The following is a 57671-nucleotide window of genomic DNA, read 5'->3' on the forward strand; positions in this document are numbered from 1 at the left end:
TGCGCCAATCCGCTGGGAGCACGCGATAGCGGATACGGAGCGAGATGCAGGCGATACGGCAGGCCAGATGAAAGTAGATCTCTCGGAAAGTCGCGCTATGGGACATCCAACGGTTTTACTTCCAAAGAAATTACAGCTTTATTTCCGAGAGCTAGCAGCTGAAAAGAAGCTTCAGGACCCGGTATCGCGAGCAACCCATATGTTCGCATAATCTATATTATGTCAAATGCGAACTGTAGCCCGGTCTGCCAGCTCCTTTCAAGAGCCGACAAATGCCGCAGACCGGAAGCCCTCCCTCGCCTCGAACCCTGTTCGGCATCGCCTGACGCCGCCATTACATCGGCCCATCTACATCGGCCCATCGGGATCCAGCAGCAACGAGCTGCCTTACGGCGTCGACTCGTCCGGCGCCGGCTCGATCGTGACCAGTGTCTCGTCGCTCCAGTTCCGTTGCTGAGCCGGCAATGGCAACGCATAGCGCGGCTCGTCATACGTAAAGCGTTCCTCGCGCGCGCCGTCGCGCATCGTCAGCGCGATGAAGCCTTGCGCGGCACGCGGGGAAAACGACGACGAGTCCGCGCCTTCGCACCAGTTCGATTTGCGAATAAAACCGGTGACGAGCGAATTGAACCACCAAGGCGACTGGTCCTTGAACACGGCGACCGTGACCTGGCATGCCAGCCTGAGATCACCGAGCCGGAAGACGTTGTCCGGCAAGCCGGGGCTGCGCACATCGGCCACCGGCAGCTTGCCGATTTCCACGATCCTGGCCAACATCGTAGGCTTTTCGCCGGAGCGATCCTGGGCGAACTGGGTATCCCGCACGGTGACTGTCAATTCGGCGTCGCGCCGGTCGAGCCGGTCGATCCGCGGCACGGCGAAGTACATGCCGCTTCGGGGCAGGATTTCGCGGCCCGCCTCGCTGTCGATCGCCACGGTGGCGTGCTCCGGCAGTGGCGCCGCGGGCTGCAGCACGAAGGTCAGCACCCCGTTCGGTGCCAGGCTGCGCTTGTCGTCGAAGGTGTCGAGGCCTTCCAGGAAGGCGCGGTACGGCCAGCGTGCGGGGCTGCGGATCCCCTTTACTTCGACGCGCGATGCGGGCAGCGCGTTGGCGTCGGCGGCTGCCGGAGCGTCCGGATTTGGCGCGGCGCTCCATGCCAGGCCGCCGGCAACCAGCGCGCTTGCCAGAAGCAGGTATTTGATCGGATATCGCAAGATGGCGTCCCGTAGAGTTGAGGTAGCCCAGTATGCCGGGTGCTCGAATGCAGTACCGGGCCATCCGACAAGAGGTCCATTGACAGGTATAAATGGCAAAAAAACACGACAGAATGCGGGTACCCGCAACTGGCAATGCCAGAAATCGGCCATCTCATGAAAGGCGCCCGGCCTGTTCGGATCGCCCAACGCAATAGACAATACGTGCCGTAGGGCCCTATTCCCCTCCGGGCATGACAGGAGAGGGGCGAGGACACCGGAGCGGGGAGTCCACCTGCCACCCCCGCCGTTCGCCTCATAAACTAAACTCGACAATACATCCTGTAATGTCGAGTTAAAAAGACGAGCGTTCGTGCTATTCGTTGTGCCCGTTCATTGATGCGCCCAGATCGCATCGAGGCATGGAAAAAGAACGCTGGGCGACTCCTTTAATACACCCGGCTGGATCGCATGCGAGCAAGGCGCCGTTTTGCACCTGACGCCATGTCAAGCCGGCATCCCCAGCACCCGCATGATCCCCAGCGGTTCCGTCTCCCCCTTGATATCGGCAAGCGCCCCCGGCTCACCTTCGAATGCGGGGACCCGGTAAAGTCCCGTCTGCTCGATCCCCCGCAGCACGAGCACCTCGAACATCTCCACGCCCCGCTGCACGAAATACACCGTGGCGGCGGGGATCGCTTCCGCGACATCCCAGGCTTGCGTACCCAGCGGCCCGTCGGTCGCGGTAATGACCACGCCGCCAGTCCCCTGCTCCACCCGCAGCCATGATTCGTCGGCGAATTCGCCGAGCGCACTGCGCACCGCGTCGATCGTGGCACCTTCCACGAATGCCGCCGACATCTCCGGCGCGGCCGGGGCTGTGACTGGCGCAAGCGAGAAACCCGCCCGGGCCGCGATCTCGTCGGGTCCCGCCACCGGCGTGCCGGCCTCGCTCCCCTCCTTCCAGATGAACGCATGCCGGCGCTCCGGATCGAGCCACAGCGCGTAGACACTGTAGCCCGCAGCAAGGCTGGACAGGATCTGTGCAAAGTGCCGGTCGCCACCCTCGGTGCCGGGCGAGCGCGACACCAGCGCGTTATAGTCGGCCTCCCCCGCCACGGCCTGCCACGGCGGTGGATCCACCGCATGCGGCGCCTCGCGCGTCCATTCGCGCGCGGCGATGCGCTCGAGGTCCTGCACGGGAAGCGGTGCCAGTACGGCCCAGCAGATCGAAGCGTCGAGCAGCGTCATGTTCGTCCTTTCTTCCATGTCTTCTATGGCCGGGGTATCCCCAGGGTTTCGCCGATTGTACCCGCGGCGGCCTCGCGGATGCGCGTCTCGGAGATCGGTACGAGGCGCGTGCCGGCCAGTCCGTTGGCGCCCAGCACGCGGCGCAGGCGGGCCAGCTGTTCCGCCGTCAAGCCATCGGTGATGCCGAGGTACGGCACGTTGCCGGTGGCGGCTTGCGCATCGGCCAGCTGCCGCAGCATCGTGTCGATCTTCCTGACCGACTCCTTCTGCGCATCCGTCAGGCCACGGCGGTTGAGCCGCTGGACCGCCGCGTCCAGCGCGTCGTCCCAGGTGTTCGGCGTCCAGCCCTTGATCTCGAAGCCGTGGCGCCGGCTGGCCACGGTGATCTCGTAGTCGATCTCGCTCGAACCCATCCGCACCTGCCGCCGTACGTTGCTGCCCAGCTGCGCGGCATTTTCGGCGGCGACCAGTTCCGCGCCGGCACCGCGCGCGGCGGTGCGGAAGGTGACGATCAGGCTGCCGGATGCGGGGTCGGCCGCGGTACGCCGGTACAGGTCCCACGGCGTGCGCCGGTCGCGGCCGAGGAAATCAAGCGTTTCGTCGGCGATCCGCGTGCGGTTCAGCCATGCCAGGTCGAGCACTTCGCGGCCTTCGCGGGCTTTCGCGCCCAGTACGGCCAATGCTTCGTCGGAAACGCCGGGCCGGTTGACCAGCTGGCGCACCTCGGCGATGAACAGGTTCGGCGCGCGCGACTGCGCGGCCGCCGTCAACAGGTCGGTCAGCGAAGCGATCGCGTTCGGTCGCCGCGCGATGACGCCATCGACGGCATTCAGGAATGCTTCGCGGGCATCGGGTCGCAGTTGCGCCGCGCGCTGGGCAACCGCGAAGCGGGCACTGGCCGCCTGCTCGGCACGGCGCGCCGCTGCAGCCCGCGCCTGCTCCGCTTCCGGCGTCGTGCCTGTGATGGCCGCCGCTTCTCCTTCCGCCCTGCCGATCGCACCTTCCAGCCGTCCCAGCACGCGCCGGCCTGCGGCTTCGCCACCGGTGCCGGCGAGCTTGCCCGTCAGGCGCTCGGCGGCAACCTCGCCGCGGGACACGCGCAGCATCGCGAAGAAGCCGGGGCGCGTCTCGGCCGCGCTGCCTGCCGCCATCGTCGCGCCATCGGCGGTCGCTGCGGCAGTCGCTTCGGCCGGCGTGGCGTAGCGGGCGATCGTGCGGCGCATCGCCTCGGCCTCGGCGCGCAGCGGCATGATGGCGTCGCGGATCGCACCGGGCAGCGCCGCCACCCGGTCGGCGGCGCTCACCAGCCGCGGTACCAGGCCGGAACCGATCAGGCGCGCAATGTCGCGCGAGATCCAGACGGCGATGGCCACGTCGTAGATTTCCAGGAAGTCGCGCCCTTCCGGCGTGGCGGCGATGGCCGTCCGGTTGCCCTCCACCGCTTCCATGCCGGTGATCAGGCCGGCGTTGACGAGCGCGGCGCGGCCCGCCGCACCCGCCGCCGTTTCGGCCACTGCCGCGCCGGCGGCGCGCAGGCCGCCCCCTTCGATCAGGGCGCCGGCCAGCGCCGGGCCGAATGCCCGCAGCAGCCCGGTGCCGGCCATGATCCACATATAGCCATGCACCGTCGAGGAAATCGCCTGCTGCAGGATTTGGCCGGAAGGCGGCGTGAGAAGGCCGACCGCTTCCAGCGCGGTGACCACGCGCGTCTCGCTGGCGGGGCCGAGGATGCGCACGCGCACCAGCTGGGTGGGCAGCAAGGGGCCGACCGGCGGGCCGCCGCTTTGCAGCAGCGTGCCCCGCATGCTGCGCCACAGGTTGCCGGCCAGGCTGCCGGCGCGGATGATCTGCGGCTGGATCGTGATGGTCGAGCGGTCGAACGCGCCGGGCGCGGCGCCGCCCACCGTGCGCTCGTGGCCGAGCGCCACCTGGCCGCCCGCCTGGGCGGGAAAGTCCGCGTCCGACACGGTGCGCGAAGCCGCCGTCGCGCTGGAGAAGTCGGCGCCGTGGAAAAAGCCGTCGTCGTCGAAGCCGGCCGTCAGCTCCGGCAAGGCTTGCAGGTTTTCGCCGGCCACCTGCATCGTGGCCACCGCCTTGACCGTGAAGATGCGGCCGATCGTCGCCAGCCGGCCGCCCGGGTCGGGCATCCTGATCAGCCGGTCCATCGCGCCGTTGGTGGACAGGCCCCGCTCGAGCAGCGGGAAGTCGGCGCCCGGCGTGGCGTACAGGATGCGGGCGATCAGCGTCGCGTCCGCATCCTCGTGGCGCACGATCGCCGCGTCGATCAGCGTGACGCGCTGGGCAACGGTGGCCAGGGCCAAGGCATCGAAATCCAGCCCACGCTGTTCCGCTGGGCCGGCCGCCAGGGCACGCGTCAGGATGTCCATCCGCCGCGTGCGCTCGTCGGCGCCGCCGCCGCCCGATTCGGGCTGGAACTCGCCGCCGGCGATCGCCACCGTTCCCGTGTAGTGCCACCACCAGTTGTCGATGTGTTCCGGCGGGCGGTTGGTATTCCAGCTGTCGGTTCCCTCGACATAGCCCTGTTCCAGGCGCGGGAAGTCGACCGTGTAGCCATAAAAGTGCCCGTCACCGCCCGGGATGACCACGCGCGGGCCGGGATGCGGTGCATTGCGCAGCGCGATCTCGGCCAGCGGCGCCGTGGTTTCGTCGACCACGCGCTCGTTGATGCGTATCGGCCCGGTGCCGTGGTCCCACTCGCCGATGGCCAGCGCGGCGCGCCTGGTACGGTAGGCATAACCGCCCACGACGGTGCCGCGCGCCATCGGCCCGGTCACGCGCTGTTCGTCCGGCCCGCTGCCGGCCATTGGCGCGCGCGTCGAGCCCCGCGCGATCAGCCGCCGGATCTCCGGTGCTTTCCGCTCTGCCTCGTCGAGCAGCCATTCCAGCGCCGTGTGCGTGATGTTGCTGAACGGCCAGGGGCGCTCCATCGTCAGCGTGCGGCCTTCCAGGGCGTTCAGGTAGCGGTCGAAGAACGAAACGCCGTGCGCATCGGCGAGTCCGGAGCGGCTGCTCCAGCGCACCGTCGCCTGCAGCAGCTGCCGCTCGTCCGCGTCGCCGATCAGCCGCTCGGAAAGCAGTGCGATCACGCGCTCCACGTCGGCGGCCAGTTGCGTCTCCAGCGCGGCGCGCAGCAGTTCGGCCACGTCGTTGGCGACGCCGTCGAAACTGCGCAGGCGCACCATCTGGTCGCCGACGATATCGAAGCCGCCGAAACGGGCCGGATCGCCGTAAAGCCGGGTGGCGACCTGCTCGCGGGTGGTGCCCACCGGGATGCGGAACTGTGCCGGGTCCAGCGGGTCGACCACCGGCATCCAGTCGGCCAGCGGCTCCAGCGCCACGTCCGGCTCGCGTGCGGGGCCGGGTGGCAGCGGCGGATGGTCGGGATCGTCCTCCTGGCGCATCACGCGGGCCGTTGGCCGCGCGGCGATGGCGGGCGCGGGACGCCCCGTCGCGATCCGGTCCGCCACCTGGTGCGCCTCCCGTTCGGCAGCGTCGCCCGGCGCGCTCACTGCCTTCTCGGGGCCGGCACCCGCCCTGCCCTGGATCACGTGGCTGAGTTCATGCGCCAGCAGGCGCGCCCCTTCCGCCGTGTCGGGCCGGAACTGGCCGGCCCCGAAGTGGATCGTCGCGCCCGTCGTGAAGGCGCGGGCGCGCAGCGCCGCGGCGCTGGCGGCGGCCCGGTTGCCATCGTGGATGCGCACCGCGCCGAAGTCCGTGCCGAAGCGGCTTTCCATCGCCGCGCGCACGCGGTTGGGCAGCGGCTCGCCGCATTCGTCGTCCGGTCCTTGTGTCTGGCGGGCGACGTGGCCGCTGGCAGCGCCGGTGCGGCGGCTGAGCGCCTGGTTGCCGGCCGGCTGTTCCTCACCCTCCGGGAGCGCGGCTTCCGGCCCGGCCGCCGCCGGCCCTTCCGGACGGCCGCCGCGCGAAGGGGGAAACAGCCAGAAGCCGGGCATGGCGCATGCCGGTCAGGCGTGTCCGCCGCGCAGTCCGCGCAGCAGGGTCGCCAGCACATCTTCGGTCGATGCGTCGCTGCGCAAGCCCAGCTCCCTGCGCAGCGCCAGGATGGTTGCCTGCACTTCGGGTGGCGGCACCGTGCCTGGCGGCTGCTTCAGCGCCTTCGCCAGTTCCGGCAGCAGGTCGCCGCCCAGCAGCGGCAGGATGCGCGAAACGGCCGCGATCGTATCGAGTTCGATCGGCCCTGCCGGCGTCCCACCGCGCAGCCGCTGTGCCTCGCCGGCCAGCCTGTGGGCCGTTTCCGAATCCATCACCGCGTGCTCTCCCGCGCTGCGCAGCACTTGCGCCACGACCGGTGCCATCGTGTCCACCAGCGGCCGCAGTTCATCGGGAAAAGTGGCGCTGTTACCGCTTCCCGGCGTTGCCTCGCCACGCGCGGGATGGCAAATCGGATCGCAGGTCGGATCAAACACGGCACCACGCAGATCCGCGCCGGCGAGATCGGCATCGGTGAACTCCGCACCGGTCAGGTCGGCGCCGCGCAGGTCGGCATCGTGCAGCACCGCGCCACGCAGCCTGGTCTTGCGCAAGTCCGCGCCGCGAAAATCACTGCCCGTGGCCGACACGTTTTCCAGCACCGCGCCGCGAAAACTGGCCCGCGAAAAATCGGTATCGGTGAGCACGGCATCGGTGAGATCGGCATCGTCGAAGCGCGCCGCCCGCGCCTGGCTGTTCTCGATGCGGGCGCCCGGCAGGCGGGTGCCCGCGGCGCGCACGTCGTCGAGAATGCACAGCCGCAGGATCGCGCCGGCCAGGTTCGCGCCTTCCAGCCGGGCGTCCTGCAGCGAACAGGCTTTCCACCGGGCGTCGGCCAGCAGGCTGTCGCGCAGGTCCGCATCGCGCAGGTCGAGGCCGTCGGCGCGCAAGCCCTGAAGGCGGGCGCCGCGCAGGTCGGCCGCGGCGAGCGCCAGGCCGCGCGCTGTGCGGTGCGTGCGGATGCACTCCTCCAGAATGCGCAGTAATTCAGGGTTCATCGCCGCTCTCCTCCTGTTCCAGGCGCGCCATGGCCCGGAACACCGATTCGTTGAAGCGCTGCCGATACACCTTGCTGATCGCCCCGCGCGCGTCGAATCCCGCTGGCGGTGGCAGCTGCGCGATGACCGCCGGGATCCGTTCAGGGTGCTCCTCGACGTCGTCGTAGACTGCCTTGCCGGCCGCCACGATGGCATAGGCGATGTCGTCGGCGCCGTCTTCCGACGGGTTGCCCATGTACGCGACGTACGGTTCGTCCTTCAGGTTGCCGACCGTCCGTTCGTACTCCAGGCAAAGCCGCGCCAGGTCGTCGCCATCCATATGCTGCAGGCCGGCCGTGAAGCGCTCGCGGTCATCTCGCGCCAGGTCCACCATGTCCCAGAACTTGCCATGCCCCGAATCGGTATTCATATAGCTACCTCCCTTATTTCAGCCGTTCGGCCAGGATCCGGCGCCAGTTGCTCTTTGCACGGCGCACGCTGGGTTCCGGCACCCCGAAATGGTCGGCGATCTGCTTCGTGGTCCGGCCTTCGCGCAGCATCCCGACGAGTTCGTCCAGCTGGATCTTGCCCCGTACCGGCGCCGTTCCGCTGCCTTCGCCCGGCGGCAGCAGGTAGCCCTTGCGCGGTGTGTCGCCGCGCTCCCAGTCCCATTTGTCGCGGCGCAGCTTGCTTGTGGCACTGCCGGGCAGCGATTCGAACGGCGTGCCGGGCCCGGCGCGGCCGAGGCGGCCCATGCCGCCGCTGCCTTCCACGCGTGTGTAATCCCAGGGCATGATATGCCCGGCGGCCTCCATGCGGGCGCGCAGGTCGGACTCGTAGTCGGTGATCTTCCTGCCGCGCAGGTCGGTGACCGGCGTGATTTCGATAACCGCTCTCACGTCCAGCTCCTCGGCGGCGAAGCGGTACCGCTCGAAGCGTGCCTCCGCGGCGGTGCCCACGGCGGTTTCGCCCACTTTCAGCACGGCGCCGGTCTCCTTGTCCCGCAATACATACAGCAGCGGCGTGCCTTCGGGCAGCGGCGTGCCGTTGGGGAGTTTGAGTTCCGGCACCTTGCCGATCGGGGCGCTCGTGCGCGGGGCCGTTTCGCCGCCCAGGTCGTCGGTCCGGACCCGCGGCCGCCCGGCGGTATCGACATCGGCCGGGTCGTACACCCGCTGGAATACGTTCGGGTTGTCGATCGCCGCGCCGAGCCGCGGCTCCGCCATGCCGAGCGCATGCAGGCTGTCGGCGATGCCGGCACTGGCAGCGATCACGTCGCGGTGGGGGATCGTCGCCCCTTCGATGCCCGCTTCCACCTCCACGACCCGGGTGTGGATCTCCTGCAGCTGGTCGCGCAGCCGCACGCCGTCCGGCGTGTCGGGCAAGGCCGCCTGCATATGCCGCAGGTTGGACTTGATGCTGCCGCAACCGAAGCTGCAGATGTCGCATTCGACATGGCCGTTGCGGCGCGTGAAATACACATCGTGGTCCTCGTTGCCGACCCGGACCGGCGCATGCGTGGTTTCGGCAAGCTCGGCCGCCGACCGATCGCGGGTGGGCGGCCCCTCCGGCACCGCTTCGCCGGTGCCGCGTGGCGGCCGGGCCGGCCCCTCGCCAGCATCGGCGGCGCGCGGCGCAGCCGGGTCGTCGGCAGTATCGGGCCGGCGTGGCGGCGCGGCCGGACCTTCCCCGGTATCGGCCGGGCGTGGCGCCGGAGCCGGTTCGTCCACCTTGGCGCCTGACGGCAAAGCTTCGTCCGTTCGAGGCCGTGCGGGCGCCATGCCGCCGGAAGGCGCGTCCACTTCCGGCCGGCCGAACAGCCGGCCGCCGGCATCCTCCAGCCGCTTGCCGAGCCGGGCGCCGGCATCGCCCGGGTCGAACTGGCGCAGCCGGTCGCCGGCGCGGCCGAGGCGCGTGTCGGGCGCCTCGCGCGGTGCGCTGCCGTGGCCCATGCGTGCGGCACGGGCGCTGACCGCGCCGCCGGCCGCCGCCGAAGCGGCCCGCGTCATGTCGAATTTCTGCCCGCTCAGCCAGGCCCCGATTCCTTCCACGGCGAAGCCGAGTACCGCACCACCGGCTACCTGGGCGACGGCGGCCCGGCGTCCCGCTGCGGCGCCGGCCGTGCCGGGCCCCGGTGCCGCTGCGTCCGCGGGGCGTGCCGGCGCCGCTTCCCCCGGCCGTGCCGGCGGCGCATCCCCCGGCCGGGTGGCAGGAGCCTCGCCCGGCCGCGGCGGCGCGGGCTCCGGCGCATGGGGCCGCGGCGCATCGGGCGCGGCCGGATGGGGACCGCCTGCATGCGGCGCCGCCGGGCCGTGCGGCGCACCACCTGCGCGCGGGGCGGGCGGATGCGGGACCGGCACATGGGGCTTCGCCGGGGTGGCGCGGAAACCCACGCTCGACATCGTGCCGGCCATCAGGAACCCCTGCCAGTTGAATTCCTGGCCGAACGCGAAGTAACCCACGGTTTGCGTGATGCCCTCGGCGGCCAGGTCGGCGCCGACCTGGATCGCCAGCTGGGTGGCCACGCGGGCGCCCGCCGCACCGGCACCCGCGGCCAGCGCGCCGCCGGCGAAACCGAGGCCGCCGCCGATTGCGCCGCCGATCGCACCCATCACCATGGCCGTCACCAGGCCCTCGTCCCACGCTTCGCCGGACGACCAGTTGTTGAGGATCTGGATCAGCCCCGCGCTGGCGGCGCCGACCAGCGCGCCGACCAGGATCACGGCGAACAGGCTGGCGCCGGCGCCCAGCGTGACGATGCTGATCACCGCAGCGGCAATGATGACGAGGATGATCAGCACGATCGCCACCACTTTCTTCCAGGCCGGCTGCTCCTTCGATGCGGCCTTCCACGCCTCGCTGGCGATCTGCTCGTCCAGCTCGGCGATCTTGCCGTCCAGGTCCTTCACCAGTTCGGCGAGCGACGCGGCGACCGCGGCGGTGACCTTGCCGCCGATCGTGCCGAGCGCCGTCGCGAAGCCGGTGACCGCCGCCTGCATGGCCTCGGTGCCCTGGGCGGCGCCGTCCTGCGCCTGCTCGACGAGGCTGCCGGTCAGCTGGCCGAACGCCGAGGTGGCGCCGGCCATCAGGCCCTGCATCTGCGCCGTAAAGCCCGCCTCGGCCTGGGCGGCCAGCGCGTCGTTACCCTCGGTGACTTTCTGCAGGGCCGCCAGCGAAGCCATGCCCAGTTCAACCAGCGTCCGTTCGGCGCCCTGCGCGCCTTCCTCCATCTTGCCCAGCAGCGTTTCCATGCCGCCGCCCAGCGCGGACTGCAGCGTGCCGAGGGTCAGCGTCAGCCAGTCCGGGTCCGGCACGCCGCCGGCCGCCAGCCGGTCGCGCACCGTACCGAGCACCTGCTGCAGCGAAGCCGATGCCGCCGACACGCCGCGCACCAGGTTCGCCGCGCCGCTGTGCGCCAGTTGCTCGACGGCCAGCTGCTTCAGGTAGCCGGTGTCGGCCGCCGCCTGCCGCTGCGCCGCTTCCTGCGCGGCCAGCCCGCCGAGCGAGCCCGCCAGCGCGGCATCGATGGCCGCCATGTTCTGGTCGCGGGCCATGCCGAGGCCCTTGATCGCCTGCGTGCGGGCGCTTTCCAGGCCCGACGTCAGCCTGTCGTACAGGTCGTCCAGCGTCTGGTTCACCTGCCGGGCGCCGGCGATCACCGCGCAGCGGTAGACCTTGCGCAGCTCGATCAGGTCGTAGCCCTTCTTGTTGGCGGTGCGCAGGAACGCGTTGCGGTAGCTGCCGGCCGTCTTGCAGGCCACGTCCTGCTGGGCGCGGGCGCGGCGCACGGTCAGGCAGCCGTCCCAGAAACCGTCGTCGTCGTAGGCCACGCCCGTCTTCGGGTGGGTCTTGCAGCGTTCGTACTGGCGCACATGTTCCTGGCCGCGCCGCACCGCCCGGCCGGCGTATTGCGGGCCCTTCTGTTCGTGGCTCCTGCGCCCTGCGGCAAAGCGGCCGTTGACGTCTGCCAGGCCGCCGGTTTCCTTCTCGTCGGTCTGTTCGAGCGCGGTGCCGTACTCATCGTCCAGCGTGGCCAGCGCGGCATCGGTCTCGGCCTCGACGGTGGCCACGCTGGCGGCGTGTTCGGCCAGCACATGCGCGCGGGCGGCCTGCGCGGCGCCCATCGAACGCGCCCGCGCGCCCATGATGCGCTCGGAAATCGCCGCCTTTTCCAGGTCGATGGCGGCGGCGGTGTTGGCATTGATGCTGTCGGCCAGGCTGCCCAGCCGGCCGGGCAGGCGCTGCAGGCCGAACGCGGCCGCGCTGGCGATCTGGCCGGCCGCGGCGTCGAGGAAGGCGCCGGTCCGGCCGATCGCCTTGTCGCGTGCCCCTTCGGTCTGTGGACCGCCGCCAGCAAACACCAGCCCACTGCGCAACTGCCCCGTCCCGGCCTGCACCGTTTCCAGCGCGGCGGCGGCCTGTTCGTAATCGCCGATCGCCGTGTCGCGCTGGCCCTCGGCCTGGCCGATCTCGCTGTCGAGACCGCCGGCGGGCGCGCCTTCCGCTGCCGGAGCCCCTTCGCCCGCACCTGCACCGCCTCCGCCGCCGCCGCCCTTCGCCTTGCCGCTTGCCCCGGCGGTCCCTTTCGCACCTTCCGGTCCTGCCGCACCCGCCGCTTCGGCCGGGGGTGGCGCGCCAGCCGCCGGCGCACCCGCCGCGGGACCGCCGGCCTGCGCCATCGCCGCTTCCGCCGGGCACACGTCCGGCAAGTCCTGCCAAGCGTCGAAAGTGACGCGTTCTTCGCCCTTCGCCTCGTTCTTGTCGTTATCGCTCTTCGGCTTCTTGGTTTTGCTGGGCCGCGGCGGCGGGTCGACGTTGTAGCACGGCGCGTTCAGTGCGCCGCCGCTGGCCGGGGCGGCCGGACGTGCCGCGGCGCCGGGCGGTGCGCCGGCTGCGCCGCCGCCGGCGCCGGGCGATCCGGTCGCGCCCGTGGTCACGCCTTCGGGCGGCGCTTCCGTATCGCCGCCGGCCGCTTCGAGCGCCGAGCCGGTCTCGCCGCCCGCCGGTGCGGCGCCGCCCTTGGCGCCCGCCCCCTTGCCTTCCTTCGAACCGGCGCGCTCGCCGGGCACCTGCGGCGGCGCGGCCGGCGGCTCCATGCTGCGGGTCGGCGGGGTTGTCAGGCGGTGCTGGACCGGGCCCGTCCTGGCGTTCGCGCCAAGGCCGCCGTGCCCCTCGGCCGCCTTGCCCGGCCGCGCCACCTTGTCGAGCAGCGGCTGCGCCGACCGCCCGCGCACCACCGCGTCGGCGACGTCATCCGCATGGCGTTCCCACGGATCGCCCGGCCGGCCGACATTGCCGGGCAGGCGCAGTCCGCTGCGCTGCTGCACCACGTGAGCCGCCTCGTGCGCGGCCAGATGAAGACCGGGGCTCTCGCGGAAACCGATCCGGTTGCCCGATGCGAAGGCCAGCGCGCCCATGCGCCGGCTTGCCGTCGCGGCCGGCCCGCCGACGGCGGCACGCACGTCGGACAGGTCGTGGTGCCCGAACGCGGCCTGGATACGCTCGGCGTGCGGCAGCGGAGCGGTCGCGCTGGAGAGCCCCTTGCCGGCCTCGCGCTGGATCGCTTCCGGCGGCACGCCCGCGTCGCCATCGCGCTGCACCGGCGCCTGCTTCCCCGCTTGCCCGTGCTGCTCCTGCGGCTGCTCCTGCGGCTGCTCGCAGGCAGCGCAGCGGGCCTGCACGGGTGGCGGCTCGGCCGGCTTGGTCTGCACGCACGTCGGTTCACCGAACTCCGAGCAATCCCACAACTGCACGGTCGCCCCATCGCCGGCACGCATCTGCTGGACCGGCTGGCGCGCCTCTTCCTCGCATTTTGGGCACGGCGCGCCGCCGGCGGCGCAGGCCGCGCATTTCAACTGGACCGCGCCGCTGCCGGGTGATGCCTGTGTTGCCGGCCGCACCCGGGGCTGGGCGGCCAGATTGCCGGCCGGCTGGAAGTTCGCCTGCCCCGCATCCGGCTGGCCGGCATGACGGGCGGCCGGCGCGCGCACCACGCTGGCCTGGCGCGCCGGCGCTGCCTCCCGTGTTGCCGTCGCCGCGATGGCAGGCCGCGCACTCACCGCGCCTCCCGAACCGCCACCAGCGGATAATAGGGCCCGAACTCGCCGGGCGACGGGATCTTGCCCTGCTTCGCATACTGCCGCGCCAGCGCCTGCACGATCTGCCGCATGTCGATGGCATCGTCCGCCTGGGCGGCCAGGAAGGCGGCATCCAGCGCGACATTGCGGATATGCCCGCCCGCCAGCGGAAACTGGCGCGCCAGGAAAGCGAAATCGACATCGTCCCGCACTGGCGCGGCAGCGGGAAACATGCCACGCCACAGCCGCTCGCGTTCGCGCACCTCCGGCAGCGGGAATTCGATCACATACTGCAGGCGGCGCGAAAAGGCTTCGTCGATATTGCGCTTCACGTTGGTGGCAAGGATCACGACGCCGGGATGTTCCTCCAGTTTCTGCAACAGGTAGGCCGTTTCGATATTGGCGTAGCGGTCGTGCGCGTCCTTCACTTCCGAGCGCTTGCCGAACAGCGCATCGGCCTCGTCGAAGAACAGCATCGCATTGGCCTTGCGCGCCACGTCGAACACGCGGTCGAGGTTTTTTTCCGTCTCGCCGATGTACTTGCTGACCAGGCCGGAGAGATCGACCTTGTACAGGTCGATGTCCAGTTCGGCGGCGATCACGCCGGCCGTCATCGTCTTGCCGGTGCCGGACGCACCGGCAAACAGGGCCACCAGGCTGCCGGAATGGCCCAGCCGCGCGCCGAAACCCCATTCGGCGAACACCACGTGCCGCTGGCGGATGGCGACCGTGAATTCGGTGACGCGGCCGCGCGTGCCGGGCGTCAGCACCAGGTCGTCCCATCCCTGGCCGCGCACGACCTTGGTGGCGAGCGCGCCCAGATGCTGGTCCGCGCCGGCCCGCGCACCGCGCAGGATATGCGCGAACGTGACCGGCACGCCGTCGCCTTCCAGTTGCGCCAGCGTGGCGGCGTCGGCCAGCGCGGCGCCGATCTGGCCGGCGCTGAAGTCGAAGCGGCCGGCCAGCAGCGCCGCATCGGCGCCGTCCAGCGCGATGCCATGTTCGGCCGGCAGCGTGCGCCACAGCGCGCTGCGGTGCGCATAACCGCCGCCGTCGAAGTCGAATTCGATGCCGCGCAGCTCGGGCAGCAGCCGGCGCCACGCGAAACCGCGGGGGATATCCAGTACCGCCGGGCGCTGCCAGGCGCGCAGCCAGCGCAGGAACGGCCCGGCCGCGGTGTTTGCATGGCCTTCGGCGTCGTGCAGGCAATCGGCGCCGACAATGCGCGGCAGCGCGGGCCACAGCTTCAGTTCCAGCGCCAGCGCATCGAACGTGGCCACCGCTTCGTCGGCTCCGATCGCCGCCAGGTCGAGGGTTACGACCGGCAAGCCGATGTCCGACGCCAGCGCATGCACCGCCTCGCCCTTGCCGCTGCCCGGTTCGCCCGCGAACACCAGCAGCGGCGGCGCCGGCTGCGCCAGCACAGCGGGCAGGCGCCGCAGCCGGGCCGCCAGTGCCTCCACGACGGGCACCGTCTCGCTAGGCTGCGCCGCAGTGCCGCGGACGGCGCAGTTGGCCAGGATCGCGCTGCCGGGCGGCAGGTCGAGCAGGAACTGCACGGCCGGCGGCGCCAGCGCGAACCCCTGGTGGCCGCCGCCGCGCAGGCGGTTGCCGGCATCGCCGAGGATCACCAGGCGCTCGCGCAACAGCGTGCCGGCCGGCGACAGGGCCTGGCGCACCCGGTTCGCCGTGGCCGCACGCTCGTCCAGCAGGCGCTGCGCAAGATGCAGCGTCGGCCACTTCCTGGCCACGTCGTCGTTCAGGTAGGCGTACAGGATCTCGTATTTCGGCTCGAGTTCCGGCGCCAGCGCCAGGAACACCAGGTCGCATTCGACCGGCGACAGGCTGCAGCGCACGGCCAGCATGGCCAGGCGGTCCTCGATGCCGGCCGCCGTGGCGTGCAGCAGCCGGGCCTGGCGCGTCAGGCGGGCGATATGCAGCACGTCCATGCGGTCGCCTGCCACCCTTTCTCCGTCCGATCCGTCGCTCACCGGTCCGTCAACCAGCCGGTCCACCTGTTCGTCGCTGACGTACAGGCCGCGGAATTCGTCGAGCGACAGCTGGTAGCGGGCCCGCAGGCGCAGGATTTCCCGTTCGATCACGCAATCGAGGTGGCGCAGCCGCGCCGCGAACGGCATCAGCTCGGGCGGCAGGTCGGCCAGTTCCATCACCCACGCTCCGCGTGGAGCACGCAGGTCCGTCCCGGATGCCATGGCAGCGCGTACGTGGTGCGCGTCATGCCGGCCAGGTCCAGCATCAGGGCCAGCGGCGGCCGCCCCAGCCCGACGATGGTTGCGTCGCCACGCCGTTCGACGCTGGCCGGGAGGTCCAGGAAATTCGCCTGCAGGTAATCCAGATGCGACAGCGCGAAGCCGGGCAGGCGCCGGGCAAAGCGGCGCATCGTGCCCTGGGCGGCCAGGCACAGCAGGCGCTGCCAGGCGGGCGGCAGCGGCTGCGGAAGGCGCGGCAGCCGTATTTCCAGGTAATGGACATCGGCATCGGCCACGAAGCGGTGCCGGCCCGGCTTCGCGGCGGCGATCCGGTGCCAGTAGCCGTCCGCATCGGCATCGATGTGCCAGGCCCGGCCCGCCACGCGCACGGCCCTGGCATGGAACGGCACGCCGCCATGGTCGCGGGCGTGGCCGGCAAGTCCCCTGCGCAGCGCCAGTTGCGGCTTTGCACCGAGCTTGCCGAGCTCCTCGTACAGCGCCGGCCAGTCGGTATCGGCCGGCAAACCCATCAGCTCCCGCCACAGCGGGTCGGCAAGCAAGCCGGGACCAAGGCACGTGGCCAGCACGAGACTGCGCAGCACGCGGTCGGCCGGAAGACCGGCGATGGCCGGCCAGTCGCGCACCCATTCCTCGAACGGCATCGACAGCAGCACGGGCAGCAGCAGGAAGCCGCCGCCGTATCCGGTGTGACCCGGTGCCGTCACCGCCGCGGCAAACTCCGGCAGCTGGCGGCGCAGCGCGGCCGGCATCCCGTCCAGCAGCTTTTTCGCGCCAGGCATCTCCGGCCACGTGGCCAGCGTCCCGGCGGGAGCCTCCATGGCGTCCGCCCGAGCCTGATTTTGTTGCATTGCGTGCAACGCGATGGCGGCCACGGCCTTGACCAGCCCGCCCGCGCAGCCGGGGTACTCGCCAGCTGCCACGACAAAAGCGGCCAGTCCCCAGCGCGGATCGTCCACCCGGAACGCCGGCCGATGGCGCAGCACCGCATCGGCGAGGACCAGGATATCGGGCGGCGGCACCATGTCGCCGAGTGCCGCGAAGGCTCGCAGCACGGCCAGCGCATCGCCGGGCGACAACGCGTGGAGCACCGGGTGCACGCCGTCGCCGGTGAGCAGCCGCAGCGCTTCGACACCGTCCGCACCTGCGTCGGCCAGTGCCGTACGCAGTGCGATCGAGACCGGCAACGCCTTCAGGCCGGCATAGCCGCCGTTGTACCACTTGCCGAACGCGTCGCCGTCCGCGAGATCGGCGATGAACCGCGCCAGTTGCGCGGCCGGGCTGTCGAAGCGGATGACGCCGTCGGTGCCCCCGGCGGCCAGCTCCAGCGCCAGCGCATACACCAGCCGCCTGGCCCATGCACCGGCGATCCGGTCGTCATCCCATGCGCTGTTGACGACGCAGCTGACCGACAGGCGGCGTATCACCCACACCGAGCGGTCGTCGCCCCGCGCCAGCGCGGCGGCCATTGCACCGATCCGTTCGCCGATGCCGCGCCGCACCACCGCATCGAGCCGGTCGCGCACGCGCTGGCCGGCATCGCCCCGCGGTGCGCACCGGTACACGCTGGAAAAGCGGCGAATGACGATATCGGCGGGGGCCATGATGCCGCCCCTCAAGGCTTGCCGGTGGACTTGCGCGCGGCCTTGGCTGCCGGCGCCGGTGCCGGTGCAGCGGCCGCCGGGGGCGCCGGCGAAGCCTCTTCCGGCCGTGCCGCCGGTGCCGCGCGCAGCAGCGCTACCTCCGCCTCCAGCTGGGCGACCTGGTCGGCCAGGGGCCGCAGCGTATCGACTTCTCCCTTCAGCTCCTTGAGAGCCTCGATCAGCACGGGAATCAGCGAAGAGTACGAAATGCCGGCGCCGCGTTCGCCGATCGACACCGCTTCCGGTACCACCTGCTGCACTTCCTGTGCGATCAGCCCCACGTGGCGTGCCGGTTCCACGTCGCCCTGCCATTCGTACGACACGCCGCGCAGCCGCACCACCTTGGCCAGCGCACCGGACAGCGGTTCGACATTCGTCTTGGCGCGCGCGTCCGAGACCTCGGTGACCGAACGGCACCACAGGGTCAGCCAGGCGGCGGCATTGCCGGCGTCGAACGGCACGGTGAGATTGCGGAAATCGGCCAGCGAGATGCCTGCGTTGCGCGTGCCGAACACGATGCTGTTGTGGCCCTCGCTGCCCACTTCGGCCTGGGCGGCGCTGACGCCGTCCACGCGCAGGAACTGCCCGGCCACATGCAGCTTCTGCGCCGGGTTCGACGTGCCGATGCCGACATTGCCGCCGGTATCCTGCAGGATCACCCTGCCGCTTCCCGACGCGGAGCGGATATACCAGTCACCGGTCGGGTCCCAGTGCACGTGCGAGATATTGGCGCCCTTGGCCGGATCGGGCACGAAGAATGCCGTGCCCGGCTGCTCGGGCCGGCCCAGCACTTCGAGCCGGGCGTGCGGCGTAGTCGTACCGATGCCGACGTTGCCGTCCGCCTGGATCAGCATCTTCGTGCTGTTGCCGCCGGCGCGCAATTGCAGGTTGTGGTTGGTCATCGTCGAGACGATGCCGCCGCTGCCGTCGGCGCCGATCAGCAGTTCCTCGCTGCCGCCGTCGCCCTTGACGTTCAGGTAGGTGCCGGCCGCGCCCTGCACGGTGACGGCGCGGTTCGGCGCATTGGTGCCGACGCCGACATTGCCGCCGGTATCCTGCAGGATCACCTTGCCGGCCGGGGCGGCGGAGCGCAGGTACCAGTCGCCGGTGGTATCCCAGTGGATGTGGGACGTCAGCGTACCCTTGGCCGGATCCGGCACGAACACGGCCGTGCCCCACGTGTCGGCGCGGCCTTTCACCTCCAGGCGGGCGCGCGGCGTGACGGTGCCGATACCGACATTGCCGTCATCCTGCACGACCATCCTTGCCTCGAGCGCCCCCCAGGCATCGCCAGCCTTGGGCACGATGCCGAACGCCAGCCGGTGCTGGCCCGACGGCGCCGGCAGCGTCGGCGCGAACGCCACTTCCAGGCTCTTGCCGCCCTGCGGATTGCTTTCCACGCGCCGCGCGAACATCGGCACGTCGGCAAAGCTGCCGCCGGACTGGCGCCATTCGAGCTGGCCACCCAGCAGGCGCGCATCGCCCTCGACGCGGGCATGGCCCTCGATCCACAGCAGGTCCGTGCCGCCGGCCAGGCCCGGCGCCTGGTAGTTCGACGATGGCGCCTTGTTGCGGTCGCGCAGGCGCAGCCGGCCGTCGGCGCCCAGCATTTCCTCGGCCACCACGCCGATGTAGCGCCGCATCGCGCGGATCCGGTCGGTATCGGGGACCGGCCCGGTGGCGACGCGCGGCTTCAGGAACCCGGGCGCCGCGCCCTGTTTGAACCAGCGCACGTAGCCGAGCAGGATCGGCCAGCGGGGCAGCGCACCGCCGTCCGGCAATTCCTGGTGCGGCACCGATTCGTCGTACAGGTCCGGCGCGGCGGCGTTGAACGCCTTGCGGGCCGCCTTGGCATCCAGCGTGCGCGCCGCGATCACCACGTTGTGCACCGTCGGCAGTTCGCCCGCTTCGACGGTGAAGACTTCCGCCACGCGCGCCTGCTGGTCGCCCTGGCATACTTCGAAACCCGGCAGCGGATCGCGGCTGCCGTCTTCCGCATACGCCAGCCAGATCTTGACGATATCGCCTTCCGGCGCGGTATCGGTGACGTAGTTGCGGAACAGGTCGGCCGGCAGCGGTTCGGGCGCCATCACGACCAGCGGCCGGCCGTAGCCATCCCATGCCTGGCCCGGTGCGATCGACACCTGCACGGCGCCCGAAGCGAGCGGCTGTTCGACCAGTTCCAGGCCGGACGCGATGCCCCACAGGTGGGCGCCCAGGTCGTGCCGCGCGGTGCGCACGCGGGTATAGTCGACGCAGGCGGCAAGGTCCGCGGCGCCCAGGTATTGGCCCTCGAAGAATCGCGGGCGGTCGTTCTGGTTCATGCCTGTTCTCCCTGCGCCGCTATTCCAGCCGCTTGCTGAGCTGGTCGATCGTCGCCTGCTGTTGCTTGACCTGCCGGCCCAGCGCCGCCAGCTCCTCGCGCAATGATTGCAGTCCGCCCGCATCGCTTCCCGAATTGCGGCCTCCGGGCATGGCATCGTGCGTGCCGCCCATGCCGGGCACCGTCATGCGCATCAGCGGCACCAGCAGTTCGTTCATCAGTTCGAACTCGCCCGGATGGTCCATTTCCAGCTCCGACATCAGCGGTTCGCCCTTGGCATCGGGCGCGCCGATCGCCGCCAGCAGCAGCGTGCCGAGGTCGGCACCGTCCGGATGGTCGGCCAGCGCGCTGGCCAGCAGGCTGGCGAACACGGTCCGGCCTTCCTGCTGCTGTTGCCGTTGTGCCGTACCGCCGGCGGCGCGCATCGGCACCGGCTGCGGCCCGGCACTGAAATAGGCGGCCAGGCTGCCCTGCGCGCGCCCGGTGAAGCGCTCGCCCAGCGACGAGCAGCACAGCCGTATCAGCAGGTCGCGCAGCGACACCGGCTGGGCGGCACCGGTGGCCGGGCCGAAGAACGGGATCCAGGACAGCCAGTAATGCACGTTCGGCCAGGTGAGCAGGAACCGCCGGCCCGCCTGGTTGCACACCTTGATCACCCGGCAGGGACTGCGCCCGACGGTAATGGTGGCGATCGGCACGCAATCGTCCGGTGCCGGCGCCGGGCATGGCGGCAGCAGCGCCGCGCACAGGCATTTCTGCAGCACCAGCAGCACGATGGCGAGGATGGCGATGGTGCTGGCCGTCCATGCCGCAGTGTAATTGGGGTCGTTCGGTGCCGGCAGCCCGATCGCGCCGAGCCGGCGTGCCACCTCGCAGTCGTACAGCGATTCCCGCATCAGGAACTGCCGCAGCGCCTCCTTCAGGTTGGCGAGCCACTGCTGCAGCTGGGCCGGCGTCGAATCGGCGGCCGGCAGGCCGCCCAGGTCTTCGATGAACGGCATCACGCAGCAGACGAAGCGTTTCACCAGTGCCGCCATCTCGGGCTGGGCGCGTGCCGTGCGGGGCGGCACCTTGTAGGCGCGGAAGCAGTAGCCCTCGCACACCACGGTCGGTTCGCACTGCGCCGCGCGCGACGTATTGGTACCCGTCGTGGCCCCGGTCTGCGGCTGGTATTTGCTCGCCTTGCCGGATTTCCCCGCCGTAGCCTGCGCGCCGCCGCACCCGCAGTCGCCGCCACACTGGCCATTGCAGCCGCACTGGCCAGCCGGCTGCTTGCCTTCATTGCAACGGCTGGCGCGCAGCGCCGCGACCTCGCGCGCCGTCTGTTCGTGGTAGCAGATTGCCAGGATCCACGTTTCCTCGGCATCCCTGCAGCCATCGTCGGCGCCCGGCGTGAAGCACGGGTCGCGCTGCGGACGGCAGCGGTCGATCAGCTCGCACACGTCGACCGTCTTCGCCGCGGGGACGACGATGTCGTTCCCGCAAGGCGACAGCGCATAGCCGGGCCGGACCAGCACCTTGCCGCCGTCGCCTTCGCCCTGGCATGGCGCGCATACCACTTCCAGCCCGCAGGCCACACCCCAGCCGTGCAGATGGCGGTTGTGCAGCCGGTTCTTGTCCGTCATGTAGCGGTCCAGCCGGTTCAGGTCATCCTCGGTGAGCAGCTGGCCGGCAAAGAAACGTGGCCGGCACAAGGTCTGCAGGCCGCCACAGGCCGGGCACTCGGGTGCCGGCTCGCACGGCCGCTGGTCGCCGCAGCCGGGATAGTCGGCGGCCCGCATCGACGACGGGGAATAGGGGTAGGTTGCCATGGCGTTCTCTCGAATGTCGCTCTCTCAATCCAGCATGAACCAGCTTTCGAAGGTGCCGCCTTCGACACCGTCGCCCGTGCGGTAATCCGGCGCGCCGCCGAACCATGGCGGCAGGTGATTCGCGTCCACGCCCTTGCCTTCCGCATCGCGCAGGAAGTCGCCCTTGACCAGTACGCGCAGCTGCGGCGTCACCTGGTTGGGCGCCGGCCGCAGCCACACGGCGGTGACGAAGGGGTCGCCGGACGGCTCGAACTTGTCCGGATCCACCACGCACGGTTCGCTGAAATCGCCCGGCAGCTGCTCGGTGTCGATCTCGCACCAGCAGCCGGTTTCCCGGTCCCTGGCGAGCACCACCACGGCATTGCGCAGGTCGTCGGCCTGCACCTTGTTGTCGAAAGCGATGTACAGGCCCCGTTCCAGCTCGTCGCGGGAGATGAAGGCGTTGTGCTTCCAGCTGATGCCGCACAGGTGGCTGAGTTTTTCGCAGCAGGTCGGGATCTCCAGCTCGATCACGCGGTTGCCGGCGCCATCCGTGACGATCTCCGCGCGGGCCGGCTGGTCGCAGTCGACCATCGTCAGCGTGATGTCGTCCAGGCCGGACGGCACATCCTGGCCGCAGCCGCTGGGAATGGTCAGTTCGAGGACGCGGTTGCCGGCGCCGTCGGTATCGATGACGGCCGACGCCGGCGTGGCGCAATCGACCATCGTCACCGTCGCGCTGGCGATCCCCGGCGGGCAGCCGTTCGGGATTTCCAGCACCAGCGTGCGGGTGCCGGCGCCGTCGACCTCGATGGCGGCGGAGCCGGCCTGCCCGCAGTCGACCATCGTCAGCTCGACGGCGTCCAGTCCCGGGCCGCCGCCCCCGCCGCCGCCACCGCCATTGAGCAGCAGGCAGTCGATGACTTCCTTGATCGTCTGGTTACTGGGCAGCAGCTTGCGCGCCGTGTTGTCGATCTGCGTTTCCTCGACCGGCTGCCCGGCGACGTAGCCAGTGATCGTCGCAAGTACCACGCAGTCGGCTGTGTCGCACAACTCGCAGAATGCCGCGCGGTCGGCCCAGATATCGCCGCACGGGATGGCCGGCGGCGGTTCGGCGGGCGGTGCCGGATCGACCAGCACGCCCAGTTCGTAGGATTCGAGGATGCGGTTCGGCGCGCAGCGGTCGGAATCGCATCCGCAATCGTCATACAGCACCGGGACCTGCTCGGTCGGGCACTCGCGGTAGCGGATGCAGACCTGCAGCACGTGCGGTTCGGTATTGCCGGCGTCGACCAGTGCCTTGATGGCCGGCACCGCCAGCAGGTCGATGCATTCCCGCTCCGGCAGGATCAAGTCATGGCCGCAGCAATCGATGGCGACGCCCGGTTCCACGCAGACGAAGCGGTGGCGGCACGCCGTCGTGTCATGCGGCACCACCGTGAGGCCACACACCACGCCCCAGCCATGCAGGTGCACGTGGTGGTGGCGCAGCTTGTCCATGAAATAGCGCTGCTCGTCGATGAAATCGCGCGGCAGCATCAGCTTGCCCATCCAGTAGGCATTGCGGGCAAATGGCCCGAATTCGCAGGACGGGCATGTCTCCGGTGCCAGTTCATTATCATGCGACATGATGCTGCTCCCCGTGGTGATGCTTTGCTAGTTAATCCGGCTGGTCGCGCCGAGGCGGCCGCGGATCCCCGTTTGCCACTTGCGCCCGCCGGCCCGGTCGTGGACGGGAACCCGGGCGGACTCGCCCACCACGGCACCGCCCAGCGGCTGGCTGCCCAGCGCATGCGCGGGCGGCGGCGCGGCGATCACGGCATCGAAGCCCAGCGTGGACTGCACGCCGATCCGGAAGCGCGGCTCCACGTACTCGACATGCCAGCGCGTGTGCGCCGGGCTCTCCGCGGCCAGCAGGTTGTCCAGCGCCTTGCGGCCCGCATCGTCGTCGCGCACGCAGGCGGGAACGAACACGGTGAACTGGTGGGCATGGCTGGAAAACGGGTCGTGCAGCGGCGCGGGACGGGCAATCAGCCGCGTGACATCGGCCTGCGCGTTCATGTCCAGCTGGCTGCGGTTGACGATGCGCTGGCCCCACAGCATCGAGCGCTCGCCCAGCCGGCCCTGGCCCAGGTACAGCCAGCGGCGCACGCGGAAATGCTCCAGCACCAGCGGCGGCACGCGCCAGGTGAAAGCCGGGGCAGCGGGCGGCGCACAATTCATGGGCCGGCAGCCGCAGCGCACTACCGGCTCGCCGGGACACGCACAGGCGGTCCCGCGGTCCAGGCCGAGCATCAGGACCAGCGCATCGCGCAAACCCTGCAAAGTGCCGCGCCGGTCCAGGGCACCGCCGGCCTCCTTCAGCAGTCGCCGGCGCTTGTCTTCATCCCAGCTGCGGTCGAAGCGCAGGCCGATCCACGAGGCAAGCCACGTCAGGCTGTCCACCGGCGCGCCGTCGACGCGCTCGGCGGGTGCGGACAGCGGATCGAACAGGCCGGGCAAGGTGTCGATGCGCCGTTCCAGGCCGCGCCACGTCGTATCGAACAGGGCCAGATAACGGTCGGTAAAGTCGGCGCTGCCCGCTTCCGCGCCGAACACGGCCGGCAGGTACTGGCGCGGGCCGATGCGGGGGAATTCGATCTCGATGGCGGCAATCGCGGGCGTTGCGGTGCCGCCGCCGGCAAGGGTCAGCCGCAGCCACAGGTAGCGGCCCCCGGCGCTGCGCAGCAGGCAATCCCAGTCGTCGCCGGCGCCGGCAGGCTGCGCGGCGGGTTGGCTCGCGATCTGTCCCGTCTCCCAGCGTGCGAAGTCGTCCAGCTGGTCGGGCGGGATGATCTCGTCGGCCGTAAACGACTCGACGGTGACGCGGGCCGCTTCCGGCAGCGCGGCGCGCAGGATGACACGGTGCCAGACGCACGCATGGATCTTGCTGTCCAGCGGCCCGATGGTCACGTCGCCCGCCGCGGTGAATTGCACCGCGGCGGCCGGCGGTTCGGGCAGCACGGGCTCGCCGTGTTCGTCGAAGACCAGCGAAGAGCCGCCGGCACCGGCGCACAGCGCATGCAGGTGAAGCCTGCCCGCGGCATCGACACTGAACGGCAATGGCGCGAAACGCCTGGCCACGGCATCGACGCGGCCCGGTACCGGCTGGTCGCCTCCTTCGGCATCGACAATGCGCAGTGCCTTGCCGGCCGGCCCGTCGTGCAGCACGAACAGCAAGCCGCAGGCATCGATGGCGATCGCTCCCGGATTCGAAAAACCGGCCAGCGACCGCACGAAGCGCAGCGCCGGCGAGAACACGTGCACCATGCCGTTCAGCGCGTCGGTCACGAACGCGTAGCCCCGCGCATCGAGCGCCACGGCAGCCGGACGCCAGCCTGCGACGCCGCGCGGCACCAGGTGCCCATACAGGGCCAGGCCTTCCAGCGAGAACACGCTGACGCGCCGGTTCGCCGTCGGATGGGCCGCGACGCCGCCATCGCACACGTACAGCCTGCCGCAGCCGATGGCGAGGCCGCCGGGTGCGCGCCATTCGCGGGCGCCGCCGCCTTCGCCGCCGATGCACGCAACGCTGGCGAACAGGCAGCGGCACGGGTCGAAGCGTTTCAACGCGTGATGGTCGCGGTCGAGCAGATACACCGTGCCGTCGCCCGATTGCGCGACATGGCTGGGTGCCACCAGCCCGCCGAAGCTGCCGGACGGCTCGGTGAAGACGCGCATGCTGGCCGCGGATTCGGCCAGCTGCAAGGTGCAGTCCAGCGCGGCTTCGACGTCGTGCCACGCGGACGGATGCACGCGCCAGCCCGTGCGGGCATCCAGCAGCAGCGACGTGGGTTCGAACGGCGGCCCCGGAATGTGCGGCATGCGGGGAAACAGCGGCGCGTTCATGGCGCGTCTCCATCGAAGCCGTAGTTGACGCTCACCTGGTGCTGCCCGGAATACAGCAGCCCGTGCGCGGCGATGGGCACGTCGGTGCATTCTGGCTGCTCGATACCGTCCAGTACCACGACCAGGCGCGCGATGCTGGCCACGCCGGGTACGCCGAACACGCGCTGGTAGACGCGCGAGTAATGGATACGGCCACCGAACGGCCAGCCCTGGCCGTCCTCGCCGCCGCGCAGTGGGTGGAAATACACGGTCAGCTGTGCATCGATGGCATCGGCCACCTCGGCCAGGTCGGCATCGTTGGTTGCCACCACTTCGCCGCGCACGGCGATTTCCTGGTAGCCGGGTTTCACGACATACAGCTCCGTAGTGAGCAGCCGGCGCTCGTCCAGGTAAGCGCACACGCTTTTGAGCGTGCCTTCGCTGGGCATCGGCCGCGGTCCGTCCGCATCGGGCACCACCACGACGGAGACCACGCCGGGAATGCGCTCGCCCGGGAAGTCCGGGTGGAACAAAGGCAGCGCCTTGGCCCGGCGCACGTTGCCGGCCGCCTGGGCCAGCGTTTCGAAATCCTCCGCCGTGACGGCCCGCTCGCGGCTCTTCAGCGAGCGCGGCGCGCGCTTGCGCGCTTCGTCGAGCGTTTCTTCCTCGCTGCCCGCGAACGCCGCCTGCAGGTTGCCGACGCCGTTTTCATCGATGCCTTCGACGCGGTAGGCCATCGTGCTGATGGCGCCAGCCGCCACGTTGCCCCGCTTGCCGCCGCCGACCCGGTACAGCCGCGCGATCACGTTGCCGTTCGGGTTGTTGACATAGGCGACGGGAATCGCGCCGTTGACACCGTCGCCGGTAAAGATTTCTCCGGTCGAGCGGTTCAGCACATAGTGGCGGTCGGCCGGACCGGACCCGAAGAAATCGCCGACCTCGGTCCAGCGCTCGAAACCACGGTCGCTTTCCTCGATGTCGAGCTGCAGGGTGCCTTGCACCACCGGCTTGCCGGACAGCTGGAAAACCTGGTTGCGGCTGCCGTCCGAGCCACCCAGTACCTCGTCGGTCAAGGTTTCCGCCGCCTCGACGGCCACCGTGTTGGTGCGCACGGCCAGCAGCCGCGGCGCCCGCTCGTACTGGCTGGCGAGCAGCCGCGCCCGCAGCCAGTAGAACGGCAGCGGATCGGCCGGTTGCAGCTTGGTCTTGGCGACGATGCCGGTGGCGGGCAGCCGCACGCTGACGTGGCCGCTGCGGCTGAATGCCAGCGTATCGTCCTTCAGTACGTTCAGCCGGGTCCAGCCGCTCGGCGTCTGGTATTCCCACACCACGGTGGCTGGCGCGAAAGCCAGCGGATTGCCGCCGCACGGCACGTACTGGCGGGCTGCCGCCTGCGTGCCCGGCATCACGACGACGGCCAGGTCGAGGATTTCCGCCGGCAGCGCGGCGCTGTCGTCGAAGCCCAGCAGCAGCGCCGATTCGCGGTCAGGCCGCGGGCCGAACGGCTCGAAGCCGCGGTCGGCGGCCTGGTTGTCGGCGAAGCGCGGCACATACTGGCTGCCGTCGAACACCATCACGCTCTTCAGCGCGGCACGGAACGCGACCAGCCCGCGCACCGTCTCGAACACGACCGGCGCGGCGCCGTCCTGCGGATCGGCGGTCAGCTGCGAGCGGGCCGGCACGCGCACGATGGCGGCGGTATGCGTGGCCGCGACCGGAAACGTCACTTCCGCCTGGGCCGGCTGCGCCGGCGTCAGCTCGATGCCGATCAGTTCCAGGAACTTGATGTAGGAAAGCTCGGGCACGCGGTTCAGCCGGTACAGCAACATGTCCGCCTGCCACGCGAAAACCTGGGCCAGCGTAACGCCCGGGTCGTTCTCGTTGACGTCGGTCCACGCCGCTTCGCCGGGGCGCCACTCGGGCGCATAGCGCGCGATCCGGGTGCGGATCTCGGTGACGATATCGTCGTAGCGGCGGTCGTCGATCTGCGGCAGGTGGTCTCTCAGCGGCATGGCGGTCTCCGATGGCGTGCAATGTCCGTTTCAACGTCCAACTTCTAACCGGCTTCGCGGATATAGAACGGGTAGACGAGATTGCCGATCGCGTTGTTGGCGCGGATCCGGTAGCTGACGCGGATCAGCAGCAGGTTTTCCCGCTCCGGCGCGGCGCTGGCCGACACATCCAGCACGTCGATGCGCGGTTCGTAGCGCGTCAGGCCTTCGCGCACCGCCTGCACCGCCCGCGCCACGGTGCGTGGATTGTTCGGCTCGAACACCAGGTCGTGGATGCCGCAGCCGAACTCCGGCAGCATGGGCCGCTCGCCCTTCGCCGTCGCCAGCACCAGGTAGATGCCTTCCTCGATGCGCTGTTCGTGGCGGGCCTGGGCGATGCGGCCGGCCGCGTTGACCTGCAGCGGGAATTTCCAGCCGATACCGAGGAAGTCGCGTTGGGTGGCCATTTTCTGCTCCTGTTGTCCTGCTCCTGTTGTCCTGCTCCTGTTGTCCTGCTCCTGTTGTTTTGCTTCGTTCCTGCTTCAGCCGGGCATGAATCAGCCTGGCAATGCGTCGACGACGGCTTTCAGCGCATCGACCGACTGTTTCAACTGCTGCACGGCCTGGACCGCGTCCGCGGCCTGGCCCAGCGCGCTCAGGTCGGGCAGCGCGATGTCCAGCTGCGCCAGCGCCGCCACGCCGCCGACCACCTTCATCACGGTCTCGATCGGGCCCATCGAGTTCATCAGGTTGCTCATCGACGTGTCGGCATTGCGCTGCGCGCATTCGAGCGCCGCCAGCAGCGCCGGATTGCCTTCGGCCGACGCAAAATCGATCGAGACCTGGAATTCGACGATGCTGGCCAGGCTGTCGACCAGGCAGGACAGGATGTTGATGATCAGTTCGAGGATGGCCTTGATCATCAGCACGAAATTGAAGGGCGCCAGCGCCGGGATGCAGCCGGACAGCTCCTCGAACGATTTCACCAGCGCGCCCACTTTCTCGGCCATCTTGAACGGGTCCGGCGCCGCCTTCGCGAAATCGATGATGTTGCCGAGGACTTCGAGGATCTTCAGGATGCAGCCCATCGCGCCCAGGAGCGGGCCCAGCTGGATCAGCAGGCTCATGTCGATCTTGCAGTTGGTCGGTATGCCGGCGGCGAAGTCGGCGACGCCTTTCAGCTCGCCGCCGGTCGGCAGCGGAATCGCCGGAATCCGGATCTCGTCCAGCGCAATGCAGGGGATGTTCGCGGTCATCGTGCATGCTCCTCAGATCGGCGGCCCGACGGGCGCCACCACGCGGCTGTTGATCTGGACGGACGGCGCCTGCAACCGCAGCAGGCCCCTGCTCAGGATCGTGACCATGCCGTTGCGCAGCTCGACCTGGTTGCCGTGGGCATCCTCGAGCCGCAGGTAGCCCTTGTCGCCGGCCGCCGGTTCCGGGTCGTACAGGCTGATCTTGTGGCCGTTCTTGCTGTGGATGATGCGCAGCTGCGGGTCCGTCGATGGCGGCTTGTGCTGGCCGTTCCACAGGAAGCCCACGATGTAGGGATGCGCCAGCTTGCCGAACAGGAAGGCCACCAGCGCTTCGTCGCCTTCCTCCGGCATCGTGTACGCGCCCCGTCCGCCGCCCGCCATCGGCGCGGCGATCGATGCCCAGTCCGAGCGCTGCGGCGGATTCATCCACATGAAATCGACCTTGATGCGGCCCAGCGCCCCGTCGATTTCCCTGACGGTGCCGATCACCACGCCCGGATAGGTGTCCTCGCTCATCGCAGTCCCGCCAACGCGCCTTCCTGCTCGCGGCGCGCATTGAACTTGGTGATGTAGCCGCTGTCGCCGATCGTATGCGTGGAGTCGGTAATGAAATAGGTGCCGGAAAAGCGCGGGCCCAGGCCCTCGATGATCACGCGGCGCCCGGCGCGCAGGTCGGGCAGGCCGACGCACGTGGCGCTGGCCTTCACGATTTCCTTCAGCTGGTCGGACAGGATCGAGCGGGCCAGCTCGCGCGCTTCGCGCTCCGAGTGGACCGGCCGGTCGATGACGATTTCCTCGCGGGCGTCGCAGGCGCTGATCAGGTTGTGCAGGTCGGCATTGACGGTGGCGCCCCGCTCGCCCAGCGAAACCTTGACGGAAATGGCGCGCTGCCGGGTACGGTCCCAGCCGTTCACGGTCACCGATTTGACCTGGTTCGCCGTCGTCAGCGTGGGCTTGAAGTCGATCAGCGACAGGCCCCATTTCAGCCGGTACATCACGTCGCGCACGCCCGGCCCGCGCCCGTTGGACGGACCGAAGTACAGGTGGCGCTCCCGTTCCCGCGGATTACGGGCATTCGGGTCGCCTTCGCGGATATACACGACATAGGCGCGCCGCCGGGCGCGCGTCAGCAGGAAGTCGATGTCGTACTGGGCATCCTCATGCACCACCGGCAGCGGGTCTTCCGTCTGCAGCGCGTTGGTGTCGATCACCAGCGGCAGCGGGATGCGGCGCTTGTCGGCCGTGGGCAGCGTGTTGTCGCGCAGCGTGGCCAGGTTGGCGGCGATCTCGCTGTCGCGCTTGTCGTTCCACGTGGTGCTGTATTGCTTGCGGCGCAGCTGGTGCAGCACGTTCAGGCCGCGCACGCTGAGCGTGGGCGGCGCGCTGGCGGGAAAGTTCGGCTCCAGCGTGGTGAACGTGCCGAGCAGCATCAGGCGCAGGTCGCCCGCATAGCCCATGCGCAGCGATACTTTTTTTCCGCACGGTTCGAACAGCGTGGCCCGTTCCGCGTCGCCGCCGGCGCCGGGATCGCCGGCCACCGGTTCGAAACCGATGTATTTGGGCCGCTTCGTGCTGGCATCCCAGTTGCTGACGGTGATCTCGAAACTGTCGATTTCCTTGATGCTGTCCTTGTACGTGACCTGCGTGATATCGCGCACCACGCTGTTCGGCGCCGACACGCCATCGATGCGCAGCTCGAACTGGGGCACGTAGAAACCGCCCTGCAGTGCCGCTTCGTCCGATAGCGTCAGTTCTTCCATGATGGCTCCAGTGCCGTTACGGTCGGGGTCAGCGCAGCGTGGGCACGGCAAGCACGGTACCCGGCCGCAGCCGGCGCGGGTCCTCGATGCCGTTGCCTTCGGCAATGCCGCGCCAGTCCGTGGCGCGGCCGTAGTAGCGCCGTGCGATCGCGGCGAGTGTCTCTCCCTGCTGCACCACATGGCCGTGCGTGCGGTCCGGCGAACTGAGGTTCAGCTGGTGCAGCTGTTCGTCGAGCGTCTTGTATTCGCGCAGCGTCAGCGTCAGCGTGGCGCGCAGCGGCACGCCCTCGGGACTGAACAGCGTGAACTTCTGGCGCACGCTTTCCACCAGCCCGCGGAACTCGTTGCGCCCCTGGTTGCCGGAAAAGCTGGACATGTGCGCGCCCGGGAAAGCCGTGTTCCACACGAAGCTGACGATCGGCGGCGCGTGGCGCGCCGGTTCGATCTTCACCATCGAGTACACCGGATCCGTCAGCGTGGTGACGCTGGTCGCCCCGCTGCCCATGCCCTGCTCGGTGGTGTCGAAGAACAGTTCGACGGTCAGCTTCTCGGTCTGGCCGCGGACGAACTGCAGCACCGGCGAATCGATGCCGGGGATCGCCACCTCGGCGATCTGCGCGCCCTTTTCCAGGCTGAATTCGCCGGGGTTGTACTGCACCTCGATGAAATCGAGCCCCGCATCGTATTCGGCGACCAGCATGGCTTTCTGCAGTTGCTGCATGGTGCGATCCTCCCTCTACTTTTCCGGCTGTAGGTGCCTTAGAACCGGGGTCAGTCCCCTCGAACCGGCAACAACCGGGACAGCCGCTATCACTTACCGGGGACAGACCCCTGCTGATCTGCCGGTATCGGCGACCTCTGGCAAAATGCTGGTCTTCCCGTCACTCACCCCGCTGCCTCTCCCTTCCAATGCCGCCGGATACGCCCCGTTCCAGCGCCGCCCGCCCGTCGTGCAGCTCGCGCTCGTCGAGCGCCTGCATGACCGCCTGCACGATCTTCTGCAGCGTGGCCGCGTCGAGCAGACTGTCGCTTTCCATCATCTGTACCGAGCTGTGTACTTCGCCGATTTCCACCCGCATCTTGCTCTCCTGTGCCGCTCTCCCGTGCCGCTCTTCCGTGCAATGCCCTGGCCGGCCTAGCTGACCAGCCCGCCGATCAGCGCCGCCGCGCCGCCGGCGATGCCGATTCCCGGCACCTGGTACAGCCCCTCGTGGGCCACCTCGATCGATTCGATCGCCACGTTGTTCTGCGTGGCGTTCAGTGCCGGACCGCTGTACTTGATCGGCAGGCCGCGGCTGAAGTACCACATCGCCGCCGGCAGGCCGGTGGCGTCGAGCAGCACGATGACGCCGTCGCGCCGCTTTCCCTTGCCGGCCACAAAACCGTAATGCCAGTCCCACAGCGAGGTACCGATGCCGACGCCCTTGCGCAATGTCAGGTTGGACCAGGTGACGCGCGACGGGAATTTCAGTACGGCGCCATTGCGCCCGCCCTCTTTGTACTCTTCCGGCGTCATCGACATTTCCAGGCCGCTGCATTCGGTGAAGCCGCCGACCAGCACGTCCAGCACGGCCGACAGCGCAAGCGAGCCGATGGCGGCCAGCGGCGACGACGTATCGATCAGGCTGATCATGAAGTTGTGGTTAAGCGGCGGATCGTGCCGCGCGCCCGTGTCGGACAGCAGGGACATCAGCTCACTCCTTCGATGACGGCCGCTTCGCTGATCTCGAACTGGTTGTCGCCGCGGCCCACGCGCAGCACGACGAACTCGAACGGTTTCGCCGGCGCGACACCGATCTCGGCCAGCAGTTCGCCGCGCGCCCGCGCGTCCGGCGGGTTGTTCGCATCGTTGCATTTGACAAAAAACGCCTCGGCCGGCACCGTGCCGGCCAGCGCGCCGCGCTGCCACAGCGCCATCAGGAAGCCCGTGAATGCCAGGTGCAGCTTGGCGCGCGTGCGGAAATCGTTCGGTTCGAACACGGCCCACTGCGACGCGACGCCGAGGCTTTTCTCGATCATGATCAAGAGGCGCCGCACGTTCAGGTAGCGCCAGTCGGGGTCCGACGACACCGTGCGCGCGCCGAAGATGCGGATGCCGCGGCCGGGAAAGGCGCGGATCACGTTCACGCCTTCGTCGTTCAGCAGGCCGTGGGACGTATCGTCGAGGTCCAGCGTCAGGTCCTGCACCCAGTTCAGCATGCCGTTGGCCGGCGCCTTGTGCACGCCCACGCTCCAGTCGCAATGCGCGCAGAATCCGGCGACATGGCCCGATGGCGGGATCGCGCGCAGCACGCTGCCGCCCAGGCGCAGCGGGTCCGCCACGCGCAGCCATGGAAAATGCAGCGCCGCGTACTTCGAATCGAAGCGCTTGCGCCAGGCGCGAATGGCGGCGATGCCGAGGCGCGCGTCGCTGGCCGCCGCCAGCGGCGGGTCGAGCAAGGCGATGCGGTAGCGCAGCGCTTCGCAGTGGGCCACCATGGCCGCCTGCACCGCGTGGATCTGCCCCTCGTCGAAACCGGGCGGCAGGTCGCCTACCGGTTCCGGCGGCGGCGCGGCGGGCCCGGGCTCGGGCGCGGGCAGGCAGAGATCCGGCACGCACGGTGGCAGGGGCCGGCGTTCCGGATTCGGCAATGGCCGGATGTGGATGTCCGGTACCGCCACGATGCCCACTTCGTCGACCGCGTCCAGGCATGCCAGTCCGCGCCGGCGGCGCGCCGCCTCGGCATCGCTGGCCAGCGGGTCGGCGGCTTCGCCGGTGAAATCGCCCACCGCGAGCGTCGACAGGCCATCCAGGCCGCCATGCAGCGCCAGCCACGCGCCATCGGGCTCGTCGAACAGCGTCAGCGCCAGCAATGACGACTCGCCGCGCAGTTCGTCGACCTGGATCAGCGGCGGCGTCTGCGGCAGACGCCAGTTCGGCGAACCCGGTTCCCAGACCGGGATGCCGGCCAGTTCGCGCGGGGCATAGCGCGGATGGCGGCGCGACGGCGACAGGCCTTCGACGGTGTCGGCCACCCGGGTGCCGTCGCGCACCAGCAGCGTGAAGTCGATGCTTTCAATCAGCAGTGGCGCCATCGGGTCGTAGCCGGTCAGCGCGGCTTCCTCGGGAAAACGCAGCCGCGGCTCCGGATTGACCCAGTACAGCCGCCTGCTCTGCGCATCGACGGCACTGACCAGGCGCTGCGCAAACGTTCCGGCTGCCACGCGGATGCGCACCTGGGTGCCGCGCTCGAAGCCGCTGACGGAACTGACCACCGCGTACTCGGGCTGGCACAGCGCCGGGTCGGCCACTGCCTGCCCCCGGTGGGTCTGCCGCAGCGACACGGAAAGCGCGTTGCCCCACACACCCTGGCTGGTGGCCGCGATCCGCCACACCGGCACGGTGCCGGCGGTCAGGTAGAGCGACGCGGTGGCTGCCGCGTCCGACGCCAGCCGCACGATCCAGCAGCGCCGCCCGCCGTTTTCAAAGAACGCGCGCGCCGCATAGGCCAAATAGCCGGCCCCGGTGACGTCGCCGAAGTAGGCCACGAACTGCTTCCACGAGTCGATCGGCACAGGGCGCTGCAGCGGGCCGCGCCGGGCGATGCCGAGCAGCGCCGGGATGTCCGAACGCAGCGGCGACACCGGCGGTGCACCGGCATCGACGCGCTCGTAATAGACTCCCGGGGTGCTGTAGCTCGCGGCCATCACTGTTCTCCTAGACGTCGATGGTGAGGCCTTCGTGGATCAGTTCCACCGATTCCATCGCCACCTCGCTGCCGCTGGCCTTGAACGACGGGCCTTCGATCTTGTTCGGCCACGCGTTCTCGGCATGCCAGCGCAGCACCGGCTCGCGCGCTTCGTTGAGCAGCACGATCGTCACATTGCGCCGGTCCGGCACCCCGTTGACGATGTTGCCGTACCACTGCCACAGCGATTTGTCCTGCGTGTAGCCGCGCTTCAGGCTGATGTTGGCGCTCTTGCGCAGCCCCACCAGCTTGCGCACGTGGTTCTTCCGGTCGGTGCCTTCGCGGTAATCGACCGAATCGCCTTCCGACGTCAGCCCGCTCACCTCGCTGAACGCGCCCAGCGGGATGCCGTCGATCTCCATGATGAAATTGAATGACCGGTAAGGGTCCCTGCGTTCTCCGGTAGCCATGATGGGTTCCCCTTATTCCTCGCCGTGCGACGTCCACAGGCCGATGCGGATGATGACGAACTCGGCCGGCTTGACGGGAGCGATGCCGACCATGCAGATCAGCCGGCCGTTGTCGATGTCGGTCTGGGTCATCGTCGTGCGGTCGCAGCGCACGAAATATGCTTCCTCGACCTTGGTGCCTTCCAGCCCGCCGCTGCGCCACACGTCGGTGAGGAAATTGCTGATCGAGCGGCGCACCCGCGCCCACAGCCGGTCGTCGTTCGGTTCGAACACGACCCACTGCAGCCCCCGGTTGACCGACGATTCGATGAAGATCATCAGCCGCCGCACGTTGACATACTTCCAGTCCGGGTCGCTGGTGATGACCCGCCCGCCGTAGACGCGGATGCCGCGGCTCTCGTTGCGGAAATCGCGGATCACGTTGATGTTCTGCGGATACGGGTTGAGGATGTCCTGCTCGCCCTTGTTCAGCCGCCGCTGCAGCCCGGTGATGCCGCGCACCACCTCGTTGGCGGGGGCCTTGTGCACGCCTCGTTCGATGTCGGTGCGGGCAAACACGCCGACGATGTGGCCGCTGGGCGGGATCGGGTAGTCGGCCACCTTGTCCAGGTGCGCGGGGAACGGTTCCGGCACCACCAGCCACGGGTGGTACAGCGCGGCATACTTGGTGTCGTAGCGCTGGCGCAGCGCCTGCACGTCCGCCAGCGTGTCGTTCGGCGGCAGCGGGCCGTCCAGCACGGCGAAGCGGTATTGCATCAGTTCGCAGTGGGCGATCAGGTTCTGCTGCAGCGCGTTGCCGGTACGGCCGGGGATGGCGACGATGCTGATGCCCTCTTCATTGCGCAGCGATTGCAGGCCGGTGCGCAGTTCCGGCTCGATATGGTCGTCGCCCGCATAGATATCGTCGGTGACCGAGCCGGCCGCGTCGTCGCCGCCCAGCAGCGGCAGCCGTGCCGGCCGGGTGGCACCGGTGATCAGCGTATCGACCAGCGGCGCGGGCCCGAAGCGGATCTGCCGCTGCACGGCCGGATCGGTTTCCAGGTCGCGCACGCGGACCAGCCACGAGCGGCCCTCCGCGCGGCGGTCGCTCTTGCGCAGCGGCTGCCCGTCGTCGTCGACGGGCGGGAAGGCGCCCAGCGTCCACGTGGTGCCGATCGCCTTGTGCACGTAGCGGCTGTGGCGCGGATCCATCGACAGCTGCTGGAAGCTTTCGCTCATCAGCACGTTCTCGCTGCGCGTGGGCACGGCGGGATCGGGCTGGCGCAACAGGTAAACGTCGATCTGGAATTCCTGCGACCGCACCAGGTCGCCGGCCGCGGCGGCACCGGGCAGCGGCGTTGCCACGTCCAGCGTGATCAGGTAGTCGCTCTGCCGGTCGAGGCGGATCACCTTGTGCGCCGACAGCACCGTGCCGGCCGCGTCGACCCGCTGCAGCACGGTGCCCGGTTCGACGCCGTTGACGGAATCGAGGCGCAGGTGGGTGCCGTCCTGAATGGTGCGGATGCGGCCCGAGACCAGCGCCGGATCGCTGTCGCGCACCGCCACGCGCAGCCGGTTGCCCCAGCCGCCTTCGTCCAGCGCGCGTACGGTCAGCAGCGGCGTGCGCGCCACCACCGGTTCGCCGGCCGCGTGCGGCAGCAGCAGCGCGGAATCCAGCGTGACCGGCGCCGCATTCACGGCATTTACCGCCGTCAGCGTGTGATAGGAACCCTCGATGCCGCCCACGCGGATCGCGGTTGCCGGCGTAAAGCCGGTGCGCGAGCCCACCAGCAGTTCGCTGGCGCCACGCGTGCCCGGCAAGACCAGCGCCGTGGCGCCCGGCGCGGCCGCCGCGGGGGCGAGTTGCAACTGCACTTCCGACGGTGCGGTCTTTCCGAAGCGCAGCGGCGCCGACAGGACCACCCTGCCGGGATTCGGCGATGCCTGCGGATTCGGCAGGTCGATGACGGTGGCGTATTCGCGCTGCGGATCGGCGGCCAGGCCGATTCGCAGGACCGATCCGGGCGCCAGGCCGTCGCGGTCGTCGACATCGAGCACGGCCGCGCCATCCGCCACGTCGGCGCTCAGGTGCTTGACGGCGCTGCCGCCATCGTCGGCCAGGGTGACGGCTTCGACGATCGTGCCGGCCGGGTGGTCGGCATATGCCGGCACGGCCAGCACCAGGCTGCCCAGGCTGCCGACGGCGCGCACTTCGGCATGGGTGCCGTCGCTGACCAGCACGAAGCCGGCCGCGTAGGGTGCGGGGGCGCCGAGGAACAGCAGGCTGCTGCCGGCCGCGACACGTTCGAAGCCGGCCGCCAGCACGGTACGGTCCGCGCCCACCGCGGGCGGCACCGGTGCGGCGCCGTAAGGCAGTGCCGCCGGCAGCGGGTCGGGCAGGATGTCGAGGGTGGCGCCGCCGGCCGCGTGCGGCAGCAATGCGGGCGTGCGCAGCGTGACCGTGCGGGCCGCCGGCGGCGCACCGCCGGCCACGCTGTCGGCGATCACGTATTCGTCGTCGCCGGCGGCCACGGTGCCCAGCCGCAGCACGGTGCCGGCCACGATCGCGCCGGCGCCGCTGATGGACAGCGCGAGCGCGCCTGGAACCACGGGATTATCCAGCGTGGGTGTGTCGACCACCGCGCCGAACGCGGCGATGTGGTCGATGCTGACGGCCGAACCGGCGTGGTCGTAGGAGAACGACAGCGGCAGGCGCAGCGCGACGTCGTTGTCGACCCCGGCCGCCGCCACCACCGTGCGGAATTCCGCCGTCGAACCGTCGCCGACCTGCACCCAGGTGGGCGGCACGGTCACGCCCAGCCCCGCATCGTCGATCACGTAGATCGTGGCCGTGGCAGGCGCGGTACCTGCCGCCGCGATCAGCCGGGTCGAGGCGCCGACGATGGCGTCGCGGTCGAACAGCCGGCTCTCGGCGAATTCCGCGGCATCCATATCGAGCACGCGCACCACGTACAGGCGCTTGCCGCCATTGGTGAAGAACCCTTCCACCGCGTGTGGCAGGAAGCAGCGCGCGCCGGGGAACACCAGCGGGTCGAGCCGCTCGCCGAACCAGCGCGTGTAGTCGCCGTAGCTGGTGAGCAGGACCGGCACGTCGACCGGGCCCCGCTCGGTCATGCCGACCATGCCGGCCGTGCTGGTGCTCACGCCCTCGATGGGCTTGGATCCCGTGTCGATCTCCTCGACATATACGGCGGGCGATAGATATTCAGGCATCGGGTGCCTCCTTCGGCTCAGCTGTCAAAGACCACGTCCAGCCACGTTTCCTCGCTGCCGTAGCCGGGTTGAAAAACGATCGCGTTGTTGTTCGCCACGCTGATGTCCGGATGGCCGGCGGCGCCGGCCTCCACTTCGACCTGCGCGATGCGGTGCAGCGGCGGCAGGCGGTAATAGCCGCCGGCATCGCTGGTCACGTCGAACAGCGCGTATTGCTGGAATTCGGCGCTGGCGCCCGCTCCGATGCGCACCGTGCCGGCCAGGGCCGGCAACGCGGCATCGTCGAGGAACACCAGCTGGTCGCCCGGCAGTGCGCTGTCCGCCAGCTGCTTGGCGGCGCCGACCGGGCCGCCCGGGGCGATGCGCGTGGCCACCGCTCCCAGCGCATGGGCGTTCCGCAACGGATAGCGCAGCGTGGCCGTTACCGGTTCGGCGGGGGTGAATGCGGGGGCCAGCGCGGTCACCGCGATGCGCTCGTGCCGCGCCGGATCGGCCGGATCGATGGCCAGCACGCTGGTGCCGGCAACGAGATTGACGCTGTCGGTCAGGGCAATCGCGCCGGCACCGGCGGAAACTGGCGCCGTCGCCAGCTTCTCCTCGCCGGCCGGCATCGCTGGCGCGATGGGCGTCACGGCGGTGGTCGCGGCACGTTCGGCGTACAGGCCCGGCGCCATGCCGGCCATGCTGGCGGGCACGGGCGGCAAGTGATTGCGTACGTCGGCCGTGGTGCGCCAGATCCGGCTGACCCGCACCGTGGCGTTGGCGACCGGCACCGTGCCGCCCGCCGCGCGTGCCACGGTGCGGCCGCGGATGGCGATGGGACGCCGGTGCAGCGGCAGCGCGCCGAGTTCGAGCGGCTCGAAGGCATCGGCGACGACCGGGTCGCCGATGGCATGGGGATGGACCAGGTCCGCCGCCAGCGTCAGCTGGCCAGCCGCCGGGCCCAGGCTGGCGATCGTGCAGCGCTCGGCGTTTGCTCCGGCCGGGCCGACCAGCAGCAGCTGGCCGGCGAACAGGCCGGCGGTGGACGCCAGCGTCAGCACGCGCGTGGTGGCGGCCGCGGCGGCGGTCAGCGGCAATTGTCCGCTGGGCAGCGCGAGCTCGCGCGTGTACGGCAGGAAGCCTTCGGCATGGACGTCGAGGACCAGCGCATAAGCGGGCGCGGCAAGCGGCGGGAAGCGGTGCCACGGCCGTGCCACCAGCGCAAAATGGCCATCGGCATCGATGCGCACGAGCAGGCCATGCTGGCGCGGCATCACATGCACGGGCGTGCGCGGCGCCTGGCCGGTGAGTTCATCGAGCACCTGGCCGGTGACCACTGCCCAGTCGCGCTCCGCCTCGGCACGCCGGTCGTCGGGCGAGAACAGCCACGACACGCCGTTGACGATGACGGTCTGGCGGGTCATGCCGCGCTCCCGGCTTCGTCGCGCGCGATGACGCCATATTCCGGCAGCGCCACCTTGACGCGCCGCCCTGCGACCGGCTGCAAGCCGCTGTCGATATGGACGGTACTGACTTCATACGATACCGACAACTGATACGAGCCTTCCAGCGCATCCCACACGCGGGTGATCTCTTCCAGGCCCATGGTTTCCAGCCGGACCGTCAGCTGGGTATCGGTGCCGGTCAGCTGTTCCCGCAGGTCGGCACCGCGGAAGCACGGCTTGCTGTGGAACAGCTGCAGTACCTTGCCCAACAGGTATTGCTCGGTTTCCGGATCGCCGTCGTTGTCGCGGCTGGTCAGTGGCGTTACCAGGTAGTGCAGCCGCAGCGGCAGCGGCCGGTCCTGCATCTGCGTGGCGCTGATCCAGCGCGGCGGGTCGTTCAGCGACTGGTCGTCGACCACCACCCGGTACAGCCACAGCGACAGGCCCTCTTCCAGCGTTTCCATTTCCTTCGGCGTGCGCAGCGACACTTTCATGCCGCGCGCCGTAAACGGGCCAGCGCCGGGACCGCTGCCGCCGAGGAAGGGATCGGCGACGATCTGCGTTTCCAGGTAGTGCTGCAGGGTCTTGCTGGTGGCTAACACCGACTGGTACATGGCCTGTGCTTTCTTGTGGGTAATTCACGCGGCGGTGACGCCGGCCGTGCTTCGTTATAGAACCTGCCTGTCTCCCCGGCGACTACGCGGCGTCTCGGCGGTGTCTCGGCTCCCGGCAGGTCCGGGTTTGCCGGTAGCCTGTCGCCTTGCTGTTGCGCTTTTGCCTCCAATGCGCCGGAATGTACCTTTCCGCTCTAAATGGGCGGACAATCGGGTCTTCCCCAGGTACCCGAGGGAGCACGCCATGAGCACGTTGACTGTCAGGCTTTTCGGTCGTTTCAGTGTCAGTAGGCAGGGGCAAATCGGCAGCGAAGGGCAATCTCCGGTCGGGCTCGGCGCCCGGCGCGCGCGCGAAGTACTCGGTTACCTGTTGCTGTACCCCGACCGTGCCCACCGGCGCGAACGGCTGGCCGACCTGCTGTGGGAAGACACGCCGCTGGACCAGGCCCGCAAGCACCTGCGGCAGGCCTTGTGGCAGATCCAGGCGGTCCTGCAGCGCGAACACGACGGCAACGGGCCATTCGCGCTGGAAGTGGATCCGCACTGGATCCAGCTGCATACCTGCGGCTGCCTGCAGGTGGACGTGCGGCACTTCGAAGCGGCAATCCACTGTTGCCATGGCATCGCCGGGCCGGAGCTGGATGCGACCCAGCGGCAAACGCTGGAGGACGCTGTCCAGCTGTACCGCGGCGACCTGCTGGAAGGCTGGGAACAGGGCTGGTGCCTGGCCGAGCGCGAGCGGCTGCAGAACGAATTGCTCGATGCGCTCGACAAGCTGGTGACCGGCTGCGTGGCCCGCCACGACAGCGAGCGCGGCCTGGCGTATGCGCGCCGCATGCTGGTGGCCGATCCGGCACGCGAACAGGTGCATTGCCACCTGATGCGGCTGCACCTGCTGTCCGGCAATCGCACCGAGGCGCTGCGCGCCTATGGCTGCTGCGAACGGCTGCTGATGCAGGAACTGGGCGTGCGGCCCTCGCAAGCCACGCGGGCGCTGCACGAGTCGATCCGCGAAGGCCGCAGCGACAGCCCGTGGAGCGAGCTGGCCTCCCTCGGCGACGCGCTGGGCGCACCGCCGGGCGCGCCGCTGGCAGCGTCGTTACCCGCGCCGTTGACAGACTCCCTCCTCGGCGCCGACTGGCGTGGCGAGCCTTCCGCCCGCCTGCCCGCGCTGGCCGACCACCTGGCCCGCGTGCAGTCGACGCTGGCGCGCATCGAGGCTCGCCTGCGCCAGGAAATGGCGCGTGGCGACGGGCCGGGCTGAGGTCAGCGCGGGAAACCGCTTAACGGCGGCAGCCCGATCTCTTTTCGTCTCTTGTTCACGTTTTTGCTGTCGTGGATTGGAAAGATCTTATTACTGCCATGTTGGAACTCGGTGCCATATCGTTGCCCTCTGCCTTGCCTCACTAGAATGCGATCTTCTAGGGAAGCAAGTTTTTCGTTTGAAATTTCGCCACGCTTGTTTGCTCCACGCACAACGGGAAGATACTTCAACTGATAAGGAAGAGGCGCGTGCTGGATAATGAAATATGCTGAGCGCACGGCTTTCCCGTTGTCGATACTATTCGGCCAGCCGCATAGTTTGATCAAGCGGTCGAGTTCTTCCTGATTTTTAAAGTCACCAGCCAAAATCAAATCCTCGATTTTCGCCTTCTCAGCCGCGTCAACGCTGACCTTGGCGTTTTCTCGTTCCAGAATCTCGATATACCGGCCGCGCAATGCCTGGTCATCGCTCAGCATGCGACTGTAAATCGACGCAAGTGCCGAGCCTTCGCATTCGTCGGCATGTGCTGCTGGGACAAAACAAAAGAGGCCGATTGCCACGGGTCCTAAAGCTCTCATCAGCATGGTATTTACCGATATAAAATTGAATACGTTGGTTCAGATGGCCGGCACGACATGAATGGGTTTAAAAGATGCGACGCTGTCAATGACCTGTCCCGTTTAAGAGAGTGTAATTGATCGATGCTGCATGCGAGTAAATATGCATCGCTGTGCAATCTCAGGCATATTCATTGCATTACTCTGAATTTCGTCTCGACTGAATTTCGTCTCGACTGAATTTCGTCTCGATAGTCCTACTTCCAGCAGCGATACAGCCAGTAGCTCTCGTCGCGCGCCTGCCGCTCGATCAGGTCGGCCGGCGACGTGCCCGACAGCTTGCGCCATTCGCGGGAGAGATGGGGCTGGTCGGAAAAGCCGCCGGCGCTGGCCAGGCTGGCCCAGTGCAGCGTGCCGCCCTCGGCGGCGGCGCGGGCATCGAGCAGCGCCGTCTCAAACCGCTCCGCACCACGCAGGGTCCGCAACGACTGGCCGGTCGCCTCGCGGATGCGCCGTTCGACCTGGCGCTCGCACAGCCGGTCGATGCCCACCGAATGGAGCAGGCGCCGCAGCCACGGAGCGGCGGACGCGGCGCCGGCGTGGCCGCGTCTCGCCAGGAAGGCATCCACCTGCGCGATCCGTTCGGCATCGCCAGCGGCGGCGGCCACCTCGTCCAGCAGCGGCATCAACGATGCGGGGAGGACGTCGCGGGCGGGGACCAGGCGGTCGGCGAAACCGGCTGGCGCCAGCCCGGTCAGGCGGGCGAATGCATCGGGAAAGAAGACCACCGTGAACGCGCGGACCCGCCCGGCGCTGAATGTGGTTGCCGGACGCGTGAACGGCCCGCCGACCACGATCGCATCGAGCGCCGGCGCGGCGGCCGACTGGCCATCGTGGACCGTACCAAGCAGGAACCATGTCACCGTGCAGTACGGCGCCGCCGGGAAGCGGTTCAGGTGGGCCGGCGAGCCGGCTCCCGTGTCGCGCCAGAAGTAGGCACGCACCGCGCCGCCGGGGCCGGTTGCTGGCAAGGACACGCCGGTATCGGCATGTCGGAATCGTTCAAGACCGGGGGCGCGCGGCGTCATACGATGCCGCCATCCCGTTCGAATGAGCCTGCCCCATGTCCCCTCAATCCGCCATCCTCCTGCTGCACCGTGGCACCGGTGCGGTGCTTGCCGCGTTCATTTGTCTTCATCTGGTGAATCATGTTTTGCTGGCCATCGATCCGGCCTTGGCGTTCGGCTTCATGGACCGATTCCGGCAAGTGTATCGGCAACCCGCCGTCGAAGCGGTGCTGCTGCTGGCCGTGCTGCTCCAGTTGCTCGGCGGCGCGGCACTGGCCCGGCGCGGCGGTGCCCTGCCGGCCCGGATCAGCGGCTATTATCTGCTGTTCTTCCTGCTCGTGCACGTAACCGCGGTACTGTGGGGCCGCCTCGGCATGGGACTCGATACCGATATCCGCTTCGCCGCGGCCGGCTTGCGCAGCTGGCCGTCCATCGCGTTTTTCGCGCCCTATTATTTCCTGGCCGTGCTCGCCGTCTGCTTTCATGTCGGGCTCGGCGTCTCGCGCCATGCCGGCGCGCGGGCCCGCACGGTCACGCTTGCGGCCGGAACAGTGGGCCTGCTCATGGGGACGGCGATCGTCGGCGGCATGCTGGCGCTGGCATAAGGGAATGTAAAGCAGCGGGTCCGCAAAGCGGTTTTCCGCATAAGCTGGCACGTAAATCTTCGTATTCACGGCCTTTTCCTGTCCTTATACTTTTTCCATTGAAGGCGAGCATCGCCACCACTGAAAAAAGCATAAGGAAGAGAATGAAGCAGCATCTGTTGGGTTCCCGCACGCTGGCGCTGGCCTTGGCCCAGGCATGCGCCGGCGCAGTCGCCATGCCATCCGCCATCGCGGGCGGCGCCGATCCCGAGCCGCAGGCGGCGCAGACCGAACAGATCGAACGGGTCGAAGTGACCGCCACGCGCACCGGCGCCGTGGATGTGCAGCGGGTGCCCGCCGCGATCACCGTGATCAAGCCGGAAGCGCTCGGCAAGTATGGCCTGGGCAACCTGAACGACATCGCCGACCTGGTGCCGGCGATGTCGGTGCAGCAGCAGGCCACCGGCGTCAACAACATCACGATGCGCGGCCTGGTGGTGCGCGGCATCGTGCCGTCGGAAGTGCAGGATGCGTCGCTGGTGGCGGTCTACATCGACGAGATGCCGGTCACGCTGAAGTCGGCCAATCCCGACCTGAAGGTGCTGGACCTGGAACGCATCGAGGTATTGCAAGGCCCGCAGGGCACGCTGTTCGGTGCCGGCTCCATGGCAGGCACGGTAAGGCAGATCACGAAAAAGCCCGAGTTCAACGACCTGTTCGGCTCCGTCGAGGCGGTAGGCTCGCGTACCTCCGGTTTCGGCGGCGGCAACCACAATGTGCGCGGCAGCGTGAACCTGCCGCTGAAGAACGATGCGCTGGCGCTGCGCCTGACCGGCTATACGGGCAAGGATTCCGGCTACATCCGCAACCAGCTCACCGGGCGCACGACGAATGGCGTGTCCACCAACCAGGGCCGCGCCGCGCTGCGCCTGCAGGCCAGCCGCGACCTGCTGGTGGACGCCAGTGTCACCGCCTCCAACATCAAGGGCGGCATCAACGATGCGTATGCGGACCTGGCGCCCTACACCACGATCGCGCTGCTGCCCGAAGTGGGCAACGACAAGCTGCAGCTGTACAACCTGACCGTCAACTACGAGCTGGGCAAGGCGAAGCTGGTGTCGTCCACTTCATACCTGCACCGCGATACGCTGTACGTCACGTCGGCCCAGTATCCGGCCACCGCCTTCATCTTCGGCGGACAGGCGCCGCTGATGCAGTCTGCGTACACGATCGCCAACAAGCTGACGGATTTCGCGCAGGAGTTCCGCCTGCATTCGCAGGACGGCGGCCCATTGAAATGGACCGTGGGCGCCTTCTTCGAGAAGGGTTCGCGCGATACGCTGCAGGACCAGCCCACCACGGGATTCGACGCGCGCTACGCCGCCACGCGCAACTTCCCCGGCTACGATTCGCAGGTCAACGACCTGGCGACGACGGCGGACAATTACTTCAGCGGCCGGCAGTACATCGATTCGCGCCAGGCCGCCCTGTTCGCCGAAGCCACCTATACGCTGTGGGACCGCCTGGACCTGACGGCGGGCCTGCGCCTGTTCCGTGGCACGCAGGACTTCGACCTGCGCTTCACCGGCCTGTTCGGCAACCTGGCCACGGCTACGCCGGCGGTGCCGACGGGCGTTCCGGCGCTCGCCAGCAGCAGCGCCACCGCACGAGGCGCCAATCCCCGTTTCGCGGCAGCCTGGCGCGTCGATCCGGATCACACGCTGTACGCATCGGCCGGCAAAGGCTTCCGCTACGGCGGCAACAACCAGCCGGTGCCGTTCAACTTCTGCGGCATCAACGCCCCTGCCACGTTCGAGCCGGACACGCTGTGGAACTTCGAAGTCGGTTCGAAGAACACGCTGTTCGACCGCCGCATGACGTTCAACGCCAGCGCCTACCGCATCGACTGGGACGACGTGCAGGTCTTCAACCGCCTGCCCTGCACCTACTACTTCACGCAGAACGCCGGCAAGATCCGCAGCCTTGGACTGGAACTGGAAAGCCTGCTGAAGATCACGCGGCGCGCCTCGGTCGGCATCAACGCCTCGCTGAACCACGCGACGGCCACCGATACCGTGCAGACCGGCATCGCCGCGCAGAATATCCCGGCCGGGGCACGCGTACCGTATGCGCCGAAGTTCGCCGCCAGCGCCACGGCCAGCTACAGCATCCCGCTGCCGAACAACGATGAAATCGGCATCGCGGCCAGCTATGCGCACCGCGGCGAGGCTTACACGAACTTCGCGCGCGAACAGGGCAATTACGCGGAGATACCGTCGTCGAACACAGTGAACGCCACGCTGACCTGGCGCACGCGAGGCTATGAGGTGGGCCTGTTCGGCACCAACCTGACGAATGGCGCGAAGGTCAGCGACGTGACGCCGAACACCATCGCCATCCAGCCGGGCAATACGCTGTACCTGGTGCGGCCGCGCACTGTGGGCCTGCGCGTGAGCGCGCGCTTCTAAGGCCGACCCGAGGACGACCATGACCGCCAGCCCGAACCGTGCCGAATACCTGGACGAGCTCCAGCGGCGCCAGGTGGCGGCGGAGCGGGCGCGCCCGCTATGGACGGCCGAATGGCCCACGTGGCTGCTGATCGCCGGCATCTACGGCGGCTGGTATGCGACGCTGGCGCACTGGCAAGACCTGGGCGCGCCCCTCGGCACGGTGCTGATGATCTGGTGGTGCGCGTGGTACATGTCGCTGCAGCATGAGCTGATCCACGGCCACCCGACGCGCAAGGCCTGGCTTAACGGCCTGTTCGGCCAGGCCCCGCTGGCGGTGTGGTATCCGTACCGCCTTTACCGGGACAGCCACCTGCGCCACCACGTCGACGCGCACCTGACGCTGCCGGCACTGGACACGGAAAGCTATTACGTGGCGCCCGCCGCATGGGCCGGCATGAGCGCGCCGCTGCGCCGGCTGTACTGGTTCAACAAGACCTTCGCGGGGCGCCTGGTGGTGGGCCCGGCGATCTCGATCGCGACGATGCTGGCCGAAGCGGCGCGTCAACCCGTGCGGGGCGACTGGCGCTACGTGCCGATGTGGCTCGCCCATGCCGCGATGCTGGCGGCGCTGCTGTGGTGGATCGACAGCCGGTTCGGCGTCGCACCGCTGTATTACCTGCTGGCGATCGCCTACCCGGCCCAGTCGCTGGCCATGGTACGCTCGTATTACGAGCACCGGCCCGTTGCGGAGCACAAGCAGCGCATCGTGCTGAACGAGGCGGGACCGGTACTGCGGCTGCTGTTCCTGAACAATAACCTGCACCTGGTGCACCACGACCTGCCGTCGCTGCCGTGGTACCTGCTGCCCCGCGTGTACAGGGCGCGGCGCACGGCATATAACGCCCGCAGCGGCGGCTTCCACCTGCAAGGCTATGGCGCGCTGCTGCGCCGCCATGCGTTCCATCCGGTGGATGCGCCGGTCCACCCCCACATGCCCGCCACGAACGATGACCTGGAAAGCCGCACTGCCGATGTATAACGTGTCGCCGCGCCTGCGGCAGGGCTACGATGCCCTGCTGGAAGCGCTGCTGGCCGACGCCGGCGTGACCGGCGCGGTCGAACTGGTCGACGACACGGGGCCGCTGCTGGATTTCTGGCAGCGGCCCGACCTGCTGTTCGCGCAGACCTGCGGCTATCCGTGGCTGCATGCGCTGCGCGGCCATGCCACGCTGGTGGCCACGCCGGCCTTCGACGTGCCCGGCTGCGACGGCAGCGATTACTCCAGCGTGCTCGTGGTGCGCGGCGATGGCGGCATCCGCACGCTGGACGATGCGCGCGGCCGGGTGGCCGCCGTCAACGAACGGCATTCGAACAGCGGCATGAACGCCTTGCGGCATGCGGTGGCACCGCTGGCGCGGGACGGCCGGTTCTTCGGCCGCGTGGAATGGTCCGGCAGCCACGCCGCCAGCGTGCGCCTGGTCCGCGACAGCGCGGCGGACGTGGCGTCGATCGATTGCGTCACGTGGGCCTACCTGCGCGAGGAAGATCCGGCAAGTGTAGAAGGTCTCGTGCCGCTCGGTTTCACGGCCGCCTCGCCGGGGCTGCCGTTCATCGCCGGGAAGTCCGTGCCGGACGCGGTGCTGCGGCGCCTGCGCGCCGTGCTGCTCGATCCCGGCTCCCGGTTGCGCCAGGCGATGGCACCGCTGCGCATACGTGGATTCGCCCATCGCGACGAGCGGGACTACGCCAGGATCGGACACCTGGAAGAGCATGCGGCCAGCCTCGGATATCCGGCCCTGCGCTGATCGCGAGGCGCATCAAGGCACGTATCGAATCTTGGATTACAGCACATTCTTGCCGGCCACCGACGCCATGATCTCGTCATGCCGTTCATTGTCGGTCTTGTGCAGGTAGGCCGCGGTAGTGGAAATGTTCGCGTGCCCCGCCGTTTCCTGCAGCGTTTTCAGCTGCACGCCGTTATTGGCGTGGTTCGTCAGCATGCTGTGGCGCAGCCAGTGCGTGGAGGCCTGGCGCAATTGCGCTGCCGTGTCGCCGTCGCCACGCGCGGTGGCGCCGCCGGCCGCCGCCGCGAACACGGCTTTCAGCGCTTCGGACGCGGCTTCGTCGGTGATGCGGTTCAATCCCTTGCCGCGGCTCGACAGCACCAGCGGCGTGGCATCGGTGCGCCCCGTTTGCGGCAGCAGGCCGAAAGCGGTGCGGTAGCGGCGAAAGGCGTCGAGCATGTCCGGCGGCACCGGCAGCCGGCGCGGTTTGCTGCCCTTGCCGACCACGTCGATCCACCAGCGGCCATTGCCCTCGGTGTAGATCGCCCCCATCGATGCGCCGACGATCTCGTTCAGCCGGGCGCCCGTATGCGCGTACGCGACCAGCAGGAAGCGGTCGCGCTCGCGCCGGCGCAGCGCCGCCGGTGTTTCCGCCTCGCGCGCCTCCACGGTGGCCAGTGCCAGGCCGATGGCATCCTGCGTGAGGTAGCGCGTGATGCGGCTGGCGCTCGCGGTCCGCACATTCTTCACCAGCGCGCCCGGGTCGCGGCGCAGGTAGCCGGTCTGCTCGGCAAACGCCAGCAGCCCTTTCACGGCAATCATCGCCTGGCGCCGGCTGGCATCGGACAGCGGCCCGGAAAACGGCCGATAGCGCTCGTCGGTGCGCGGCCACTTGGTGGTCGACACCCAGTCCGCCGGCGGCGACTTCAGGAAATCCTTGTACGCATTCAGGTCGGCGACACCCAGCTGGCGCAGCGACTTGCCGGCTTCCTCGCGGCACCAGGTGAGAAAGCGGTACAACTCCTTCTGCGTGTTGGCCACCGACTTCGGCCGCAGTTCGCCGTGGCTGATGTATTCGCGGGCGATTTCGCTGTCCGTGCGGGCGTCGGTCATCGCATCCTCGGGGATGTCGCGCCACGCATCGGGATCGATGTCGCGCAGGGCCAGGGCTCCGGTGCGGCGGGAAGTAAACGGTTGCAGGTCGATAGGCGCGAATTTGCTCATCACGGAATACTGTATAAAGACACAGTATTGTACTGTATTCCATACAGTGCTTTCAGGGTGTTCCCGATCGACGCCGGCGGAAAACCCAGGCGTAGACAAGCACGTTGAAGAGGACCACCGCACCGGCGAGTGCGAACTGGACATTACGTGTCAGGCCTTCCGGGTAAATCACAGCAAGCAGGCAATGCTCGATGAAATCGCCTTCATAGCGGGCCATGCCGGCCCGTTCGCGCAGCGTGTTTTCCAGCGACGTCAGCGGACAGCCGAAGCCCGCGGCTTCAACCAGGAAGCCCCAAGCCGCCGCCGGCAGGTGAACGGCGGCCATCCAGCGGCGGCGCAGCGCAAACAGGCCGCCGAACAGGACGAAGGCGATGAACGCGAGGTGGATCGCCAGGACGGCGGTGGCGGCGACTGCGTAGAACATGGAGCGGGACCTGCAATGGTCGGTTGAAGCTCGTTGGGCCGAGGGGCCCGGAAGTCTCCAGTTTGATGCTACCGCCTTTCGTGTGCAAATGCGATCTTGAGGGACGCTCCGCCGTGTATCGAAATCGCCTGGCAAGCCTGCGCGAAGGCAGGATCAGTGCCCTTCGACTCCGAAAGCAACGGTTTTCAGAGACCCTTTGCCACGCACGACCAGCACGCGGCCGTGCTCCGCGGGTACGCACTCTTGCTGCACGAAACCGGCTGGCAGCGTTGGCGCGGCCCGCGCGAGCATCTCCGCGCCAACAACTACGTCGTAGTTTCCCCGCTTGAAGAGAAGGTGCCCGATCCCGTCGCCGCCAGCGGACGACGGCGCGACGACCACCAGCGACCAGTGCCCTTCGTCTCCGAGGAATTGCTTGCGCTTCAGGAATGCGTTGACCCGCGCGGCCACAGGCGTGCCGGTATGCAGCGAACTCTGGTAGGGCGTCATGGGGCACAGCAGCGTGCCGGCCGGCCAGTCGAAGCGCGGCAGCGGCGACACCGTGTCCGCGGGCAGCCGGGATATGTAGCGGTCGATCGGGTGCCTCGACTGTTCCATGTAGCGGTCGACGACCTGCCCGGCGTCCCCCGAGCATCCGCCAAGTATCGCCAGGAAGAGTACGCCGATGGCGCGCTGCGGGGAGATCATCGAATGATGCCAGTCATAGAGGCGCGGCCGCAGGATAGCCTGTCCATCACCGCTTGCCGCCCTGCTTCAGTATCCACTGCTGCTGCGTCGCCTGATGCGTTTCGGAAGTCAGGTGCGCCTGTTCCGGTTCGATCACGATCTGGCGCGGCGACGGGATCACGTTATACACGGCGAACGTGGAGGTCGGCGGCGTCACCAGGTCGTTGTAGCCCGCATAGAACAGCACGGGCGACCGCAGGCGTTTCGCGAAGTTGACAGTGTCGTAGTATCCGGTGGTTTTCACCTTTGCCGCGATGGGCTGGTCCTTGACGTTGCCGTTGTCGTCCTTGCGGAACAGCCCGGGCCAGCCACCCGCACGCCCGCTCAGGTAGCCCGTCACGTCGGCATAGGCGGGGTAGGAGGCGACGGTGGCCGTCACGCGTGGATCGAGCGCCGCGGTGACGATGGCCAGCTGGCCGCCCTGGCTGCCGCCCTGCGTGACGAGCGTCCTGCCGTCCCACTTCGCATGCCGCACCAGGTAATCGAGTCCGCGCAGCGCGCCAAGGTAGACGCGGCGGTAGTAGTAGCTGTCGCGGTCGTCGAGGTTGTAGCGGTTGTAGCTTTCCAGCGCACCATTGCGCAACTGCTCGTACAGTTCGTCCGGCAGGTTGACGGGAATACCGTGGATGCCGATCTGCAGCGTGATCGCGCCCTTTTCCGCCAGCTCGACGGCCCCTTTGTACGGGCGCACGCCGGCACCCGGCACATGCAGCACGGCAGGATACTTGCCGTCGGCGCGCGGTACGGCCAGTACGCCATAGATGCGCGACGGCTGGCCGCCCTGGCCGACGTTCTGGTAATGCAGGTACGAGACGTCCACCGTGGCGGTGGAGAGATCAGGCGCCGGCGACAGGGTCCACTGCGGATCGACCTTGGCCAGCTGTTCCTTCTGGGCCGTCCAGAAAGCGTCGAAATCGGCCGGTTCCGTTTGCACTGGCCGGATGGTCAGCGGGCTGAAAGCGGCGGTGGCCCTGGCCTTCACCGGCTTGCCGCCGACGCTGGCTTCGACGAGCACGCGCACGAAGCCGGGTTGCGACTGCGCCGGGATCGGCAGCGACAGCCCTTCCTTCGGCACGACGACCGTGCGTTCCGGGCCTTCCAGCATGTCGGGACCCAGGCGGTAGCGCACCGGGATGCCTTCGGCGGGATATGGCTGCACGTCCAGCCGGATGCGCGCGGTAGCGCGGTCGCCGGTCTTGTAGGTCCAGTCGGGGCGGTCCAGCGTGACGGAAAGCGGGCCGGCAACGGCGGCCGCATTCAGCAGGCGGACTTCGGAGGTCGCGGCGGTGGCCGGCAGGTATGCCAGCTGGGAGGTGGCGAACAGTGCGGCAATTGCCAGCAGGCGCAGGGGACGAAGGGTCATGGGAGCGGACGAATGGAAAATGACGGCAAATCCTAGGACGGATTTCCGTCCCGGTCAATGCCGCCGTCCGAACAACTCACCCGCCTGCGCGATGCAGCGAAAGCCGGGAATCAGCCTGCCGCGACCCGTTTCGCGATATGCGCCAGCGCCTCTTCGACCTGGTCGATCAGGATCAGGCACAGGTCGCCTTCGCCCAGCCGGTCCATGGCCGTGTCGATGGCGATGAACTCGCCATCGATCTCGTCGACGTGCGAGGTGCGCGGCGCGCCTTGCAAGCCCTGGCGCAGCAGCGCGATCACTTCGCCGTCGGCACGGCCGCGCTGGCATTGATCCTGGTACAGCACTACGTCGTCGAACGCCTTGCCGAGGATCTCGGTCTGCTGGCTGATGTCCTCGTCGCGCCGGTCGCCCGCGCCGGAAATCACCACCGAGCGGCGTTTCGCCGGCATCGATTCGACGGCCTGCACCAGCGCGAGCATCGCATCCGGGTTGTGGCCGTAGTCGGCGATCACCGTGGCGCCGCGGTAGTCGAACACGTTGAAGCGGCCAGGGGCATTATGGCTGTCCGTCGTAAACGTCTTCAGGCCCAGGCGGATGGATTGCCAGTCGATGCCGGCGCCCCACGCGGCAGCCACCGCCGCCATGGCATTCTCGACCTGGAAGCCGATCGTGCCGTTGCGGGTCAGCGGCACGTCCGCCAGCGCGATGCGCTGCTCGAACTTGCCTTCGACGGCCACCAGGTCGCCCCGCTCGACATATACCGTGCGGCGGCCCTGCGCCACGTGCGTGGCCACCACCGGATGGTAGCGGTCGGCGCCGAAGAAGATGACCTTGCCCTTCGATGCGCCGGCCATGGCGGCCACGATCGGATCGGTGGCGTTCAGCACGGCCCAGCCGTTTTCGTCGACGTTCTGCACGATCACGCGCTTCAGCACGGCCAGGTCCTCGACCGTGGTGATGTAGTTCAGGCCCAGGTGGTCGCCCGCGCCGATGTTGGTGACGACGGCGACCTTGCAGCGGTCGAACGCCAGGCCTTCGCGCAGGATGCCGCCGCGCGCCGTCTCGAAGACGGCCGCGTCGACGTCCGGATGCTGCAGCACGTTGCGCGCGCTGCGCGGGCCGGAGCAGTCGCCGCTGTCGATCTGGCGGCCGTTGACGTATACGCCGTCCGTGTTGGTCATGCCCACGCGCAGGCCGGACGAGGTGATCAGGTGCGCGATCAGGCGCACGGTGGTGGTCTTGCCGTTCGTGCCGGTGACGGCCACCACGGGGATGCGGCCATCCTCGCCATCGGCGAACAGCGTGCCCACGATCGCCTCGCCGATCGGCCGGCCCTTGCCGTAGGACGGCGACAGGTGCATCCGCAAGCCGGGCGCCGCATTGACTTCGACGACGCCGCCATTCTGTTCCTCGATCGGGCGCAGCACGGAATCGACGACGACGTCGACGCCGCAGATGTCGAGGCCGATCATCTGCGCCGCTTCGACGGCGCGCGCCGCCACTTCAGGGTGCACGTCGTCGGTCACGTCGGTGGCGCTGCCGCCGGTCGACAGGTTGGCGTTGTTGCGCAGGATGACGCGCTGGCCCTGGGCCGGCACGGAGTCCGCTTCCAGGCCCTGCAGCTTCAGGCGCGCCAGCGCGATATCGTCGAAGCGGATCTTCGTCAGCGACGTGGAGTGGCCGCTGCCGCGGCGCGGATCGGCGTTGACGATGTCGACCAGTTCGCGCACCGAGTGCACGCCGTCGCCGACCACGTGCGGCGGATCGCGCCGCGCCGCCGCCACCAGCTTGTTGCCGATGACGAGCAGCCGGTAGTCATGGCCGGGCAGGAAGCGCTCGACCATGATGTCGTCGCGGAACTCGCGTGCCGTGTGGAACGCGGCGTGGGTCTGTTCCTCGGTGGTGATGTTGACGGTCACGCCCTTGCCCTGGTTGCCGTCCTTCGGCTTGATCACCACCGGCAGGCCGATCAGCTGTGCCACCTGCCAAGCCTCTTCGGCGGTGTCGACGGTGCGGCCGACCGGCACCGGCACGCCGGCGGCATCGAGCAGTTTCTTCGTCAGCTCCTTGTCCTGCGCGATGTTTTCCGCGATCGCGCTGGTCGAATCGATCTCGGCGGCCTGGATACGGCGCTGCTTGCTGCCCCAGCCGAAGGCCACCATCGAGCCGGACGTCATGCGGCGGTACGGGATCTTGCGGGCCACGGCGGCGTATACGATCGCCCCGGTACTGGGGCCCAGGCGCACGTCCTCGTCCAGGTCGCGCAGCTCGGCCAGCGCGGCGGCCAGGTCGAACGGCGTATCCTGCAGTGCCGCGTTGACGAGCTTTTCCGCCAGTTCGACGGCCAGCCGGCCCACTTCTTCCTCGGTGTATTCGACCACCATCTGGAAGATGCCCTGCTCGACCGTGGGCGTGGTGCGGCTGAACGTGACCGGGCAGCCGGCTTCGGCCTGCAAGGCCAGCGCCGTCAGCTCGAGCACGTGGGCCAGCGGCACCGCGTCGGAATGGCCGTGCGGCTGGAACTGGCCGATGCGGGGAAAGCGCGCGCGCAACTTCACTTCGAAGCCGGGCAGCCGGTCGGCCGCCAGCTCTTCCGGCGTGCACGAAACGATGGCCTCGATGGCGGTGTGGTGGCTCCAGAGGTTCGGGCCGCGCAGCGCGCGGGTGCGGATCACTTCCATGTACTGATTCCTGTGTGGTTTTCTTTTACGGGCGCCGGTCGCTGGACGGTCATGCGGCCCGGTTCTTCCATTCGAACGTGCGCAGCGCCGCGGCGATCAGGTCCGGCGACAGGCCCATCGCCCAGCCGGTGCCGATCGCGGCCAGCACCGCTTCGCGGCATTCGTCGGCGTCGTTCGGCAGGCAGCTGGCCGGCAGTTCGGCCACTTCGTCGGCGCCGATCGCCATCACGAACGAGCCGCCGCGGCCGAACACGGCGCGGCCGCCCTCGCTGCGGTGCGCGGCCAGCGGCGCGGCGTCTTCGCGCACGGCGTAGAACAGCACGTCGCCATCGCACAGGCGGGCCATGCCGGCAACCTGTTCGTCGCCGGCATTGAGCACGGCGACGCCGTCGGACAGCACCACATCGACCTGCGTGCGCAGCACGCGGAACATCTGCTCCGGATCGTCGATGTAGAACTCGCCCAGCCGGTCATGGCCGCGCGTATCGGTCACGACGCCGACCGTGCAGCGGTCGTAGGCCAGGCCTTCGGTCAGGATCATGCGGTTGCCGTTGGCGAACACGGCGGCTTCGACGTTCTTGTTCAGCAGCAGGCGCTGGCCCGATTCCCATTCGGTCAGCGGACCGCGCGCGATCTTTCGGCCGTTCAGGTACACGCCTTCCTCGCAGGCCACGCCGGCGTAGCGGCCGGAGACCTGCAACTGCCAGGCCGTGAGCCGCGCGATCAGCGCGGTGTGGCAGGTGCCTGCCACGCCGACGATCGGAATGCGGCCGTTTTCGCCGGGCGCGAACATTTCCTCGATGATCGCCGCGCCCACCGGCCGCGGCGTGCCGCCCGGTGCCGGCTTCAGGTGGGCCAGCAGGCCAGGGCTGGCATTGACTTCGATGATGGCGCCGCCCTGCTCTTCCAGCGGCCGCGAGATATCCTGCGCGACCAGGTCGATGCCGGCGATGTCCAGGCCCACGGCGCGCGCGGCCAGGGCAGCCATCTCGGCAACCGCCGGATGCACCAGGTCCGTCACGTCGTTGGCGACATTGCCGTTGATGGCGATGAGTACCTTGCGGCCCGCTTCCGGCACGGAATCGTGCGCCAGGCCCTGGCCCTGCAGGACCAGCTGCACTTCCGGCGAGGTTTCCGGCTCGACCGGGTTCAGCGGATGTTCCTCGTTGTGCCCGCGGCGCGGGTCGGAATTGATCTGGGCGTCGACAAGCTGCGTGACGGTCGACTCGCCGTCGGCGGTGACCCAGACGGATTCGCCGCGCGAAGCCGCCACGACCTTGCGGCCCACCACCAGCAGGCGGTGCTCGTCGCCGACGACGAAACGCTCGACGATCACTTGAGAACTGTCGCCCCGTTCGACGGCGATGTGGAACGCCTTGCGTACGTCCGCCTCGTTGGACAGGTTCAGCGTGACGCCGCGGCCGTGGTTCGCGTCCGACGGCTTGACGACCACGGGTAGGCCGATGTCCTGCGCTTCTTCCCAGGCTTCGTCCTCGGTGTCGACCAGCGCCCCTTCGGGCACCGGCACGCCGCACGAGGCCAGGATGCTCTTGGTCATGTCCTTGTCGCTGGCGATGCCTTCGGCGATCGCGCTGGTATTGTCGGTCTCCGCCGTCCAGATGCGGCGCTGGCGGGCGCCGTGGCCCAGTTGCACCAGGTTGCCGTCCGTCAGGCGGATGTGCGGCACGGCGCGGTCGATCGCCGCATCGACGATGCTGTTCGTCGACGGGCCCAGGCACAGGCGCTCGACCATGTCGGTCAGTTTCGCGACCGCGGCCTGCAGGTCATACGGCCGGTCTTCGATGCAGGCCATCAGCAGTTCGCGGCCGGCGGCCAGCGCGGCACGGCCGACATTCTCCTGCCGGGTGCGGAACGCCATCTTGTAGATGCCGCTGCCCTCGGCGGTCTGGCGCGTCTGGCCGAATCCGGTGCGCATCCCTGCCAGGTTCTGCAGTTCCAGTACCACGTGTTCGAGGATGTGGCCGGCGTATGTGCCGTCGCGCAGCCGCTCGAAGAAGCCGCCGGGTTCGCCGACACCGCAGCGGTGCTCGATCATGCCGGGCAGCAGCGTGGTGAGTCGTTCGTACAGTCCGGGGATCGTATTGGAGGGGAAGTTTTCAAGCTCGCCGATATCGAGCCAGGCTTCGATGACGGGGCGGTAGGTCCAGATGTTCGGGCCACGCAGGTAAGTCACGCGGAGAACGTTGATATCTTTCTTCTTTGTCATGTTTTTGCTCTAGTACCTCTTGCTGTATACTTCGCCGATGCGTCCAACCCACTGCGTCGCCCAATGCGCTACCGAGGCATCAAAGGCGCCGGCTTCCTCTTCCGAATCGTCCCAGAAGAATACAATAAATAAATTCCGGGCCCATTCTCCCGTGCGCTAATCGTGTCAGCGCACTGCTAGCCTGAGCCGTTAGATCCTGATATTTTCCCATCTATTTTACATTCTTGCCAAACGGCAAAGCCGCACGGCCTAAACGGAGCAATCCACACAATGACAAGAACCGATCTTCCTCCTGGGCTGGCCCGCATCGAACTGCCGGAAAACTGGCGTTCAGACTCGCAGATGCAGCTTGCTCCTGGGGAAAACGTGCAGAGTGCGCTGGAGGTTGACCTCGATGCGAAACTGCATTTCGCCAAAGGCATCGTAGTACTGACGGACCGGCGCCTGCTGGCCCGCGCGCCGAACCAGGAATGGCAGGCCTGGCCCTACCGGCCCGGGCTTTCGCTGAAGCTGCACGACCACGCCGGCGTGGGCCACCTGGAGCTGTTCGACGAACACGGCCGCCTCGCCGCATGGCGCTTCACGCTGGGGCAGAACCTGTATGCCATCAAGCTGGCCGAGGCGTTCGACCCGCTGCGCGACGCGGCGCTGACGGGCCAACCGGTGGCGCGCCCGGAAGAACATGCCTGCCCCACCTGCAAGGCGCCGCTCGAACCGGACCAGGACGAGTGCCCGATCTGCACCAAGGTGGTCCACACGCCGCCGTCGACGTGGACGCTGTTCCGGCTGTGGCGCTTCGCCTACCCGTATCGCTGGGCGCTGGCCGGCGGCTTCACGCTGATGCTGCTGTCCACCGCGGCGCACATGATCCCGCCGTACATCAGCATGCCGCTGATGGACAATGTGCTGATTCCCTACCAGAACGGCCAGCCGGTCGACACCAGCCTGGTGACGATGTACATGTCGGCGCTGTTCGGCTCCGCGATCCTGGCCTGGCTGCTCGGCTGGGGCAAGACCTATGTGCTCGCGCTGGTGTCCGAACGGATCGGTGCCGACCTGCGCACGTCCACCTACGAACACCTGCTGCGCCTGTCGCTGGAGTACTTCGGCGGCAAGCGCACCGGCGACCTGATGGCGCGGATCGGCAGCGAGAGCGACCGGATCTGCGTGTTCCTGTCGCTGCACCTGCTCGACTTCGCCTCCGACTGCCTGATGATCATCATGACCGGCGTGATCCTGTTCACGATCGATCCGTGGCTGGCCCTGGTCACGCTGGTACCGCTGCCATTCATCGCATGGCTGATCCACCTGGTGCGCGACCGCCTGCGCACCGGCTTCGAGAAGATCGACCGGGTGTGGGGTGAAGTGACCAACGTGCTGGCCGATACGATCCCCGGCATCCGCGTCGTGAAAGCGTTCGCGCAGGAATCGCGCGAGGCCCACCGGTTCCGCATCGCCAACCGGCACAACCTCGCCGTCAACGACAAGCTGAACAAGGTGTGGTCGCTGTTCTCGCCGACCGTATCGTTCCTGACCGAGATCGGCCTGCTGGTGATCTAC

39 protein-coding genes (1 of these 39 running past the window's edge) are annotated in these 57671 nt (G+C 68.8%); 6 read left to right on the plus strand and 33 right to left on the minus strand.

The features are described 5' to 3' along the window. Positions 1-387: 387 nt before the first annotated feature. The 25 genes from FHS02_RS03015 to FHS02_RS03135 form a co-directional block, all read right to left on the minus strand. Positions 388-1215, minus strand: a complete 828-nt coding sequence (locus FHS02_RS03015; protein ID WP_137312740.1) for a hypothetical protein — start codon at positions 1213-1215, stop codon at positions 388-390. Between the two features lie 486 nt (positions 1216-1701). Further along, complete coding sequence (locus FHS02_RS03020; RefSeq protein WP_137312741.1) at positions 1702-2445, minus strand: hypothetical protein; 744 nt, start codon at positions 2443-2445, stop codon at positions 1702-1704. 23 nt (positions 2446-2468) lie between these two features. Beyond that, positions 2469-6419 (minus strand): eCIS core domain-containing protein, encoded by a 3951-nt coding sequence (locus FHS02_RS31185; RefSeq protein ID WP_217496901.1) that lies wholly within the window; start codon positions 6417-6419, stop codon positions 2469-2471. 12 nt (positions 6420-6431) lie between these two features. After that, positions 6432-7454: a pentapeptide repeat-containing protein gene (locus tag FHS02_RS03030; RefSeq protein WP_175424714.1), complete on the minus strand. Its 1023-nt coding sequence runs from the start codon at positions 7452-7454 to the stop codon at positions 6432-6434. Next, positions 7444-7863, minus strand: coding sequence for a DUF4240 domain-containing protein (locus FHS02_RS03035; protein WP_175424715.1), 420 nt, complete (start codon positions 7861-7863; stop codon positions 7444-7446). Before FHS02_RS03035 ends, FHS02_RS03030 begins: the two co-directional genes overlap by 11 nt. A gap of 13 nt (positions 7864-7876) precedes the next feature. Then, positions 7877-13492, minus strand: a complete 5616-nt coding sequence (locus tag FHS02_RS31190) for an eCIS core domain-containing protein (RefSeq protein ID WP_217496902.1) — start codon at positions 13490-13492, stop codon at positions 7877-7879. After that, on the minus strand, positions 13489-15723 hold the full coding sequence (locus FHS02_RS03045; protein WP_175424716.1) for an ATP-binding protein: 2235 nt from the start codon (positions 15721-15723) through the stop codon (positions 13489-13491). The genes FHS02_RS31190 and FHS02_RS03045 overlap by 4 nt, the downstream gene beginning before the upstream one ends. Then, positions 15678-17342 (minus strand): hypothetical protein, encoded by a 1665-nt coding sequence (locus tag FHS02_RS03050; protein WP_175424717.1) that lies wholly within the window; start codon positions 17340-17342, stop codon positions 15678-15680. Before FHS02_RS03050 ends, FHS02_RS03045 begins: the two co-directional genes overlap by 46 nt. Positions 17343-17353: 11 nt before the next feature. Beyond that, entirely contained in the window at positions 17354-19705 is a 2352-nt protein-coding gene (locus FHS02_RS03055; protein ID WP_137312743.1) for a tail fiber domain-containing protein, read from the minus strand. A gap of 19 nt (positions 19706-19724) precedes the next feature. Continuing rightward, positions 19725-21515: a hypothetical protein gene (locus FHS02_RS03060; RefSeq protein ID WP_137312744.1), complete on the minus strand. Its 1791-nt coding sequence runs from the start codon at positions 21513-21515 to the stop codon at positions 19725-19727. Between the two features lie 24 nt (positions 21516-21539). Continuing rightward, positions 21540-23123 (minus strand): DUF4402 domain-containing protein, encoded by a 1584-nt coding sequence (locus FHS02_RS03065; RefSeq protein WP_137312745.1) that lies wholly within the window; start codon positions 23121-23123, stop codon positions 21540-21542. A gap of 27 nt (positions 23124-23150) precedes the next feature. After that, complete coding sequence (locus tag FHS02_RS03070; protein WP_137312746.1) at positions 23151-25382, minus strand: phage tail protein; 2232 nt, start codon at positions 25380-25382, stop codon at positions 23151-23153. Further along, the gene (locus FHS02_RS03075; protein WP_137312747.1) at positions 25379-27373 is read right to left on the minus strand and encodes a putative baseplate assembly protein; all 1995 of its coding nucleotides are present in this window, start codon (positions 27371-27373) and stop codon (positions 25379-25381) included. The genes FHS02_RS03070 and FHS02_RS03075 overlap by 4 nt, the downstream gene beginning before the upstream one ends. A 44-nt stretch (positions 27374-27417) precedes the next feature. Next, positions 27418-27819, minus strand: a complete 402-nt coding sequence (locus FHS02_RS03080; protein ID WP_137312748.1) for a GPW/gp25 family protein — start codon at positions 27817-27819, stop codon at positions 27418-27420. A 90-nt stretch (positions 27820-27909) separates the two neighbouring features. Continuing rightward, positions 27910-28608 (minus strand): hypothetical protein, encoded by a 699-nt coding sequence (locus tag FHS02_RS03085; RefSeq protein WP_137312749.1) that lies wholly within the window; start codon positions 28606-28608, stop codon positions 27910-27912. 12 nt (positions 28609-28620) lie between these two features. Beyond that, positions 28621-29124, minus strand: coding sequence for a phage baseplate assembly protein V (locus FHS02_RS03090; RefSeq protein WP_137312750.1), 504 nt, complete (start codon positions 29122-29124; stop codon positions 28621-28623). Next, a complete protein-coding gene (locus tag FHS02_RS03095) occupies positions 29121-30368 on the minus strand; it encodes a phage late control D family protein (protein WP_137312751.1) in 1248 nt (415 codons plus the stop codon). Before FHS02_RS03095 ends, FHS02_RS03090 begins: the two co-directional genes overlap by 4 nt. 28 nt (positions 30369-30396) lie before the next feature. Then, entirely contained in the window at positions 30397-31089 is a 693-nt protein-coding gene (locus FHS02_RS03100) for a CIS tube protein (protein WP_137312752.1), read from the minus strand. A gap of 160 nt (positions 31090-31249) precedes the next feature. After that, entirely contained in the window at positions 31250-31447 is a 198-nt protein-coding gene (locus tag FHS02_RS03105; RefSeq protein ID WP_137312753.1) for a hypothetical protein, read from the minus strand. Between the two features lie 56 nt (positions 31448-31503). Continuing rightward, positions 31504-32058 (minus strand): phage tail protein, encoded by a 555-nt coding sequence (locus FHS02_RS03110; protein WP_175424718.1) that lies wholly within the window; start codon positions 32056-32058, stop codon positions 31504-31506. Next, complete coding sequence (locus tag FHS02_RS03115; RefSeq protein ID WP_137312755.1) at positions 32058-34055, minus strand: phage tail sheath family protein; 1998 nt, start codon at positions 34053-34055, stop codon at positions 32058-32060. The genes FHS02_RS03110 and FHS02_RS03115 overlap by 1 nt, the downstream gene beginning before the upstream one ends. A gap of 10 nt (positions 34056-34065) precedes the next feature. Then, positions 34066-34506: a phage tail protein gene (locus FHS02_RS03120; RefSeq protein ID WP_137312756.1), complete on the minus strand. Its 441-nt coding sequence runs from the start codon at positions 34504-34506 to the stop codon at positions 34066-34068. A 12-nt stretch (positions 34507-34518) separates the two neighbouring features. Further along, a complete protein-coding gene (locus FHS02_RS03125; RefSeq protein ID WP_137312757.1) occupies positions 34519-37719 on the minus strand; it encodes a phage tail sheath C-terminal domain-containing protein in 3201 nt (1066 codons plus the stop codon). 17 nt (positions 37720-37736) lie between these two features. Further along, positions 37737-39125 carry a hypothetical protein gene (locus FHS02_RS03130; RefSeq protein WP_137312758.1) on the minus strand — a complete coding sequence of 463 codons (1389 nt, stop codon included), beginning with the start codon at positions 39123-39125 and terminating at the stop codon, positions 37737-37739. Further along, positions 39122-39760, minus strand: a complete 639-nt coding sequence (locus FHS02_RS03135; protein ID WP_137312759.1) for a Pvc16 family protein — start codon at positions 39758-39760, stop codon at positions 39122-39124. The genes FHS02_RS03130 and FHS02_RS03135 overlap by 4 nt, the downstream gene beginning before the upstream one ends. Positions 39761-40004: 244 nt before the next feature. On the opposite strand from FHS02_RS03135, the gene FHS02_RS03140 reads away from it, so the two are divergent. Next, entirely contained in the window at positions 40005-41024 is a 1020-nt protein-coding gene (locus FHS02_RS03140) for an AfsR/SARP family transcriptional regulator (RefSeq protein WP_175424719.1), read from the plus strand. A 2-nt stretch (positions 41025-41026) separates the two neighbouring features. On the opposite strand, the gene FHS02_RS03145 is transcribed toward FHS02_RS03140, so the two are convergent. Beyond that, positions 41027-41584: a DUF6624 domain-containing protein gene (locus tag FHS02_RS03145; RefSeq protein ID WP_137312761.1), complete on the minus strand. Its 558-nt coding sequence runs from the start codon at positions 41582-41584 to the stop codon at positions 41027-41029. 254 nt (positions 41585-41838) lie between these two features. Next, positions 41839-42618 carry a helix-turn-helix domain-containing protein gene (locus FHS02_RS03150; protein ID WP_137312762.1) on the minus strand — a complete coding sequence of 260 codons (780 nt, stop codon included), beginning with the start codon at positions 42616-42618 and terminating at the stop codon, positions 41839-41841. Between the two features lie 86 nt (positions 42619-42704). Between FHS02_RS03150 and FHS02_RS03155 the strand changes: the two genes are divergently transcribed. From FHS02_RS03155 to FHS02_RS03170, 4 genes are all read left to right on the plus strand, one after another. After that, on the plus strand, positions 42705-43253 hold the full coding sequence (locus FHS02_RS03155) for a hypothetical protein (RefSeq protein WP_175424720.1): 549 nt from the start codon (positions 42705-42707) through the stop codon (positions 43251-43253). Between the two features lie 143 nt (positions 43254-43396). Then, positions 43397-45700, plus strand: a complete 2304-nt coding sequence (locus FHS02_RS03160; RefSeq protein WP_175424721.1) for a TonB-dependent receptor — start codon at positions 43397-43399, stop codon at positions 45698-45700. A gap of 19 nt (positions 45701-45719) precedes the next feature. Beyond that, a complete protein-coding gene (locus tag FHS02_RS03165; protein WP_137312764.1) occupies positions 45720-46721 on the plus strand; it encodes a fatty acid desaturase in 1002 nt (333 codons plus the stop codon). Continuing rightward, positions 46690-47487, plus strand: a complete 798-nt coding sequence (locus tag FHS02_RS03170; RefSeq protein ID WP_137312765.1) for a phosphate/phosphite/phosphonate ABC transporter substrate-binding protein — start codon at positions 46690-46692, stop codon at positions 47485-47487. The genes FHS02_RS03165 and FHS02_RS03170 overlap by 32 nt, the downstream gene beginning before the upstream one ends. A 36-nt stretch (positions 47488-47523) precedes the next feature. On the opposite strand, the gene FHS02_RS03175 is transcribed toward FHS02_RS03170, so the two are convergent. The 6 genes from FHS02_RS03175 to FHS02_RS03200 all read right to left on the minus strand — a co-directional run bounded on the left by FHS02_RS03175 (position 47524) and on the right by FHS02_RS03200 (position 56111). Beyond that, on the minus strand, positions 47524-48690 hold the full coding sequence (locus tag FHS02_RS03175) for a tyrosine-type recombinase/integrase (RefSeq protein WP_137312766.1): 1167 nt from the start codon (positions 48688-48690) through the stop codon (positions 47524-47526). A gap of 52 nt (positions 48691-48742) precedes the next feature. Beyond that, positions 48743-49114, minus strand: coding sequence for a DUF2784 domain-containing protein (locus tag FHS02_RS03180; RefSeq protein WP_137312767.1), 372 nt, complete (start codon positions 49112-49114; stop codon positions 48743-48745). 153 nt (positions 49115-49267) lie between these two features. Continuing rightward, entirely contained in the window at positions 49268-49801 is a 534-nt protein-coding gene (locus tag FHS02_RS03185; RefSeq protein ID WP_137312768.1) for a hypothetical protein, read from the minus strand. A 46-nt stretch (positions 49802-49847) separates the two neighbouring features. Beyond that, positions 49848-51203 (minus strand): acetylxylan esterase, encoded by a 1356-nt coding sequence (locus FHS02_RS03190; protein WP_137312769.1) that lies wholly within the window; start codon positions 51201-51203, stop codon positions 49848-49850. Between the two features lie 110 nt (positions 51204-51313). After that, positions 51314-53884, minus strand: coding sequence for a cyanophycin synthetase (gene cphA, locus FHS02_RS03195; RefSeq protein WP_137312770.1), 2571 nt, complete (start codon positions 53882-53884; stop codon positions 51314-51316). Positions 53885-53933: 49 nt separating this feature from the next. Then, positions 53934-56111: a cyanophycin synthetase gene (locus tag FHS02_RS03200; protein WP_137312771.1), complete on the minus strand. Its 2178-nt coding sequence runs from the start codon at positions 56109-56111 to the stop codon at positions 53934-53936. Positions 56112-56381: 270 nt separating this feature from the next. Between FHS02_RS03200 and FHS02_RS03205 the strand changes: the two genes are divergently transcribed. Beyond that, positions 56382-57671, plus strand: the 5' portion of a protein-coding gene (locus tag FHS02_RS03205) for a cyanophycin metabolism-associated ABC transporter (RefSeq protein ID WP_137312772.1). The gene runs 993 nt beyond the window's last position; the window shows 1290 of its 2283 coding nt (coding positions 1-1290); the start codon lies at positions 56382-56384; its stop codon lies beyond the right edge, outside the window.

Source organism: Pseudoduganella umbonata, from assembly GCF_014192225.1.
GTDB lineage: Bacteria > Pseudomonadota > Gammaproteobacteria > Burkholderiales > Burkholderiaceae_D > Rugamonas > Rugamonas umbonata.

Excerpts from the sequence above, each read along its gene's own strand:
- FHS02_RS03020 (WP_137312741.1), bottom strand. The coding sequence starts at position 2,445 with ATGACGCTGCTCGACGCTTCGATCTGCTGGGCCGTACTGGCACCGCTT.
- FHS02_RS31185 (WP_217496901.1), bottom strand. The coding sequence starts at position 6,419 with ATGCCCGGCTTCTGGCTGTTTCCCCCTTCGCGCGGCGGCCGTCCGGAA.
- FHS02_RS03030 (WP_175424714.1), bottom strand. The coding sequence starts at position 7,454 with ATGAACCCTGAATTACTGCGCATTCTGGAGGAGTGCATCCGCACGCAC.
- FHS02_RS03035 (WP_175424715.1), bottom strand. The coding sequence starts at position 7,863 with ATGAATACCGATTCGGGGCATGGCAAGTTCTGGGACATGGTGGACCTG.
- FHS02_RS03045 (WP_175424716.1), bottom strand. The coding sequence starts at position 15,723 with ATGGCATCCGGGACGGACCTGCGTGCTCCACGCGGAGCGTGGGTGATG.
- FHS02_RS03050 (WP_175424717.1), bottom strand. The coding sequence starts at position 17,342 with ATGGCCCCCGCCGATATCGTCATTCGCCGCTTTTCCAGCGTGTACCGG.
- FHS02_RS03055 (WP_137312743.1), bottom strand. The coding sequence starts at position 19,705 with ATGAACCAGAACGACCGCCCGCGATTCTTCGAGGGCCAATACCTGGGC.
- FHS02_RS03060 (WP_137312744.1), bottom strand. The coding sequence starts at position 21,515 with ATGGCAACCTACCCCTATTCCCCGTCGTCGATGCGGGCCGCCGACTAT.
- FHS02_RS03065 (WP_137312745.1), bottom strand. The coding sequence starts at position 23,123 with ATGTCGCATGATAATGAACTGGCACCGGAGACATGCCCGTCCTGCGAA.
- FHS02_RS03070 (WP_137312746.1), bottom strand. The coding sequence starts at position 25,382 with ATGAACGCGCCGCTGTTTCCCCGCATGCCGCACATTCCGGGGCCGCCG.
- FHS02_RS03075 (WP_137312747.1), bottom strand. The coding sequence starts at position 27,373 with ATGCCGCTGAGAGACCACCTGCCGCAGATCGACGACCGCCGCTACGAC.
- FHS02_RS03080 (WP_137312748.1), bottom strand. The coding sequence starts at position 27,819 with ATGGCCACCCAACGCGACTTCCTCGGTATCGGCTGGAAATTCCCGCTG.
- FHS02_RS03085 (WP_137312749.1), bottom strand. The coding sequence starts at position 28,608 with ATGACCGCGAACATCCCCTGCATTGCGCTGGACGAGATCCGGATTCCG.
- FHS02_RS03090 (WP_137312750.1), bottom strand. The coding sequence starts at position 29,124 with ATGAGCGAGGACACCTATCCGGGCGTGGTGATCGGCACCGTCAGGGAA.
- FHS02_RS03095 (WP_137312751.1), bottom strand. The coding sequence starts at position 30,368 with ATGGAAGAACTGACGCTATCGGACGAAGCGGCACTGCAGGGCGGTTTC.
- FHS02_RS03100 (WP_137312752.1), bottom strand. The coding sequence starts at position 31,089 with ATGCAGCAACTGCAGAAAGCCATGCTGGTCGCCGAATACGATGCGGGG.
- FHS02_RS03105 (WP_137312753.1), bottom strand. The coding sequence starts at position 31,447 with ATGCGGGTGGAAATCGGCGAAGTACACAGCTCGGTACAGATGATGGAA.
- FHS02_RS03110 (WP_175424718.1), bottom strand. The coding sequence starts at position 32,058 with ATGTCCCTGCTGTCCGACACGGGCGCGCGGCACGATCCGCCGCTTAAC.
- FHS02_RS03115 (WP_137312755.1), bottom strand. The coding sequence starts at position 34,055 with ATGGCCGCGAGCTACAGCACCCCGGGAGTCTATTACGAGCGCGTCGAT.
- FHS02_RS03120 (WP_137312756.1), bottom strand. The coding sequence starts at position 34,506 with ATGGCTACCGGAGAACGCAGGGACCCTTACCGGTCATTCAATTTCATC.
- FHS02_RS03125 (WP_137312757.1), bottom strand. The coding sequence starts at position 37,719 with ATGCCTGAATATCTATCGCCCGCCGTATATGTCGAGGAGATCGACACG.
- FHS02_RS03130 (WP_137312758.1), bottom strand. The coding sequence starts at position 39,125 with ATGACCCGCCAGACCGTCATCGTCAACGGCGTGTCGTGGCTGTTCTCG.
- FHS02_RS03135 (WP_137312759.1), bottom strand. The coding sequence starts at position 39,760 with ATGTACCAGTCGGTGTTAGCCACCAGCAAGACCCTGCAGCACTACCTG.
- FHS02_RS03140 (WP_175424719.1), top strand. The coding sequence starts at position 40,005 with ATGAGCACGTTGACTGTCAGGCTTTTCGGTCGTTTCAGTGTCAGTAGG.
- FHS02_RS03155 (WP_175424720.1), top strand. The coding sequence starts at position 42,705 with ATGTCCCCTCAATCCGCCATCCTCCTGCTGCACCGTGGCACCGGTGCG.
- FHS02_RS03160 (WP_175424721.1), top strand. The coding sequence starts at position 43,397 with ATGAAGCAGCATCTGTTGGGTTCCCGCACGCTGGCGCTGGCCTTGGCC.
- FHS02_RS03165 (WP_137312764.1), top strand. The coding sequence starts at position 45,720 with ATGACCGCCAGCCCGAACCGTGCCGAATACCTGGACGAGCTCCAGCGG.
- FHS02_RS03170 (WP_137312765.1), top strand. The coding sequence starts at position 46,690 with ATGACCTGGAAAGCCGCACTGCCGATGTATAACGTGTCGCCGCGCCTG.
- FHS02_RS03175 (WP_137312766.1), bottom strand. The coding sequence starts at position 48,690 with ATGAGCAAATTCGCGCCTATCGACCTGCAACCGTTTACTTCCCGCCGC.
- FHS02_RS03180 (WP_137312767.1), bottom strand. The coding sequence starts at position 49,114 with ATGTTCTACGCAGTCGCCGCCACCGCCGTCCTGGCGATCCACCTCGCG.
- FHS02_RS03185 (WP_137312768.1), bottom strand. The coding sequence starts at position 49,801 with ATGATCTCCCCGCAGCGCGCCATCGGCGTACTCTTCCTGGCGATACTT.
- FHS02_RS03190 (WP_137312769.1), bottom strand. The coding sequence starts at position 51,203 with ATGACCCTTCGTCCCCTGCGCCTGCTGGCAATTGCCGCACTGTTCGCC.
- cphA (WP_137312770.1), bottom strand. The coding sequence starts at position 53,884 with ATGGAAGTGATCCGCACCCGCGCGCTGCGCGGCCCGAACCTCTGGAGC.
- FHS02_RS03200 (WP_137312771.1), bottom strand. The coding sequence starts at position 56,111 with ATGACAAAGAAGAAAGATATCAACGTTCTCCGCGTGACTTACCTGCGT.